49 protein-coding genes, 1 tRNA gene and 2 pseudogenes (2 of these 52 only partly in view) are annotated in these 57,293 nt (G+C 70.1%); 36 read left to right on the top strand and 16 right to left on the bottom strand.

Annotation, left to right across the window (positions count from 1 at the left end; genetic code table 11):
- Positions 1 to 460, bottom strand: the 5' portion of a protein-coding gene (locus JHB91_RS03460) for a LysR substrate-binding domain-containing protein (RefSeq protein WP_199372580.1). It extends 518 nt beyond the left edge of the window; only the first 460 of its 978 coding nucleotides appear in the window; it begins with the start codon at positions 458 to 460; the stop codon falls past the left edge of the window.
- A 90-nt stretch (positions 461 to 550) separates the two neighbouring features.
- Positions 551 to 1,843 (bottom strand): serine--tRNA ligase, encoded by a 1,293-nt coding sequence (gene serS, locus JHB91_RS03465; RefSeq protein ID WP_199471472.1) that lies wholly within the window; start codon positions 1,841 to 1,843, stop codon positions 551 to 553.
- A gap of 163 nt (positions 1,844 to 2,006) precedes the next feature.
- On the opposite strand from serS, the gene JHB91_RS03470 reads away from it, so the two are divergent.
- Positions 2,007 to 2,585: an energy transducer TonB gene (locus JHB91_RS03470; RefSeq protein WP_199471474.1), complete on the top strand. Its 579-nt coding sequence runs from the start codon at positions 2,007 to 2,009 to the stop codon at positions 2,583 to 2,585.
- Between the two features lie 75 nt (positions 2,586 to 2,660).
- Positions 2,661 to 3,269: an energy transducer TonB gene (locus JHB91_RS03475; RefSeq protein WP_199471477.1), complete on the top strand. Its 609-nt coding sequence runs from the start codon at positions 2,661 to 2,663 to the stop codon at positions 3,267 to 3,269.
- Between the two features lie 64 nt (positions 3,270 to 3,333).
- On the opposite strand, the gene aroA is transcribed toward JHB91_RS03475, so the two are convergent.
- The 4 genes and pseudogenes from aroA to serC all read right to left on the bottom strand — a co-directional run bounded on the left by aroA (position 3,334) and on the right by serC (position 8,120).
- Complete coding sequence (gene aroA, locus JHB91_RS03480; protein WP_199471479.1) at positions 3,334 to 4,662, bottom strand: 3-phosphoshikimate 1-carboxyvinyltransferase; 1,329 nt, start codon at positions 4,660 to 4,662, stop codon at positions 3,334 to 3,336.
- On the bottom strand, positions 4,659 to 5,822 hold the full coding sequence (gene hisC / locus JHB91_RS03485; protein WP_199471482.1) for a histidinol-phosphate transaminase: 1,164 nt from the start codon (positions 5,820 to 5,822) through the stop codon (positions 4,659 to 4,661). Before hisC ends, aroA begins: the two co-directional genes overlap by 4 nt.
- A pseudogene (pheA, locus tag JHB91_RS03490) lies at positions 5,822 to 6,934 on the bottom strand (prephenate dehydratase); the annotation flags it as partial. The gene hisC and the pseudogene pheA, both read right to left, overlap by 1 nt.
- A 79-nt stretch (positions 6,935 to 7,013) precedes the next feature.
- Positions 7,014 to 8,120 carry a 3-phosphoserine/phosphohydroxythreonine transaminase gene (gene serC, locus JHB91_RS03495; RefSeq protein ID WP_199471487.1) on the bottom strand — a complete coding sequence of 369 codons (1,107 nt, stop codon included), beginning with the start codon at positions 8,118 to 8,120 and terminating at the stop codon, positions 7,014 to 7,016.
- Positions 8,121 to 8,217: 97 nt separating this feature from the next.
- Here serC and msrP point away from each other — a divergent pair, with 97 nt between their 5' ends.
- Complete coding sequence (gene msrP / locus JHB91_RS03500) at positions 8,218 to 9,189, top strand: protein-methionine-sulfoxide reductase catalytic subunit MsrP (protein WP_199471489.1); 972 nt, start codon at positions 8,218 to 8,220, stop codon at positions 9,187 to 9,189.
- A gap of 5 nt (positions 9,190 to 9,194) precedes the next feature.
- Positions 9,195 to 9,836, top strand: coding sequence for a protein-methionine-sulfoxide reductase heme-binding subunit MsrQ (gene msrQ, locus JHB91_RS03505; RefSeq protein WP_199471492.1), 642 nt, complete (start codon positions 9,195 to 9,197; stop codon positions 9,834 to 9,836).
- Here the strand turns inward: msrQ and JHB91_RS03510 are convergent.
- A complete protein-coding gene (locus JHB91_RS03510) occupies positions 9,813 to 10,607 on the bottom strand; it encodes an FHA domain-containing protein (protein WP_199471493.1) in 795 nt (264 codons plus the stop codon). The genes msrQ and JHB91_RS03510 overlap by 24 nt on opposite strands.
- Before the next feature lie 86 nt (positions 10,608 to 10,693).
- On the opposite strand from JHB91_RS03510, the gene JHB91_RS03515 reads away from it, so the two are divergent.
- The 11 genes and pseudogenes from JHB91_RS03515 to rnt all read left to right on the top strand — a co-directional run.
- On the top strand, positions 10,694 to 10,969 hold the full coding sequence (locus JHB91_RS03515) for a polyhydroxyalkanoic acid system family protein (protein WP_199471496.1): 276 nt from the start codon (positions 10,694 to 10,696) through the stop codon (positions 10,967 to 10,969).
- Positions 10,970 to 11,051: 82 nt separating this feature from the next.
- Positions 11,052 to 11,999 carry a restriction endonuclease gene (locus JHB91_RS03520; protein ID WP_199471499.1) on the top strand — a complete coding sequence of 316 codons (948 nt, stop codon included), beginning with the start codon at positions 11,052 to 11,054 and terminating at the stop codon, positions 11,997 to 11,999.
- A gap of 271 nt (positions 12,000 to 12,270) precedes the next feature.
- Positions 12,271 to 13,359, top strand: coding sequence for a phosphate ABC transporter substrate-binding protein PstS (pstS, locus tag JHB91_RS03525; RefSeq protein WP_199471501.1), 1,089 nt, complete (start codon positions 12,271 to 12,273; stop codon positions 13,357 to 13,359).
- A 51-nt stretch (positions 13,360 to 13,410) separates the two neighbouring features.
- Complete coding sequence (gene pstC, locus JHB91_RS03530) at positions 13,411 to 14,379, top strand: phosphate ABC transporter permease subunit PstC (RefSeq protein WP_199471503.1); 969 nt, start codon at positions 13,411 to 13,413, stop codon at positions 14,377 to 14,379.
- Entirely contained in the window at positions 14,379 to 15,260 is an 882-nt protein-coding gene (pstA, locus tag JHB91_RS03535) for a phosphate ABC transporter permease PstA (protein ID WP_199471504.1), read from the top strand. The genes pstC and pstA overlap by 1 nt, the downstream gene beginning before the upstream one ends.
- Before the next feature lie 25 nt (positions 15,261 to 15,285).
- Positions 15,286 to 16,128 (top strand): phosphate ABC transporter ATP-binding protein PstB, encoded by an 843-nt coding sequence (gene pstB / locus JHB91_RS03540; protein WP_199471506.1) that lies wholly within the window; start codon positions 15,286 to 15,288, stop codon positions 16,126 to 16,128.
- Positions 16,125 to 16,829, top strand: a complete 705-nt coding sequence (phoU, locus tag JHB91_RS03545; protein WP_199471508.1) for a phosphate signaling complex protein PhoU — start codon at positions 16,125 to 16,127, stop codon at positions 16,827 to 16,829. The genes pstB and phoU overlap by 4 nt, the downstream gene beginning before the upstream one ends.
- Positions 16,830 to 16,916: 87 nt before the next feature.
- On the top strand, positions 16,917 to 17,339 hold the full coding sequence (locus JHB91_RS03550) for a hypothetical protein (protein ID WP_199471511.1): 423 nt from the start codon (positions 16,917 to 16,919) through the stop codon (positions 17,337 to 17,339).
- Between the two features lie 51 nt (positions 17,340 to 17,390).
- Positions 17,391 to 18,245 carry a DUF692 domain-containing protein gene (locus JHB91_RS03555; protein WP_199472641.1) on the top strand — a complete coding sequence of 285 codons (855 nt, stop codon included), beginning with the start codon at positions 17,391 to 17,393 and terminating at the stop codon, positions 18,243 to 18,245.
- Entirely contained in the window at positions 18,235 to 19,035 is an 801-nt protein-coding gene (locus tag JHB91_RS03560) for a putative DNA-binding domain-containing protein (protein ID WP_199471523.1), read from the top strand. The genes JHB91_RS03555 and JHB91_RS03560 overlap by 11 nt, the downstream gene beginning before the upstream one ends.
- Positions 19,036 to 19,114: 79 nt before the next feature.
- Positions 19,115 to 19,690: pseudogene (rnt, locus tag JHB91_RS03565) on the top strand (ribonuclease T); the annotation flags it as partial.
- 89 nt (positions 19,691 to 19,779) lie between these two features.
- On the opposite strand, the gene rlmB reads toward rnt, so the two are convergent.
- Positions 19,780 to 20,538: a 23S rRNA (guanosine(2251)-2'-O)-methyltransferase RlmB gene (rlmB, locus tag JHB91_RS03570; RefSeq protein WP_199372559.1), complete on the bottom strand. Its 759-nt coding sequence runs from the start codon at positions 20,536 to 20,538 to the stop codon at positions 19,780 to 19,782.
- 20 nt (positions 20,539 to 20,558) lie between these two features.
- Positions 20,559 to 23,051, bottom strand: a complete 2,493-nt coding sequence (rnr, locus tag JHB91_RS03575; protein WP_233398594.1) for a ribonuclease R — start codon at positions 23,049 to 23,051, stop codon at positions 20,559 to 20,561.
- Between the two features lie 257 nt (positions 23,052 to 23,308).
- Here rnr and JHB91_RS03580 point away from each other — a divergent pair.
- The 3 genes from JHB91_RS03580 (at position 23,309) to JHB91_RS03590 (ending at position 28,155) form a co-directional block, all read left to right on the top strand.
- Positions 23,309 to 23,395 (top strand) — tRNA-Leu (locus JHB91_RS03580).
- Positions 23,396 to 23,511: 116 nt separating this feature from the next.
- Positions 23,512 to 25,755, top strand: a complete 2,244-nt coding sequence (gene parC, locus JHB91_RS03585) for a DNA topoisomerase IV subunit A (protein WP_199471529.1) — start codon at positions 23,512 to 23,514, stop codon at positions 25,753 to 25,755.
- Between the two features lie 39 nt (positions 25,756 to 25,794).
- Positions 25,795 to 28,155, top strand: a complete 2,361-nt coding sequence (locus JHB91_RS03590; RefSeq protein ID WP_199471531.1) for a penicillin acylase family protein — start codon at positions 25,795 to 25,797, stop codon at positions 28,153 to 28,155.
- A gap of 12 nt (positions 28,156 to 28,167) precedes the next feature.
- Here the strand turns inward: JHB91_RS03590 and asnB are convergent, their stop codons facing one another.
- Complete coding sequence (asnB, locus tag JHB91_RS03595; protein ID WP_199471533.1) at positions 28,168 to 29,892, bottom strand: asparagine synthase B; 1,725 nt, start codon at positions 29,890 to 29,892, stop codon at positions 28,168 to 28,170.
- 356 nt (positions 29,893 to 30,248) lie between these two features.
- Between asnB and JHB91_RS03600 the strand changes: the two genes are divergently transcribed.
- Entirely contained in the window at positions 30,249 to 30,938 is a 690-nt protein-coding gene (locus tag JHB91_RS03600) for a hypothetical protein (RefSeq protein WP_199471535.1), read from the top strand.
- Between the two features lie 74 nt (positions 30,939 to 31,012).
- Here the strand turns inward: JHB91_RS03600 and dapE are convergent, their stop codons facing one another.
- Genes dapE through map form a run of 5 tightly spaced genes read right to left on the bottom strand, consistent with a single transcriptional unit; the run spans position 31,013 to position 36,940 of the window.
- A complete protein-coding gene (dapE, locus tag JHB91_RS03605; protein WP_199471537.1) occupies positions 31,013 to 32,146 on the bottom strand; it encodes a succinyl-diaminopimelate desuccinylase in 1,134 nt (377 codons plus the stop codon).
- Positions 32,143 to 32,502, bottom strand: a complete 360-nt coding sequence (locus tag JHB91_RS03610; RefSeq protein ID WP_199372553.1) for a Spx/MgsR family RNA polymerase-binding regulatory protein — start codon at positions 32,500 to 32,502, stop codon at positions 32,143 to 32,145. The genes dapE and JHB91_RS03610 overlap by 4 nt, the downstream gene beginning before the upstream one ends.
- 19 nt (positions 32,503 to 32,521) lie before the next feature.
- Positions 32,522 to 33,529 carry a 2,3,4,5-tetrahydropyridine-2,6-dicarboxylate N-succinyltransferase gene (gene dapD / locus JHB91_RS03615; RefSeq protein ID WP_199372552.1) on the bottom strand — a complete coding sequence of 336 codons (1,008 nt, stop codon included), beginning with the start codon at positions 33,527 to 33,529 and terminating at the stop codon, positions 32,522 to 32,524.
- A complete protein-coding gene (gene glnD / locus JHB91_RS03620) occupies positions 33,526 to 36,138 on the bottom strand; it encodes a [protein-PII] uridylyltransferase (protein ID WP_199471538.1) in 2,613 nt (870 codons plus the stop codon). The genes dapD and glnD overlap by 4 nt, the downstream gene beginning before the upstream one ends.
- Positions 36,139 to 36,157: 19 nt before the next feature.
- Positions 36,158 to 36,940 carry a type I methionyl aminopeptidase gene (map, locus tag JHB91_RS03625; RefSeq protein WP_199372550.1) on the bottom strand — a complete coding sequence of 261 codons (783 nt, stop codon included), beginning with the start codon at positions 36,938 to 36,940 and terminating at the stop codon, positions 36,158 to 36,160.
- A 305-nt stretch (positions 36,941 to 37,245) separates the two neighbouring features.
- Between map and rpsB the strand changes: the two genes are divergently transcribed.
- From rpsB to JHB91_RS03700, 15 genes are all read left to right on the top strand, one after another.
- Complete coding sequence (gene rpsB / locus JHB91_RS03630) at positions 37,246 to 38,094, top strand: 30S ribosomal protein S2 (protein ID WP_199372544.1); 849 nt, start codon at positions 37,246 to 37,248, stop codon at positions 38,092 to 38,094.
- An 87-nt stretch (positions 38,095 to 38,181) separates the two neighbouring features.
- A complete protein-coding gene (tsf, locus tag JHB91_RS03635; RefSeq protein WP_199471541.1) occupies positions 38,182 to 39,051 on the top strand; it encodes a translation elongation factor Ts in 870 nt (289 codons plus the stop codon).
- Between the two features lie 133 nt (positions 39,052 to 39,184).
- Positions 39,185 to 39,907, top strand: coding sequence for a UMP kinase (gene pyrH / locus JHB91_RS03640; RefSeq protein ID WP_199372542.1), 723 nt, complete (start codon positions 39,185 to 39,187; stop codon positions 39,905 to 39,907).
- A gap of 59 nt (positions 39,908 to 39,966) precedes the next feature.
- A complete protein-coding gene (locus JHB91_RS03645) occupies positions 39,967 to 40,926 on the top strand; it encodes a cation diffusion facilitator family transporter (protein ID WP_199471544.1) in 960 nt (319 codons plus the stop codon).
- Positions 40,927 to 40,987: 61 nt separating this feature from the next.
- The gene (gene frr, locus JHB91_RS03650) at positions 40,988 to 41,545 is read left to right on the top strand and encodes a ribosome recycling factor (protein ID WP_199372540.1); all 558 of its coding nucleotides are present in this window, start codon (positions 40,988 to 40,990) and stop codon (positions 41,543 to 41,545) included.
- Positions 41,546 to 41,555: 10 nt separating this feature from the next.
- On the top strand, positions 41,556 to 42,326 hold the full coding sequence (gene uppS, locus JHB91_RS03655) for a polyprenyl diphosphate synthase (RefSeq protein ID WP_199372539.1): 771 nt from the start codon (positions 41,556 to 41,558) through the stop codon (positions 42,324 to 42,326).
- Positions 42,323 to 43,147 carry a phosphatidate cytidylyltransferase gene (locus tag JHB91_RS03660; RefSeq protein WP_199471546.1) on the top strand — a complete coding sequence of 275 codons (825 nt, stop codon included), beginning with the start codon at positions 42,323 to 42,325 and terminating at the stop codon, positions 43,145 to 43,147. The genes uppS and JHB91_RS03660 overlap by 4 nt, the downstream gene beginning before the upstream one ends.
- Entirely contained in the window at positions 43,132 to 44,316 is a 1,185-nt protein-coding gene (locus tag JHB91_RS03665; protein ID WP_199472642.1) for a 1-deoxy-D-xylulose-5-phosphate reductoisomerase, read from the top strand. The genes JHB91_RS03660 and JHB91_RS03665 overlap by 16 nt, the downstream gene beginning before the upstream one ends.
- A 23-nt stretch (positions 44,317 to 44,339) precedes the next feature.
- Positions 44,340 to 45,695 (top strand): RIP metalloprotease RseP, encoded by a 1,356-nt coding sequence (rseP, locus tag JHB91_RS03670; protein WP_199471547.1) that lies wholly within the window; start codon positions 44,340 to 44,342, stop codon positions 45,693 to 45,695.
- A 63-nt stretch (positions 45,696 to 45,758) separates the two neighbouring features.
- Positions 45,759 to 48,221 carry an outer membrane protein assembly factor BamA gene (bamA, locus tag JHB91_RS03675; protein ID WP_199372536.1) on the top strand — a complete coding sequence of 821 codons (2,463 nt, stop codon included), beginning with the start codon at positions 45,759 to 45,761 and terminating at the stop codon, positions 48,219 to 48,221.
- Between the two features lie 13 nt (positions 48,222 to 48,234).
- Positions 48,235 to 49,260 carry a UDP-3-O-(3-hydroxymyristoyl)glucosamine N-acyltransferase gene (gene lpxD, locus JHB91_RS03680; RefSeq protein ID WP_199471549.1) on the top strand — a complete coding sequence of 342 codons (1,026 nt, stop codon included), beginning with the start codon at positions 48,235 to 48,237 and terminating at the stop codon, positions 49,258 to 49,260.
- Positions 49,257 to 49,715, top strand: a complete 459-nt coding sequence (gene fabZ / locus JHB91_RS03685) for a 3-hydroxyacyl-ACP dehydratase FabZ (RefSeq protein WP_199372534.1) — start codon at positions 49,257 to 49,259, stop codon at positions 49,713 to 49,715. Before lpxD ends, fabZ begins: the two co-directional genes overlap by 4 nt.
- 1 nt (position 49,716) lies before the next feature.
- Positions 49,717 to 50,502 (top strand): acyl-ACP--UDP-N-acetylglucosamine O-acyltransferase, encoded by a 786-nt coding sequence (gene lpxA / locus JHB91_RS03690; RefSeq protein WP_199372533.1) that lies wholly within the window; start codon positions 49,717 to 49,719, stop codon positions 50,500 to 50,502.
- Positions 50,499 to 51,692 (top strand): lipid-A-disaccharide synthase, encoded by a 1,194-nt coding sequence (gene lpxB, locus JHB91_RS03695; RefSeq protein WP_199471551.1) that lies wholly within the window; start codon positions 50,499 to 50,501, stop codon positions 51,690 to 51,692. Before lpxA ends, lpxB begins: the two co-directional genes overlap by 4 nt.
- On the top strand, positions 51,689 to 52,363 hold the full coding sequence (locus JHB91_RS03700) for a ribonuclease HII (RefSeq protein WP_199471553.1): 675 nt from the start codon (positions 51,689 to 51,691) through the stop codon (positions 52,361 to 52,363). The genes lpxB and JHB91_RS03700 overlap by 4 nt, the downstream gene beginning before the upstream one ends.
- A gap of 13 nt (positions 52,364 to 52,376) precedes the next feature.
- On the opposite strand, the gene JHB91_RS03705 is transcribed toward JHB91_RS03700, so the two are convergent.
- Complete coding sequence (locus JHB91_RS03705) at positions 52,377 to 54,440, bottom strand: tetratricopeptide repeat protein (RefSeq protein ID WP_199471554.1); 2,064 nt, start codon at positions 54,438 to 54,440, stop codon at positions 52,377 to 52,379.
- 185 nt (positions 54,441 to 54,625) lie between these two features.
- Between JHB91_RS03705 and JHB91_RS03710 the strand changes: the two genes are divergently transcribed.
- Both JHB91_RS03710 and dnaE read left to right on the top strand, forming a co-directional pair.
- On the top strand, positions 54,626 to 55,261 hold the full coding sequence (locus JHB91_RS03710) for a hypothetical protein (protein WP_199471556.1): 636 nt from the start codon (positions 54,626 to 54,628) through the stop codon (positions 55,259 to 55,261).
- 84 nt (positions 55,262 to 55,345) lie between these two features.
- Positions 55,346 to 57,293, top strand: the 5' portion of a protein-coding gene (dnaE, locus tag JHB91_RS03715; protein ID WP_199471558.1) for a DNA polymerase III subunit alpha. It continues 1,613 nt past the right edge of the window; the window shows 1,948 of its 3,561 coding nt (coding positions 1-1,948); the start codon lies at positions 55,346 to 55,348; the stop codon falls past the right edge of the window.

Genomic DNA, 57,293 nt, shown 5'->3' on the forward strand with positions numbered 1-57,293 from the left:
TGCCGTCGTCGTCGAGCTTGTTGCGCACGCGGATGGCGACGTCGAAGCCTTCGTTGATCACGTCGACTCGGCGGTTGCTGACATGCATCTGCAGCCGCACCTGCGGATGGCGCGCCAGGAATTCCGGCAGGATCTGCGGCATCTGCTGCTGCGCCAGGCCCACCGGCACGCTGACGCGCACCAGGCCGCGCGGCTCGGCGCTCAGCCGGTCCACGACCTCGCGCGCGGCCGTGGCCTCGGCGAGCATCGACTGGGCGTGGCGATACACGCTCTGGCCGACATCGGTGACCGCGAAGCGTCGGGTGGAACGCTGCAGGAGGCGCACACCGAGTTCGGTTTCAAGCTGGCTGATGCGCCGCGAGAGCCTGGATTTCGGAATGCCGAGCGCGCGTTCCGCTGCCGCGAAGCCGCCGTGGTCAACCACCATGGCGAAGTAATAGAGATCGTTCAGATCCTGCATGACGCATCCTCCGGAACAATGGACGCTATTTGATCAAGATTCTCTCTATTTTGCAACAATGACGGCCAGGACCGCGCAACTGTCCCGTTTTCAGGACAACGTTTCCAGGCCAGCCATGTACGGCCGCAGCGCTTCCGGCACCGTGATCGAGCCATCCGCCTGCTGGTAGTTCTCCATCACCGCGATCAGCGCGCGGCCGACCGCGACCCCGGAGCCATTGAGGGTGTGCACGGGTTCGGGCTTGCCCGTTTCATCGCTGCGCCAGCGCGCCAGCATGCGCCGCGCCTGGAAATCGCCGCAGTTGGAGCACGATGAAATCTCGCGCCAGGTCTGCTGCGAGGGCAGCCACACCTCGAGGTCGTAGGTCTTCTGCGCCGAGAAGCCCATGTCGCCGCTGCACAGCAGCATGCGCCGGTACGGCAATCCAAGCGATTCGAGCACCACCTCGGCGCAGCGCGTCATGCGCTCGTGTTCGGCATCGCTCTCGGCAGGCCGGGTGACCGACACCAGCTCGACCTTCTCGAACTGGTGCTGGCGGATCATGCCGCGGGTATCGCGGCCGTGGGCGCCTGCCTCGGCGCGGAAGCACAGCGAGTGCGCCGCCATGCGCAGCGGCAGGTCGGCGGCTTCGACGATCGTGTCGCGCACGGTGTTGGTCAACGGCACTTCGGCGGTCGGCACCAGATAGCGCCTGGACGCCGCCTCGCCCTCGCCGACCAGGGTCGCGAACAGGTCGTCCTCGAACTTCGGCAGCTGTCCCGTGCCGCGCATCGACTCGGCGTTGACCAGCAGCGGGACGTTGGTTTCCTCGTAGCCGTGGGTTCCCACGTGGAGGTCCAACATGAACTGCGCCAGCGCGCGGTGCAGGCGCGCGAGCTGGCCGCGCAGCACGGTGAAACGCGCACCGGAGAGCCGCGCGCCGGCATCGCCGTCGAGCCAGCCGTGGCGCGCGCCGAGATCGACGTGGTCGCGCACCGCGAAGTCGAACGTGCGCGGGGTGCCCCAGCGATGCTGCTCGACGTTGCCGGACTCGTCGCGGCCGGCGGGAACGCTCTCGTCGGGCAGGTTGGGGAGGCCGAGCGCGATGGCTTCCAGCTCGGCCTTGATGCGGTCCAGCCCCGCTTCGGACGCCTTCAATTCCTCGCCCAGACCGGCAACTTCGGCGAGCAGCGGCGCGGCATCCTCGCCACGGGCCTTGGCCTGGCCGATGGCCTTGCTGCGCGTGTTGCGCAGGTTCTGCAGCTCCTGGGTCCGCACCTGGAGCGACTTGCGCTCGGATTCCAGCCGCTCCAGAACGTCGGCGTCCAGTTCGAAACCGCGGCTCTCGCGCAGTTGCAGGGCGAGCGCGCGGGGATCCTGGCGGAGAAGGTTGGGATCGAGCATCGGGTCTTCGGATTCGTGACGGACCGGGGATTATCGCGTGTCAGTGCGCCGATTGCTGCACGTGCGCGTGGCAGAATCGGCTGCACCGCGATCATTACGGTTCCAGATGCCCACACCCGCCCCCCCGCGCGCTAGCGCCCGCAAATCCTTTCCCCTGCCCTCGTTGCGCGGCTGGTCGCTGGTCGCCGCCGCGATCGGCGTCGGCATGGCGCTGTTCCTGGTGATCTGGCTCGGCCAGCGCGACGACGACGGGTTCTACAGGACCGACGAACAGGCGCCAGCCGCGGCATCGCCGGCGTTCCGGCCCCTGCCCGCGCCTCCGCTTGGCGGCGCTCCTGCCGACACCACCCTGCCCGAACCCCCTGCGTCCTCGGCGCGGATAGAAGAACCTGCAGCGCCTGCCCCCGCGCAGCGATCGGAAACCCCGGCCGCCGCGGCGGCGCCGCAGCTTGCCGCCACCGAACTCTCCGCGAGTTCACCGGTGCCGATCGAAAGCCCCGGGCCCAGGTATCCGACGCGCGCCCTGCGGCGCGGTCAGTCCGGCGAGGTCCTGCTGCGCATCCATGTCGACGCCCGCGGCATGCCGGCGCAGGTCGAGGTCATTTCGAGCAGCGGCTCCACCGACCTCGATCGCGCTGCACGCGATGCGGTGCGACGCTGGCGCTTCCGCCCGGCGATGCGCAACGGCGCGCCGGCCGCGGGCGTCGTGAATGTGCCGATCACGTTCGACAGCGGTCGCTGAACAGGGGGCAGGCGCACACGCGGGCGCAACCTGAACTGTGGAAGTCTCGCCGTACCCCGCTGCGAGGAACACGCCATGTCCGATCCGAACCCGCCGCCTGCCCCCAGGCCGCCAGCCGATCCGCGCTTCCAGCGGGACACCGTTTCCGATCGCAAGAGCGCCAGTCCGCTGATCTGGATCCTGCTGCTGCTGGCCGTACTCGCCTTCGGCTGGTACGTGTACAACCAGCGCGGGAGCGTCTCCAGCGCACCTGAACCGGCTGCCCCGCCCGCGATCGATATCGGCGACAGCCAGGACGCCGCCGCAGAACGTGAACGTGCGGCCGATGAGGCGCGCCAGAAGAAAGAACGCGATCGCCAGGCCGAGGCAGCGCGCGCGCCCGCCGCGAAGCCGCCATCGACCCGCCAGCCGGACCGCGAGGCCACGCCGATTACCCGCGTGGAGCCGACTTACCCCGCTACCGCGTATCGCGCGCGCGAGGAAGGCACGGTGCTGGTGACGGCAAACGTCGACGCAAGCGGCGTACCGCTCAGCGTGGATGTCGCGCGCCGCAGCGGCTCGCGTGCACTGGACCAGGCGGCGGTGGCGGCGGTGCGCCAGTGGCGCTTTGAACCGGCGATTCGCGGCGGCAAGGCCGTGGCCTCGACCGTGGAGGTCCCGGTCAGTTTCCGCCTCGATCGCTGAAGGTCGCCCCAGGGGGCCGCGCGCTGGCGTACGCCGCGCGCGGCATTTTTCTGCTCGGCCGCAGTCAGGCAGACGCGGGTGGTGCGCGCTCCAACCCGAAGCCGAGCGCTCGCGCCAAGGTCTCGAACTCCGGGAATGACGTGGCCACGTTGGCAACGTCGGCAATCGCGACCTCGCCTTCGGCGCGCTGCGCCGCCACCGCGAACGCCATCGCCACGCGGTGGTCACCAAAGCTGTCAACGCTGCCGGCGCGCAGCCTGCCACCCTCGATGACCATGCCGTCGGACGTTTCCTGCACACGTCCGCCGAGCGCCGCCAGCCCCGAGGCCATGGCGCGGATGCGGTCGGACTCCTTGACGCGCAGTTCTGCCGCCCCGGTCACGCGCGTGGTGCCCTGCGCGCATGCGGCGGCAATGGCGAACACCGGGAACTCGTCGATCATGTCCGGCACCAGCGCCTCCGGCAGCGCGATGCCCCGCAGCGGCGCGTGGCGCACCACGAGGTCGGCCACCGGACCGCAGGCGCCGGCGCGGCGGTCGAGTTCGCGGATGTCGGCGCCCATCGCGCGCAGCGCGTCGAGCAGCCCGGTGCGGCGGGGATCGACTCCCACCGAGCGCAACATGAGTACCGAGCCCGGCACCAGCGTCGCGGCCACGATCAGGAATGCCGCCGAAGAAAAATCACCGGGCACCTCGATGTCGCGCCCGCGCAGCCGATGGCCGCCCACAAGGCGCGCCATGCCCGGCGCGTATTCAACAGGCCAGCCGAACGCCGACAGCATGCGTTCGGTGTAGTCGCGGGTCGGATGCGGCTCATGCACTTCGGTGGCGCCGTCGGCGTACAGCCCGGCCAGCAGCACCGCCGACTTGACCTGCGCGCTGGCCACCGGTGAATCGAAGCGGATGCCACGCAAGGACCGCCCGCCAGCGATGCGCAGCGGCGGCCTCTCGCCGTCGTCGGAGTCGATCGCGGCGCCCATCGCGCGCAGCGGCGCCATGACCCGCAGCATCGGCCGGCGCGACAGCGACGCGTCGCCACCCAGCACCGTGTCGAAGGACTGCCCGGCCAGCAGGCCGGACAGCAGCCGCATCGCGGTGCCGGAATTGCCGCAATCGAGCAGCAACGCCGGCGCGCGCAGACCGTCCATCCCGACGCCGTGGACGATCCGCGTGGACGCCGATGGCGCGTCGATGCGCACGCCCATCGCGCTGAAGATCGCCGCCGTGGCGCGGGTGTCCTCGCCTTCCAGGAAACCATCGATGCGCGACATGCCATCGGCCAGTGCCGCCAGCATCACCGCGCGGTGCGAGATCGACTTGTCGCCGGGAACGCTGGTATCCCCAGACAGCGCCCGCCCCGGCGCGGCCACCCAGTCCTCGCGTACGACGCTCATGGCAGGGCGTCCAGCGCCTGCAGCAGGCGCGTGTTGTCGGCGGCCGTGCCGACGGTGATCCGCACGCTCGCGGGCAGCCCGTAGCCGGCCATCGGCCGCAGGACGATGCCCGAAGCGAGCAACGCCGCCTCGATGCGCGCCGTCGCGGCACCGGTCTCGACCAGCAGGAAATTGGCCTGCGACGGCGCGACCGTGAAGCCGCGCGCGCGCAACGCCGCGGCAAGCCGCGCGCGCTCCTCGCGGTTGCGCTGCGACGTGTCCTCGAGCCAGTCCTGGTCGCCGAGCGCCGCGATCGCGGCCGCCTGCGCCACCAGCCCTACGTTGAAGCTCTCGCGCACGCGTTCGAGCATCGCGGCCAGCGCCGCGTTGGCGATCGCGTAGCCGATCCGCAGCCCGGCCAGCGCATAGGCCTTGCTGAAGGTGCGGGTGATGACGAGGTTGCGGTGGCGCGGCAGCAGCGCCAGCGCGCTGGCGAAGTCCGCCGCATGGGCAAGCTCGGCATACGCCTCGTCGACCACCACCACCACGTCGTCCGGCACCGCGTGCATGAAGCGCGCGAATGCCGTCGTGCCGAACCAGGTGCCGGTCGGGTTGTTGGGGTTGTCGATGTAGACCAGGCGGGTGGCGGGCGTGACCGCCGCGCACAGCGCATCGAGGTCGTGGCCGCGCGGCATTGCCGCGCCAGGCGCGAACGCCGGCGCACGACGCAGCGACGCGCCGACGGCGTGGGCCGCGATCGCGAACACCGCGAAGCCGTATTCGGGCACCAGCACCTCGTCGCCAGGGTGGCCGGCGAACACCTGCGCCAGCTGCATCAGCAGCTCGTGCGAGCCGTTGCCCATCACCAGCTGAGTGGCATCCACGCCGTGGTGCGCGGCCAGTGCGCGCTTGAGCTCGCCGGCCAGCGGATCGGGATAACGGTGGATCTCGCCGAGCGCCGCTGCGGCCGCCTCGCGCGCACGCGGGCCGGGCCCGTAGGGGTTCTCGTTGGAACCGAGTTCGAGCAGCGCACCGGGTGCGAAGCCGCGACGCAGCGCGACGATGTCGTGCCCCGGGTCGTAGGCACGCAGTGCACGCAGCGGCGCCACCGCACGCGCCAGCGCCCATGCGGCATCGTCGCTGCGACCGGCACGGTGGGCGTCGCCATCCAACTGCGCCATCACGGCACCGCCACCGGATACGATCCCAGCACGCGCACGTCGCCGGCGAACGCATCCACTTCAGCCAGCGCATCCTTCAACGGCGACTCGTCCACATGGCCGTTGACATCGATGAAGAACGCGTACTGCCAGAGCGCCCCGTGCTCGGGCCGCGATTCGATGCGGTTCATGCTGATTCCGTGCCGCGCGAGCGGCTCCAGGACCCGATACAGCGCGCCCGGCTGGTCGCGGATGGACACCAGCAGCGATGTGCGGTCGTTGCCGGACGGCGGGAACGATGCGCGCCCGATCACCAGGAAGCGCGTGGTGTTGTCGCTGCGGTCCTCGATCGGCCCGGCGATGGCCTTCAGGCCGTACACGTGGCCGGCGCTGTCGCCGGCGATGGCGGCGGCATCATCGGCGTTGCGCGCGCGACGCGCGCCTTCGGCATTGCTCGACACCGCGTGCGCCTCGACGCCCGGCAGGTGCTGCCGCAGCCAGTTGCGGCACTGCGCCAGCGACAGGCCGTGCGAATAGATGCGTTCGACGTCTTCCAGGCGACCGGTGCGCGACAGCAGGTACTGGTGCACCCGCAGCTCCACCTCACCGCAGATCTTCAGCGGCGACGTCATGAACAGGTCCAGCGTCGACTGGATCGTGCCCTGCCCCGAGTTCTCCACCGGCACCACGCCGAAATCCGCGGCGCCGTCGGCGACCTCGTCGAACACCTCTTCCACGCTCGCCAGAGGCAGGCCGCGCGCGGAATGGCCGAAGTGCTTGTGCACGGCCTGCTGCGAGAACGTGCCTTCAGGGCCGAGGTAGCCGATCTTCAGCGGCTCCTGCTGGGCAAGGCAGGCGGACATGATCTCGCGGAACAGCCGTACCAGCACCTCGTCGGCGAGCGGACCGTCGTTGCGGTCCACCACGCGGCGCAATACCTGGGCTTCGCGCTCGGGACGGTAGTACTCGACGGCCGCGGCCAGCTTGCCCTTCGCGCGCCCGACCTGGCGCGCGAACAGCGCGCGCTCGGCGATCAGCGCCTGGATCTCGCGGTCGATGCCGTCGATCTGTTCGCGCACCGCGGCCAGGTCGGGCCTGGCCTTTGCCGCTGCGGTGCCGGACTCGTGCTTCGACGCCGCGGCGGCCTCGGCAGCGGTGACGGATCTGGCGTCCTTCGTCCCGGCCTTCGAGTGGCGCTTGCCCGGTGCCGAGTCAACCATGGCGCTGCTGGAACGCCTGCATGTAGTCGACCAGCGCCGCCACGCCCGACACCGGCATGGCGTTGTAGATCGAGGCGCGCATGCCGCCAAGCACGCGATGGCCCTTCAGACCGATCAGCCCGGCCGCGCGCGCGCCGTCCAGGAACGCCGCATCGTGCGCGTCGTCGGCGAGGAAGAACGGCACGTTCATGCGCGAGCGCACCGCCGCGTCGACCTCGTTGCGGTAGAAGCCGCCCGAGCCGTCGATCGCCGCGTACAGCAGCCGCGCCTTCTCGGCGTTGCGGCGCGCGAACTCGGCCACCCCGCCTTCGTCCAGCATCCAGCGGAACACCAGGCCGGCCAGGTACCAGTTCCAAGTGGGCGGCGTGTTGAGCATCGACTCGGCCGCCAGCTGCAGGCGGTAGTCGAAGATGTCCGCGCGCGGCTGGCCGGCGCGCTCGAGCAGGTCGCGGCGCACGATCACCACCGCGATGCCGACCGGCCCGAGGTTCTTCTGCGCGCCCGCGTAGATCGCGCCGAAGCGCGAGATGTCGAGCGGCTCCGAGGCGATGCTGGAGCTGAAATCCGCGAACAGCGGCACGTCGCCGGTGTCCGGGAACGCGTGCCCACCGGCGGCAGCCGGGCGGAACTCGACGCCATGGATGGTCTCGTTGGCGGTGACATGCACGTAGGCCGCGTCCGGCGACAGGCGCCATTCGCCAGCCTGCGGGATGTCGCGGAAGCCGCCCGCCTCGCTGCTCGCCGCGACGTTCAGGTCGACGTAGGCGTGGGCCTGGCGCGTGGCGGTCTTGCCCCAGTGCCCGGTCAGCACGTAGTCGGCGCGCTGCCCGGGGGCCGCGAAGTTCAACGGCAGCAACGCCTGCTGGGTGGTGGCGCCGCCGGGCAGGAACAGCACCGCGTAATCGTCCGGGATCGACAGCAGGGTGCGCAGGTCGGCTTCGGCGGCGGCGGCCACGGCCATGAACTCGGGGCCGCGGTGGCTGATCTCGACAATCGATGCGCCGGCATCACCCCACTCCAGCATGTCCTGCTGCGCCTGGCGCAATACGCTCTCCGGGAGTGCGGCTGGACCGGGGCTGAAATTGTAGGCGCGGGACATGGCGGGCTCCTTGATTTGCGCGCGCCATCGGCGCAGCGTGGGGGTGGACCGCAGTATGCCGCAGCGCAACAGCGGCGGCCGGATGGAGACCCGAAGCATGCGCCAGCGCGACATCCCTCGAATCCCGAGCGGAGAGATCACCGACGAGGCGGTCTACCGCGACCGCAGGCGCCTGCTGAAGACGCTGGCGCTGGCACCCGCCCTGGTGGCGGCAGGCTGCCGTGGCGGTGAACCGCCAGCGCCCGTGGCAGGCCCCGCACCGTCCGCGGCATCGCTGGCCGCCGGCCTGCGCACCGCCGAGGAGCAGACGCGCTACGAGGACGCCACCAGCTACAACAACTTCTACGAGTACGGCAGCGGCAAGGCGGATCCGTCGCGCGCGGCGAAGACCCTGGTGACCTCGCCCTGGAACATCGCGGTGTCCGGCGAGTGCGCGAAACCCGGCATGCGCGCCATCGAAGACCTGTTGGCGGGACTGGTGCCCGAGGAGCGCGTGTACCGGATGCGCTGCGTCGAAGGCTGGTCGATGGTGATCCCGTGGCTGGGCGTCTCGCTTGGCGCGGTGCTGAAGCGCCTGCAGCCGACCGCGGCGGCGAAGTACGTCGCGTTCACCACGCTCGCCGACCCGCGGCAGATGCCGGGCGTCCGCAGCCCCATCATCGACTGGCCCTACCGCGAAGGACTGCGACTGGATGAAGCCATGCACCCGCTGACGCTGCTCGTCACCGGGATGTACGGCAAGCCGCTGCCGCAGCAGAACGGCGCACCGCTGCGGCTGGTGGTGCCGTGGAAGTACGGGTTCAAGGGGATCAAGTCGATTGTCGCCATCGAGTTCACCCGCACGCGGCCGCGCACGGCCTGGAACGACATGCAGCCCCGGGAATACGGATTTTTCGCCAACGTCAATCCGGCGGTCGACCACCCGCGCTGGAGCCAGAAGACCGAGCGGCGCATCGCCGGCAGCGGCAACCGCCTGTTCGCCGAGCGCATCGCGACCCGGCCGTTCAACGGCTACGGCGAGCAGGTCGCCTCGATGTACGCCGGCCTGGACCTGGAGCGCTGGTACTGAACCGGTTGATCGCGGCCAAGACCGCCGTCCACGCGCTGGCGCTGGCGCCGCTTGCGCACCTTGCGTGGCAGGCCTGGCAGGTGGCCGGCGGCGCCGACATCGACGCGCTCGGTGCGGAGCCGGTGGCCGAGATCGAGCACCGGCTGGGTTTGTGGGCGCTGCGCCTGCTGCTGGTCACCCTCGCGGTCTCGCCGCTGCGCGCGCTGAGCGGCCAGGCGGTGGTGCTGCGCTTCCGCCGCATGCTGGGCCTGTACGCATTCGCATACGCCACCCTGCATCTCGCCGCCTACCTGGCGCTCGACCTGCGTGGTTACTGGGCGCTGCTGTTCGAAGAAATCGTCAAGCGCCCCTACATCACCGTGGGGTTCGCCGCGTGGCTGTTGCTGGTGCCGCTGGCGGTGACATCGACCCGCGGCTGGATCCGACGCCTCGGGCGTCGCTGGGGGCAGCTGCACCGCGTCATCTATCTGATCGCCGTGCTGGCGGTGCTGCACTTCTGGTGGATCGTGAAGTCCGACATCCGCGAACCGGCGCTGTATGCCGCCATCCTGGCTGTGCTGCTCGGGTGGCGCCTGTGGCGACGGGTCGCGCGCCAACGCGCGCCCGCACCCGCCCGCACCGGATCAGCCGGCGCCAAACAGCAGTAGCAGCGCGAGCAGACCCGCCAGCACCAGCGCAGCCAGCAGCAGCCACGGCAGGCGCATTCCACTGGCGCCCCGCGCCTGCGACGCAGGCACCTCCATCGACCCGGGGTCATCGGCCTCCACGGACCGGCTGGCACGCGCAGGCGCCGGCGCTTCGACCACGAACCGATGGTGGGCATCGAACACCACCTGGTCACCGGCCTGGAGCACGGCATCGCGGACCGCCTCGCCATTCACCACGCTGCCTTCGGCCGAGCCGAGGTCGCGCAGCACAACTTCGCCGCCATGGATCTCCAGGCGCGCATGGCGGTCGGCGAATGCCGGTTCGTCGATGCGGATATCGGCCTCGGGGGCACGCCCCACCAGGCGCGGCCGCTCGAGGGTAAAGCTGCGGCCGTGGTACTGGCCACCGACGCCGCGCAGCACCACGCGGGCGTCGCCGGGCTCGGTGCCGCTGTCGTCGAAGCCGGCGTCCGGCTGCCGTGGTGGCTGCGCCGCGACCAGCCGCATCTCGGTGCCGTCGACAAAGATCGCATCGCCCACGCGCAGCATCGCCATGCGACGCACCGGACGGCCATTGACATGCACGCCGCGGGTTTCCGGGGGAACCGTGAGCCATACGCCGCGACGGTCGACGCAGAACGCGACCGCAGGCGATGAAGGGACCGGGCCCAGCGCGCCGTTGCCGCCGGCGATGCGGCCAATGCCGTGCACGCCCCCCGTGAGCGGGAGATCGGCGTCGTTGCCCGCGAATCGAAGCCTGAGCGTATCCATGCGGCAGGCAATCTAGCATGCGGCAAGGCTTGGAACGATGCCCGCGCGCCCGCAGAATGGCGTCCCACGCACACAGGTTGGATCCCATGTCCGGCATCGACATCCGCCACGCGCATTCCCTGCCGCCTGCCCAGGCGCGCGACGCCGTGCAACAGGTCGCCGACAAGCTCGCCGACCGCTTCGGCGCCGAGTGCGCCTGGGAGGGCGACACCCTGCACTTCAAGCGCGCCGGCATCGATGGCCACATCGCGCTGCTGCCCACCGAACTGCACCTCAGCGCCAAGCTCGGCTTCCTGATGTCGGCGATGAAGGGACCGATCGAAACCGAGATCCGCCGCGTACTGGAAGAGCGCTTCGCCTGAGTTGCACCTGGCGCGGGCCGGCGGCTGCGGCTTTGCGTCTATCCTTCCCGCACCAAGAGGAGAGCCTGGTTTGGGTGCAGCAATGCAGTGGCTGGTATCGATCGCCGTGGTGCTGGCCGTCGGCGCGGCGGCCACCTTCATCATCCGTGGCGTCCTGCAGCGTCGTGACGAGGCCGCGGGCGGCATCGAGGCGCTCTCGGACATGTCCTGGCGGAGCTTCATCACCCTCGTGCTGGACGCGCTCGCCAGGCGCGGCTTCAGCCGCGTGGTGGACCGCGAGGCGCCTTCCGGCGACGGCGACTTCACGCTGGCGCGCGATGGCGCGCATTTCCTGCTGGCCTGCAAGCACGGCAGTGCGTTCGTGCTTGGCCGGCGTGACGTGGATGAGGTGGCCGCGGCCATGCGCGTGCAAGGCGCCGCCGGTGGCCTGCTGGTCACCCAGGGGCGCGTGGCCGACGACGCCCGGGCGCCGGCGCGACGCGAGCAGGTCGAGCTGCTGGACGGCCCCACCCTGTGGCCGGAGCTCCGCGCACTGGTTCCCGCGTCGCTGCTGGACGAACTTGGCGCCACCGCGGCCGCGCGTGCGCGCCAGCGTACGCTGGCGGCCTGGCTGCTTGCGCTGGTGGCGGGCGTGGCGGTGTTCACCGCCCTGTCGCCTTTCCGTCGCGACGCAGCTCTCGACGCGGGCGCGACCCTCACGCCCGCCGCGGAGCTGTCACCCCGCCGGGATGCGCCCGCGGCAGCTGTAGCGCCGGTGCCCGACCGCTACCCGGACGACGCCACGCTCGAACAGCAGCGCGCCGACATTGCCAGTGCGGTCTCCACCTTGGCGATGGTCGACCGCGTGATCTGGTCCACGTCGTCCACCATGGAAGTGTTCCTGGCCTCGGTGGATGCCGACCACGACCCGTTCACCGCCATCTGCCCGCTGATCGAGCGCTATCCGGCACTGGCCGCGTCACGCATCCAGTTGACGCCGCCGCATGGGCACGACGCGCAGGTGCGATTCCGCCAATGCCGGAACTATTGAGGCCGGCGAAGGCCGGCCTGGCGCGGTCATCGGGCTGTCATCGCCACGACATCTTCGGGTCACCGCCGCAGGCTTGAATGACGCTACGGCCGCAATCACCAGAAGCTGAACCCCTCTCTCCTCTCCCTCCTGTTTCGCATTCTCGGGCCCGTAACGGGCCCTTTTTTATGGTCGCGGGACGCCTCGCGCACCGTCTGTCATGAAGCGGTCATAAAAACATCATCCAATGGCCGCACGCCCAACGGCGTTCCGTCCCTATGGAAACCCCGCCATGTCCCTGCCCAAGTTCCGTACTGCCTCGCTGGCGCTCGCTGTCGCGCTGTTCGCCGCCGCCTGCCAGCCCTCGACCGATGCGCCTGCGAATGGATCCACCGCTGCGCCAGGCACCGCCGACGCCGCCGGTGATGCGGTCGCCATGCAGGTCTCCGGCGCCGGCGCCTCGTTCATCTACCCGCTGCTCTCGCGCTGGTCGGCGGATTACAACGCCGCCACCGGCAGCCAGGTGAACTACCAGTCGATCGGTTCCGGCGGCGGCATTGCCCAGGTCAAGGCCGGCACCGTCGATTTCGGCTCCAGCGACAAGCCGCTGAGCAGCGAAGAGCTGGCCGAGGCCGGCCTCGGCCAGTTCCCGTCCGCGATCGGCGGCGTGGTGCCGGTGGTCAACATCGAGGGCCTGGCACCCGGCGCGCTGAAGCTCAGCGGCCCGCTGCTCGCCGACATCTTCCTCGGCACCGTCTCGACCTGGAACGATCCCGCGATCACCGCGTTGAACCCCGGCCTCGGCCTGCCCGCCGGCAAGATCAGCATCGTCCACCGCTCCGACGGCTCGGGCACCAGCTTCAACTTCACCAACTACCTGTCCAAGGTCAGCCCGGCGTGGAAGGCGAAGGTCGGCGAAGGCACCTCGGTGTCCTGGCCGCTCGGCGTCGGTGGCAAGGGCAACGAAGGCGTGGCCTCGTACGTGCAGCAGATCAAGGGCTCGATCGGCTACGTCGAGTTGGCCTACGCGCTGCAGAACACCATGCCGTACGCCTCGCTGCAGAATGCTGCCGGCAACTTCGTCGCGCCGAGCGCCGAGAGCTTCGCCGCGGCCGCGCGCACGGCGGACTGGGCCGGCGCCACCGACTTCAACCTGGTGATCACCGATGCACCCGGCGCGGAGTCCTGGCCGATCACCGCCACCAACTTCATGCTGATGCCCAAGCAGCCGAAGGATCCGGCGCGCAGCAAGGCTGCGCTGGCGTTCTTCAAGTGGGCGCTCGAGAACGGCCAGGCGCAGGCCGCCGAGCTGCACTACGTCCCGCTGCCGCCCGAGCTGGTGCAGCAGATCGAGGCCTACTGGGCCGCCGAGTACAAGTGACGCCCGCGCCCGCCGCATCCACGGCGGGCGTCTTCGCATGCAGGGATCCCGATGAGCGCCACAACCCTCCCCGACACCGCCCCGCGCACGCGCGACCAGCGCGACGCGCGCGCAGACCGCTGGTTCCGCTACGCGCTGGTGGCCACAGTGGTCTTCGTGGTGCTGTCACTCGCCACCGCTGCGCTGGCGATGCTCTGGGGTGGCCGCGACGCCCTGCAATCGCAGGGCCTGTCGTTCTTCCTGTCGGCCGAATGGAATCCGGTCGAGAACCGCTACGGTGCGCTGGCGCCGATCTACGGCACGGTGGTCACCGCGATCATCGCCATGCTGGTGGCGGTGCCGGTGAGCTTCGGCATCGCGGTGTTCCTGACCGAGGTCGCGCCGCGCTGGCTGCGCGGCCCGGTGGGAACCGCAATCGAGCTGCTCGCGGGCATTCCGTCGATCATCTACGGCATGTGGGGCCTGTTCGTGTTCGTCCCGATGATGACCGAATACGTGACGCCCTGGCTCAACGACCACTTCGGCAGCCTGCCGCTGGTCGGCGCGCTGTTCCAGGGTCCGCCGCTGGGCATCGGCCTGCTCACCGCGGGCCTGGTGCTGTCGATCATGGTCATCCCGTTCATCTCCTCGGTGATGCGCGAGGTGTTCCTGACCGTGCCCGCGCGACTCAAGGAATCGGCCTACGCCTTGGGTTCGACCAGGTGGGAGGTCTGCTGGGACGTGGTGCTGCCGTACACGCGCTCTGCGGTCATCGGCGGCATCTTCCTCGGCCTGGGCCGCGCGTTGGGCGAGACCATGGCGGTCGCGTTCGTGGTCGGCAACAGCGTGCGCCTGACGCCGTCGCTGCTCGAGCCCGGGACCACGATCGCGGCGCTGATCGCCAACGACTTCGGCGAAGCCACCGACACCTACCGATCGGCCCTGCTGCTGCTCGGCTTCGTGCTGTTCATCGTCACCTTCGTCGTGCTCGCACTGGCGCGCATGATGCTTTCGCGGCTCGCGCGCAAGGAGGGCAACTGATGTCGGCCCTGGTTGACCCGCGGCGCGCCGCGGACGGCCTGTACCTGCGCCGGCGCATCACCAGCGCGGCGGCGATGGTGCTGTCCTGCGTCGCCGCCGTGGTCGGACTGGTATTCCTCGCCTGGATCCTGTGGACGCTGGTCAGCAAGGGCATCGCCGGCATCAACTGGCAGCTGTTCACGCAGGACACGCCACCGCCGATGGCCGAAGGCGGCCTGCGCAACGCGCTGTTCGGCTCCGCCGTGATGTGCGGGCTGGCGATCCTGATCGGTGCGCCGCTGGGCGTGGCCGCCGGCACGTGGCTTGCCGAGTACGGCAGCCGCAGCCGCATCGCCGGCACCGTGCGCTTCATCAACGACATCCTGATGTCGGCGCCGTCGATCGTCCTCGGCCTGTTCGTGTACACGCTGCTGGTGATGCGCAGCGGCGGCAACTTCTCGGCCTTCGCCGGTGCGGTCGCACTCGCCTTCATCGTGCTGCCGGTGGTGCTGCGCACCACCGACGAGATGCTGCGGCTGGTGCCCACGCAGATGCGCGAAGCGGCGCTGTCGCTCGGCGTGCCGCAGTGGAAGGTGACCGTGCAGGTCCTGTACCGCAGCGCGTCGGCGGGCATCGTCACCGGCATCCTGCTGGCGCTCGCGCGGATCAGCGGCGAGACCGCGCCGCTCCTGTTCACCGCCTTCGGCAATCTGTACTGGAACAGCAACATCATGCAGCCGATGGCCAGCGTGCCCACGGTGATGTACCAGTACGCCGCCAGCCCCTATGAAAGCTGGCAGCAGCTGGCCTGGGCAGGCGCACTGGTGCTGACCGTGTTCGTGCTGCTGACCGGCCTGCTGGCGCGCGCACTGCTGCTGCGCAAGCGCATCCCGAATGATTGACACCCTTTCTCCCCGGATCCCGTCGATGAATGACAGTTCCCCCCGCCACCCTGCCGCCGGGCGCATCGCGTTCTCCACCGCGACCCCGGAACGCGCCACGGCCGCCGGCAAGCCACCGATCAAGATCCAGGTGCGCGGCCTCGACTTCCATTACGGGAAGTTCCACGCCATCAAGGGCGTGAACATGGACATCCCCGAGAAGCGCGTGAGCGCGCTGATCGGCCCGTCCGGCTGCGGCAAGTCGACCCTGCTGCGCGTGTTCAACCGCATCTACGCCCTCTACCCCGGACAGGTCGCGAGCGGCAGCATCCTGCTCGACGGCGAGGACATCCTGGCGCCGAAATACCCGATGAACCGACTGCGCAGCAAGGTCGGCATGGTGTTCCAGAAGCCGGTACCGTTCCCGATGACCATCTACGAGAACATCGCCTACGCCATCCGCCACCACGAGAAGCTCTCGAAGGCCGAGATGGACGCCCGAGTCGAAGGCGCGCTGCGCCAGGGCGCGCTGTGGGACGAGGTCAAGGACAAGCTGCAGCAGAGCGCGCTTGGCCTGTCCGGCGGCCAGCAGCAGCGGCTGTGCATCGCGCGCGCCGTCGCGCTCAAACCCGAGGTGCTGCTGCTCGACGAGCCGACGTCGGCGCTGGATCCCATCTCCACCAGCCGCATCGAGCAGCTGATCGAGGAGCTGAAGCTCGACTACACCATCGTCATCGTCACCCACAACATGCAGCAGGCCGCGCGCGTCTCCGACTACACCGCCTTCATGTACCTCGGCGACATGGTCGAGCACGACGCGACCGCGACCATCTTCTCCAACCCCTCGAAGCAGCAGACCGAGGACTACATCACCGGAAGGTTCGGATGACCATGCAGCCCCATGACCACATCCTGCGCGCCCAGGACGAAGAGCGCGAGCGCATCATCGGCGAGATCCTGCGCATGGGCGAGATGTCGGTCGCCCAGCTCGAGGCCGCGCTCGACGTCGTCGAACGCCGCGACGACCGCGCCGCCGAGCGCATCATCGCCAACGACGACGCCATCGACGCCATCGAACGCGAAGTCAGCCAGGACGTGATGATGACTGCGACCCGCGGCCCGCTGGCACGCGACCTGCGCGAGATCCTCGCCGCGCTGCGCATCGTGTCCGACCTCGAGCGCATCGGTGACTACGCCAGCAACATCGCCAAGCGCTCCAAGGCGCTCAACCAGGCGCCGCCGCTGCCGCTGGCCGGTGGCCTTGCGCCCCTCGGGGTGCTGGCCGCGCGCCAGGTGCGCGACGTGCTCGAGGCCTACCGCAACGCCGACGCGGAGGCCGCGCAGCGGGTCCGCGAGCGCGATGCCGAACTCGATGCCGCGTACACCCGCCTGTTCCGCGAGCTGCTCACCTACATGATGGAAGACGCGCGCGCGATCACCGGCTGCACGCACCTGCTGTTCATGGCCAAGAACCTGGAGCGGATCGGCGACCACGCCACCAACATCGCCGAGAACATCTGGTTCGTGGTGCGCGGCGAGGACAACCTGCCGCCCCGCGAGAAGCGCGACGACACCAATACCACCTCCTGAATGGTGGCCGCGGCTGCTGCGATGCAGCACCGCGGGCTGCGGCATAATCCGCCCTCCCGGCATCCGCCGGACCTGATGGAGACCGACATGTCGAAGCCCACGATCAAACCCGTCGCCCTGGCCATGGCCGCGCTCGGCGGCATCGCCCTCTCCGGCTCCGCGTTCGCGATGCACCAGCTCGGCAGCGGCTACATGGCCGCCGGCACGGCGATCACCGCCGACGCGCCGGCCGATGATCCCGAGGCCAAGGCAGGCGAAGGCAAGTGCGGCATGACCAATGCCGACACCGACGGCGACGGCCGCATCTCCTCCGCCGAGTTCGCCGCGCGCCATCCCGACAAGGACGCCGCCTACTTCGCCGCCATGGACACCAACAGCGATGGCTTCGTCGACCAGGCCGAGCACGACGCCCACCACGCCGAGAAGAAGGCCGGCGACGGCAAGGCCGCGCATGAAGGCAAGTGCGGCGAAGGCAAGTGTGGCGAGGGCAAGTGCGGCGGCGCCGCCTGACCTGAGGCCCACCACCGGCGCGCGCCCGCTCGCGCGCCGGTGACCGTCATGATGCCCTTGCTCGACCCTCGCAGCGTTGGTCTGGGGCTGCGCCGCGGCCTGCTGGCGGAGCTGCGCGCAGCCCCTGCCGGCAGCTTCGACTTCCTCGAGGCCGCGCCCGAGAACTGGATCGGCGTCGGCGGCGCGCTTGGCGATGCGTTCGCCGAGCTGGCGGCCCGCCAGCCCATGGTCTTCCATGGACTGTCGCTTTCACTCGGCGGCCCGGCGGCGCTCGACGAAACCTTCCTGCACAAACTGCGGCGCTTCCTCGACGCCCATCGCACGCCTGTCTACAGCGAACACCTGAGCGCCTGCGGCGACAGCCTCGGCCAGCTCTACGACCTGCTGCCGCTGCCGTTCACGGAAGCGGCGGTGCACCACGTCGCCGCGCGCATCCGCCGCACGCAGGACATCCTCGGTCGCCGCATCGCGGTGGAGAACATCTCCTATTACGCGGTCGTGCCGACCGGACCGGCGACGCCGCTCGCGGAGCTCGAGTTCATCAACGCCGTGCTGTCCGAAGCCGACTGCGACCTGCTGCTCGATGTCAACAACATCGTGGTCAACGCAACCAACCACGGCTATGACGCGCACGCATTCCTGCGCGGGCTGCCGTCCGCGCGGATCGCCTACATCCACGTCGCCGGCCACTACGATGAGGCCCCGGACCTCAAGATCGACACCCATGGCGCGGCGGTCGGCGACCCGGTGTGGGCGCTGCTCGCCGAGGCCTACCGCGTCCATGGCGCGCGCCCCACGCTGCTGGAGCGCGACTTCAACTTTCCGCCGTTCGACGCGCTGCTGGGCGAGCTCGCCACCGTGCGTGGCCACCTGACTGCAGCGACGGTGCGCGAACATGCCGCCTGACCGCGTCTCCGGCGACCAGCTCGGCGACGAAACGCTGCGCGCGCAGCAGGATGCGCTGGCCGCGTACATCCGCGACCCAGGCCGCGCACCGCCACCCGCGGGCATCGAGGCGCGCCGCCTGAAGATCTACCGTGACCTGTTCTTCAACAACATCGAAGGCCTGCTCGGCGGAAACTTCCCGGTGATCAAGCGGCTCTACGGCGACCGCTGGCCAGCGCTGGCGCGCGACTTCTACCGCGACCACGGCGCCCGCACGCCGCTGTTCACCGAGGTCGCGCGCGAGTTCCTCCGCTATCTGGAGGACAGCGGCGGCCGCGAGCCCTGGCTCGTCGAACTTGCGCACTACGAATGGATCGAGCTGGCGCTGCAGATCAGCGAGGCGCGGGTGGACGACATCGCCCACGACCCGCTCGATGCACCGGACACCGACGTGGATGCCGCACTGCTGGCGGGTGCGCCGCTGCTGTCGCCGCTGGCCTGGCCGCTGGCATACGCCTGGCCCGTGCACCGCATCGGCCCGGATTTCCAGCCCGCGTCGCCACCGTCGCAGCCGACGCTGCTGCTCCTGCACCGCGAGGCCGACGGCCGTATCCGCTTCCACGCGCCCAGCTCGTTGGCTTGGCGACTGCTGCAGCGCCTGGATGAAGCGCCTGGCGCGAGCGGTCGCGACCAGCTGGTGGCGCTGGCAGGCGAAGCCGGCTGTGCCTGCGACGACGCCTTCCTCGCGCAGGGCGTGGCGATGCTGCGGCAGTGGCATCGCCAGGGCATCGTGGCCGGCGTGCGCCGGTGAGGGCCGGCCACGGCGCTCGGCTAGACTAGTGCCGGTGAACACCCTTCCCGAATCTTCCGCGCCCCCTTCCTTCGCCCCGATGTCGGCGCGCTTCCGCGGCTACCTGCCGGTGGTGGTGGATGTTGAGACCGGTGGCTTCGACTGGAACCGCCACGCACTCCTCGAGATCGCGGTGCGCCCGGTCGACCTGGACCACGCCGGCCGCTACGTGCTTGGCGAAGGCGCCAGCGCGCACGTCGTGCCGGCGCCGGGCACCACCATCGATCCGAAGTCGCTGCAGATCACCGGCATCGACCTGGACCATCCGTTCCGCTTCGCCAAGCCCGAGCGCGAGGCGCTCGACCACGTGTTTGCGCCGGTACGCGCGGCGATGCACAAGCATCGTTGCCAGCGCGCGATCCTGGTTGGCCACAACGCGCACTTCGACCTGAATTTCCTCAACGCCGCGGTTGCGCGCAGCGGGCACAAGCGCAACCCGTTCCATCCCTTCAGCGTGTTCGACACGGTCACCCTCGCCGGCTTGGTCTACGGGCAAACCGTGCTGGCGCGCGCGGTGCAGGCGGCAGGCATGGAGTGGAACAGCGACGAAGCGCATTCGGCCGTGTACGACACCGAACGCACCGGCGAGCTGTTCTGCATCATCGCCAACACCTGGGGACTGCACGCCCAGCCGGCCGCTGCGACCAGCCCCGACACCGGTGCCGGGCCGGACGCGGCCGACGCCAGCGGCGACATCCTGCCCGCCTAGACGCGCTGGCGGACCGCCTCGAACAGGCACACGCCGGCGGCCACCGACACGTTGAGGCTTTCAACGCCCGCGGCCGCGGCACCCGGCATCGGCAGCGACACCAGCTGGTCGCACATGTCGCGGGTCAGCCGCCGCAGGCCCTCGCCTTCGCCACCCAATACCAGCGCCACGTTGCCGCGCAGGTCGATGCCGTACAGCGACGCGCCTGCATCTCCCGCCAGCCCGTAGATCCACACACCCTGCTTCTGCAGCTCGCGCAGGCTGCGCGCGAGATTGGTCACGCGCACCACCGGGATGCTGTCCGCGGCACCGGCCGAGGTCTTGCGCACCGTGGCGTTGACCTGCACCGCCTTGTCCTTGGGGATCAGCACCGCGGTCACGCCCGCCGCGGCGGCGCTGCGCAGGCAGGCACCCAGGTTGTGCGGGTCTTGCACGCCATCGAGGACCAGCAGCAGCGCGCGACCCCCGGCCGCTTCCACCAGCTCCGGCAGCGCGTCCTCGTCAAACGTCTTCGCCGCGGCATAGCGCGCCACCGCGCCCTGGTGGCGCAATCCGCCGGCCACGCCGTCCAGCGCCTGCTGCGCCACGCGGCGCACGTCGATGCCGCGCCGGCGCGCGTTGTCCTCGATGTCGCCGATGCGCGCGTTCTTGCCGCCCGCTTCCAGCAACACTTCGCGCACGTTGTCGGCATCGTGCTCGATCGCCGACGCGACCGCGTTGATGCCGACGATCCACTGGTTCTGCTTGCTTGTCATAAGTGCCCTGGTGGTCGCGCTCAGTACTTCTTCTTGGCGCGCTTGGCCGGCTGGCCGCGCGGCGTGGGCGCACGCGGTTCGCCCGGCTCAGCCGGCTTGCCCTGGCCTTCGCCGACCAGCCGGAAGTCGATCTTCAGTTCCTCGACGCTCGCCTTGAGCACCACGATGCGCACGCTGTCGCCGAGGCGGTATTCGCGCTCGGAACGCTGGCCCGTGAGGGTCTTGCGGATCGGGTCGAAGTGGTAGAAATCGTTGGGCAGCTGGGTCACGTGCACCAGGCCGTTGACCTTGGACTCGGCCAGCTCGATGAACAGGCCGAAGCTGGTCACGCCGCTCACCACGCCGTCGAACTCGCGGCCGACGTGTTCTTCCATCCACGCCGCACGATAGCGTTCGTCGACTTCGCGTTGCGCTTCGTCGGCGCGGCGCGAACGCTCCGAGCACTGCAGCGACAGCGCGGTCATCTGGTGTGCGGAGTATTCGTAGTTGGCGGCCTTGCCACCGGTCAGCGCGTGCTTGATGGCGCGGTGCACCAGCAGGTCGGCGTAGCGGCGGATCGGCGAGGTGAAGTGCGCGTACGCCTCCAGCGCCAGGCCGAAGTGGCCGATGTTCTCGGGTGCGTACACCGCCAGCGACTGGCTGCGCAGCAGCACCGACTCCAGCAGTGCCGCGTCCGGGCGCTCGCGCACGGTTTCGAGCAGCTTGCGGTAGTCCTTGGGCTGCACCTTCTGCCATGTCGGCAGGCGCAGGTGGAACTCCTTGAGGAATTCCAGCAGGTCGGCGTACTTGGCTTCCGGCGGCCGGTCATGGTCGCGGAACGGAGCCGGGACCGCCGCTTCGAGCAGGAACAGCGCGGCCTGCACGTTGGCCGCGATCATGCATTCCTCGATCAGCTTGTGCGCGTCGTTGCGCTGGAGCATGCCGGCCTGGGTCACCTCGCCCTGCGGACCGAGCACGAAGCGCACCTCGGAGGTCTCGAAGTCGATCGCGCCGCGCTGGCGGCGCGCCTTCTCCAGCACCTGGAACAGCTGGTGCAGCTGGCGCACCTGCTGCAACTGCTGGCCGATGAAGGCCTGCGCGGCATCACGGTCGGCATCCGGGACGCCCTCGCCGACCGCGTTCCAGACCTGGGTGTAGGTCAGGCGCGCGTGCGAGTTCATCACCGCCTCGTGGAACGACGACGACACCACGTTGCCCTTACGGTCGACCTGCATGTCGCAGGCGAAGCACAGGCGGTCGACCTTGGGCTTCAGCGAGCAGATGCCGTTGGACAGCGTCTCGGGCAGCATCGGCACCACGTAACCCGGGAAATACACCGAGGTCGCGCGCTTCTGCGCCTCGACGTCGAGCGGCGCCGACGGGCGGATGTAGTGCGAGACGTCGGCGATCGCCACGATCAGCCGGAAGCCGTCGCGGTTGGGCTCGCAGTACACCGCGTCGTCGAAGTCCTTGGCGTCCTCGCCGTCGATGGTCACCAGCGGCAAGGCGCGCAGGTCGAGTCGGCGGCTGGCGGATGCGGCGTCGACCTCGAGGGGCACGGCGGTGGCTTCGTCGAGCACCTCGGGCGGGAACTCGTGCGGGATGTCATGGCCGTGGATCGCGGCTTCCACCGCGATCGATGCGGTGAGCTTGTCGCCGAGCACCGCCAGGATGCGGCCGATCGGCGGCCGGTGGCTGTCGGGCGGGGTGACGATCGCGCAGACCACCAGTTGGCCGTCGCGTGCCTCCTGGCGCGCATCGGCCGGAATCTGCACGTTGCGCTGGATGCGCTTGTCGTCCGGCACCACGTAGCTGATGCCGGACTCCAGCGCGAAGCGGCCGATCAGGCGCTGTACGCGACGCTCCAGCACTTCGACAATCGCGCCCTCGCGGCCGCGGCGGTTGACGCCGGTGACCGAAGCGAGCACGCGGTCGCCGTGCATCACCTTGCGCATTTCCGCCGGCGGCAGGAACAGGTCGTCGCCATGGCCGGTTTCCGGTCGCAGGAAACCGAAGCCTTCCGGGTTGGCGATCACCGTACCCGGGATCAGGTCGAGCTGGCGCGCCGGCACGAAGCCGCCGCGCCGGTTCTTGAGGATCTGGCCGTCACGAACCATCGCGCCCAGGCGCTTGTCGAGCGCGTCGGCGCGATGCGGTTCGAGCAGGCCGAGGCGCTCGGCCAGCGCTGCTGCGTCCATCGGACCATCGGCGGCCGCGAGCACTTGAAGGATCGCTTCGCGACTGGCGATCGGATGCTCGTAGCGGCCCGCTTCGCGCGCGGCCTGCGGATCCTGGAACGGCGTGCCGGCAGCGGGCGCCGGCGCCCTGGCCTGCCTCGGCTCCGGTGCGTCGCTGCGCGATGCTGCGTGCGGAGGCTGGGCCCTTGCGGTCGGAGCCTTCGGAGCCCTCGGGGCCCTCGGAGCCGGAGCCTCCGGAGCGGTCTCTGGAGCTGTCCCGCGCGTCGTGTCTCGCGGCGTGGCCGATGCACCACGCGATGAGGGTGACATCGCGCGCACCAGCGCGGGATCAGGCATCCAGCCCGGCAAGGCAGCCGGCTTCGCGCGCGGCGAGGGCGGGTGTGCGCCGTGTTTCTGCGTGGTGCCGGTCTTGCCCTTCGCGGGCTTCGTGCCCGACGCCTGGCCTGGCCCGGCCTTCGCGGATGGGGTGTCGCGGCCGTGGCCGCCCTTGCCTGTGGTCTTTGTCATCGGGCAATTGTACGCGCCGGCCGTGGTGAACTTCTCACGCAGCCGTTGACAGCGCAGCACTGCATTGCAACAATGCGCGCCCACCTGCCCGGGTGGCGGAATTGGTAGACGCACTAGCTTCAGGTGCTAGCGGGGGCAACTCCGTGGAGGTTCGAGTCCTCTTCCGGGCACCATCTACAAGTCGCGGGGCCATGCCCTTCGACGAGATGACACGAAACCCCGCGAAAGCGGGGTTTTTTGTTGCGCGTAGAATCGCAGGGCTTCCACAACAGCCGCGACCGCAGTCCCGATGAACGACACCGTCCGCCCCGTTTTCCACGGCTTCGAACAGATCCCGCTGCGCGAGTACGCCGAGCGCGCCTACCTCGACTATTCGATGTACGTGGTGCTCGACCGCGCCCTGCCCTTCATCGGCGACGGCCTGAAGCCGGTGCAGCGGCGGATCATCTTCGCGATGAGCGAGCTCGGCCTCGGCGCCGGCGCGAAGCCGAAGAAATCCGCGCGCACCGTGGGCGACGTGATCGGCAAGTACCACCCGCACGGCGACAGCGCCTGCTATGAAGCCCTGGTGCTGATGGCGCAGCCGTTCTCGTACCGCTATCCGCTGATCGAAGGCCAGGGCAACTTCGGCTCGGCCGACGATCCCAAGTCGTTCGCGGCCATGCGCTACACCGAGTCCAAGCTCACGCCGATCGCCGAAGCGCTGCTCGGCGAACTGGGCCACGGCACGGTCGACTGGGTACCGAACTTCGACGGCACGCTCGAGGAGCCCACCTGGCTGCCGGCACGCCTGCCGCACCTGCTGCTCAACGGCACTACCGGCATCGCGGTGGGCATGGCCACCGACGTGCCGCCGCACAACCTCAATGAAGTGGTCAGCGCCTGCGTGCGCCTGATCGACGACCCCGAGGCCACGGTCGCCGACCTCTGCGAGCACGTGCGCGGCCCGGACTACCCCACGGGCGCGGAGATCATCACCCCGGCGGCCGACCTGCGCGCGATCTACGAAACCGGCCACGGCAGCGTGCGTTCGCGCGCCACCTTCGAACGCGAAGGCGCCAACATCGTCATCACCACGCTGCCCTACCAGGCCAGCCCCGGCAAGGTGATCGAACAGATCGCCGCGCAGATGCGCGCCAAGAAGCTGCCGTGGCTGGAGGACATCCGCGACGAGTCCGACCACGCCAACGCGGTGCGCCTGGTGCTGATCCCGCGCTCCAACCGGGTCGACGCCGACCAGCTGATGGGCCACCTGTTCGCCACCACCGACCTGGAGAAGAGCCACCGGGTCAACCTCAACATCATCGGCCGCGACGGACGACCGCAGGTCAAGGACCTGCGCACGCTGCTGATGGAGTGGCTGGCGTTCCGCGCCGACACCGTCACCCGCCGCCTGCAGCACCGCCTGGAGAAGGTGGAGCGCCGCCTGCACATGCTGGAAGGCCTGCTGGTGGCGTTCCTCAACCTGGACGAGGTGATCCGCATCATCCGCACCGAGGACGATCCCAAGGCCGTCCTGCAGGCGCGCTTCGCGCTCGACGACGACCAGGTGGACTACATCCTGGAAACGAAGCTGCGCCAGCTGGCGCGGCTGGAGGAAATGAAGATCCGCGGCGAGCAGGACGCGCTGGCCGCGGAGCGCGAGACGCTGGTGGCCACCCTCGGCAGCAAGGCCAGGCTGCGCAAGATGGTCAAGGACGAGCTGCTCGCCGATGCGAAGAAGTTCGGCGACGCGCGCCGCTCGCCGCTGGTCGAGCGCGGCGCCGCGCAGGCGCTGGCCGAGACCGATCTCGTGGCGAGCGAGCCGGTGACCATCGTGCTCAGCCAGAAGGGCTGGGTGCGTGCCGCCAAGGGCCACGACGTCGACGCGTCGGGACTGTCCTATCGCGAAGGCGATGCACCGCTGCAGGCCGTGCGCGGGCGCACCACACAGCAGGTCGCCTTCCTCGACTCCACCGGACGCAGCTACTCCACGCTGGCGCACGGCCTGCCGTCGGCGCGCGGCAACGGCGAACCGCTGACCGGCCGCTTCTCGCCGGCGGCGGGCGCGGCATTCGTGGCGATGGCCAGCGGCGAGAACGACAGCCGCTTCGCACTGGCGTCATCGGCCGGCTACGGCTTCGTGACCCGCTTCGAGAACCTGACCGGACGGCAGAAGGCCGGCAAGGCGATGCTGTCGCTGTCGCCCGAGGCGCGCGTGCTGCAACCGGCGCCGGTGGCCAACGTGGAGCGCGACCGCATCGTGGCCGTGACCAGCGCCGGACACCTGCTGGTGTTCCCGGTGTCGGAACTTCCCGAGCTCGATCGCGGCAAGGGCAACAAGATCATCGAGATCCCCAAGGCCAAGCGCGCCACCGAGCGCGTGGTGGCGATCGTCTCGGTGCCCGAGGGCGGCAGCCTGGCGGTGAAGTCCGGCGCGCGCACCATGAGCCTGTCCTGGCGAGAGCTCGAACCCTACATCGCGGCGCGCGGCAGCCGCGGTGGCCTGCTGCCACGCGGCTGGCAGAAGGTCGACGCGCTCTCGGTCGAATAAGACCGCATAATCGATCCTTCCTGAGGGGGAGGATCGTGCATGGTGCGCTGGTGCCTGCGGCTGGCGTCGTTGTTGCTGTTGTCGGTGGCGCTCGCGGCGCTGGCGGGATGGTGGGCGCTGCGCGCCAACCTGCCGCAGCTTGACGGCACTGCCGGGCTTCCCGGCCTCGCGACCCAAGTCACCGTGACCCGCGACGCGCTCGGCGTGACCACCATCGACGCGGGCAACGAAGCCGATGCGATGCGCGCGCTGGGTTACGTGCACGCGCAGGAACGCTACTTCGAAATGGACCTGATGCGCCGCACCGCGGCCGGCGAACTTGCGGCGCTGTTCGGGCCGGTCGCGCTGGACGCCGACCGAACACACCGCGTGCACCGCATGCGCGCGCGCATCGCCACCCACCTCGACACCATCCTCGGCGACCGGCGCGCACAACTCGATGCCTATGTCGAAGGCGTCAACGCCGGGCTGGCCGCGCTCGATGCGCGTCCCTGGCCCTACCTGCTGCTGCGCACCGCGCCGGAGCCGTGGCGCGCGGAGGATTCGGCGTTGGTCGCGTTCGCGATGTATTTCGACCTGCAGGACGCCGGCAACGCCCGCGAGCACGCGCTATTGAAGATGCGCCCGCACCTGCCGGAGCCGCTGTACGCGCTGGTGACCCACGCCGGCTCCAGCTGGGACGCGCCGCTGTTCGGCGATCCGATCGGCGATGCCGTGCTGCCCGATGCCGGAGCGGTCGACCTGCGCCAGCTGCCGGCGCCGGTCAACGGCGACACCGGCGCGCTCCCCGATGCGCCGCAGCCGGGGAGCAACAATTTCGCTGTGGCAGGCACGTTGACCACCGACGGCCGCGCGATCGTCGCCGACGACATGCACCTGGGTCTGCGCGCGCCCGGCACCTGGTTCCGCGCGCGGCTGCACTACGGCGATGCAGGCACGCCGTCCGGCGGCGTCGACGTCTCCGGTTTCACCCTGCCCGGCCTGCCCGCGGTGATCGTGGGCTCGAACCGCCACGTGGCCTGGGGCTTCACAAACAGCTATGGCGACTACCTCGACTGGGCCGTTGAAACGCCTTGCGGCGATACGCCGACGCAGCAATGCGCCGCGGTGGAGACGCACCGCGAGACGATCGCCGTCGCCGGCGCCGATGCGGTCGTGCTGGACGTGCGCGAGACCGCCTGGGGCCCGGTCCTGCACGAATTCGACGGTGGCCGCGTGCTCAGCCTGCGGTGGACGGCGCACCTGCCCGGCGCGGTCAACTTCGGCCTTGCGGGCATGGCGCGCGCCCGGGACATCGACCACGCGCTGGTGCTCGCCCGCGACGCCGCCATGCCCACCCAGAACCTTGTCATCGGCGACCGCGGCGGACGCATCGCCTGGCGGCTGATCGGACCGCTTCCGCAGCGCGCATCCGGCTGTACACCGATGCTCCCCCCGCTGGACGCAGGCCCCGACGCGTGTCCTCCCTGGCCGGCCAGCACGCGCAACGCCCCGACCCTGGCCTCGCCCACCGCGGACCGCCTGTGGGCGGCCAACAACCGCGTGGTGAGCGGGCCAGCGCTGGACCGCCTCGGCGACGGTGGCTACGCACTGGGTGCGCGCGGCGCGCAGATCCGCGACGCGCTGCGCGCCACCGGGACCTTCGACGAACGCACCCTGCTGGCCATCCAGCTCGACGACCGCGCGCTGTTCCTCGAGCGCTGGTGGCAGCTGCTGCGCGAACGCGCGGCGGCATCCTCCACGCCGGCGATGGACGCGCTGGCCGACGCGGCCGCGACCTGGGAAGGTCGCGCCGATCCCGCATCCACCAGCTACCGCGTGGTGCGTGCCTGGCGCATCGCGGTCAACGAGCGCATCGCCGACGGCCTGCTGGCCCCCGCGCGCGCGGCACTCGGCGACGATTTCGCGATGCCCGCGCTGCCGCAGCTGGAAGGCGTCGCCTGGCCACTGGTGTCGCAGCGTCCCGCGCACCTGCTGCCGCGACGCTTCGCCAGCTGGGAGGCGCTGTTCGAGGATGCCGCCGTGGCGGTTCGCGACGAATTGTCCGGACAGGGCCCGCTGGCCGAACGCAGCTGGGGCGAATACAACACCGCGCGCATCTGCCACCCGCTGGCTTCGGTGTTGCCGAAGCCGGTGCGCGGGTGGCTGTGCATGCCGGCCGACGCGCTGCCCGGCGACACCCACATGCCGCGCGTGCAGGGTCCGGCGTTCGGCGCGTCGCAGCGCATGGTGGTGTCGCCGGGCCGCGAGGCCGACGGCATCATCCACATGCCCGGCGGACAGAGCGGGCATCCGCTGTCGCCGTTCTGGGGCGCCGGCCACGATGACTGGGTGCACGGCCGCCCGACCCCGTTCCTGCCGGGCAAGGCAGAGCACGCACTGGTGCTGGCACCACGCTGAGGCGCGCCGGGATCATCCGCTGGACGGCTGGTGCACGCCGAGCACCGCGCGTCCCGACGGATCGGCCTGGCCGGCGAAGGACGCATCCCAGGCGATCGCCGCGGGCGACGAGCAGGCGATCGACGGCCCGCCCGGCACGGTGCGCGCGCAGGCCGCGCCAGGGAACGCATCCTCGAACAGGCTGCGATACCAGTAGGCTTCGCGCGTCGCCGGCGGGGCGTGTGGAAACCGCTGCGCCGCGTCCGCGAATGCCCGCTCGCCGACGACCTGCGCGGCATGCGCCTTCAGCGCGTCGATCCAGCCGTAGCCGACGCCGTCGCTGAACTGCTCCTTCTGCCGCCACAGGATGCTGTCGGGCAGCAGCCCGTCGAACGCCTCGCGCAGCACCGCCTTTTCGATCGGCCGGCGTGCCGTGCCGCGCTCGCGCACCATCTTCTCGCCGGCGTCCATGCCCATTGCCAGGTCGAGGAACTCCAGGTCCAGGAACGGCACGCGCGCCTCGACGCCCCAGGCCATCATCGCCTTGTTGGCGCGCAGGCAGTCGTACTGGTACAGCGCATCGAGCTTGCGCACCGTCTCCTCGTGGAACGCGCGCGCGTCGGGCGCCTTGTGGAAGTACAGGTAGCCACCGAAGATCTCGTCGCTGCCCTCGCCCGACAGGACCATCTTCACGCCCATCGCCTTGATGCGCCGCGCCAGCAGGTACATCGGCGTGGATGCGCGCACCGTGGTCACGTCGTGGCTTTCGATGTGCCGGATCACCTCCGGCACCGCGTCGATGCCTTCCTGCAAGGTGTAGACGAAGCCGTGGTGCACCGTGCCGAGTGCGGCGGCCGCGACTTCCGCCGCTGCGAGGTCTGGCGAGCCCTCCAGGCCGATGGCGAACGAGTGCAGCCGTGGCCACCACGCTTCGGACGCGTCGTCATCCTCGATCCGCCGCCGCGCGAAGCGCGCGGCGCAGGCGGCGACCAGCGACGAATCCAGCCCGCCCGACAGCAGCACGCCGTAGGGCACGTCGCTCATCATCTGCCGGTGGACGGCGGCCTCGAAGGCGTGCCGCAGCGCGTCCGGTTCGACCACCACGCCGCGCGTCGCGTCATGGTCGCGCCACGCGGGAGAGAAGTAGCGGTGCAACGTGCCGGTCGCGGTGTCGTACCAGTGGCCCGGAGGGAACTGCGCCACGTCGTCGCAGTGCCGGGCCAGCGCCTTCATTTCGGATGCGACCCACAGCCGGCCGTCACCGTCATGGCCCCAGTAGAGCGGGCAGACGCCGATCGGGTCGCGCGCAATCACCGCGCGACCGCGCACGCTGTCCCATAGGGCGAACGCGAAGATGCCGTTGAGCCGCGCCAACCACGGGCCGATGTCATCCGCCTCTGCGCCGGTATCCGCGCGACCGGCGTGGTGGCTGTACAGCGCGTTGATCACCTCGCAGTCGGAACCGGTCTGGAACGCGTAGCCATCCTGCAGCCCGTCCTGCAGCTCGCGATGGTTGTAGATCTCGCCATTGACCGCCAGCACCAGGCTGCCGTCGGCCGAACGCAGCGGCTGCGCGCCGCCGGCCGGGTCGACGATCGCCAGCCGCTCGTGCACGAGGAGTGCGGCCGGTTCGGCATGCACGCCGGACCAGTCCGGACCGCGATGGCGCTGCAGCGCCGAGAGCGACAGCGCCAGGGGACGCAGCAGGGACACGTCGGCCCCGGGGCGAAGGTCGAAGATGCCGAGGATGGAACACATGGCGTAGCTCCTTGTGCCGGCAATCACCGGCGGTGGAACGCCTGCGCGGAAACGAAAAACCCGCGCCGGGCGCGGGTTTCGGGTTGCCTGGCTGGTGTCGCCTGCCTAGTCGCCCGCCCGCGGATCGCGCACGCGATTGTCCGAACCGCGATTGTTGCGGTTGCAGGCAGTGCGCGTGGCGGCGGGGTGGCGGGACATGGCCTCGAAACTAGCCTCCACTCCACGTGGCCGTCAAGCGCGCGTGACGCCCTCTTTCCTCCCACCCGCTGAACGCGTTCCGCACGGGTGCCGATGCATCACCCCCGATTCATCGCCTGGGGATCCAGAATGTCGCCACCCTCAAGGAGCGAACGAACATGACCCGGAACCACCGCATCCGCACGCTCGTACTCGCGCTGGGCCTTGGCCTGGCAGCCACCGCCGCCACCGCATCCGCCCAGACCATCGGCTACAACACCCGCACCGGCGATGTCTGGGTCGATTCACGCCTGGGCGAGATCAACGACTATGGCCGCCAGTACCGCGACCCGTTCATGGACGAGATGACCGGCTATTACGGTGCGCCGCGCCCGCTGCTGGTCGAACTGCTCGACCAGCGCCGCTGGGCCCCGGGCGACGTGTACTACGCGTGCGCGCTTGCGCATTCGCTGCGCATCCCGTGCCGCGACGTCGTGCGCGAGTACGACCGCCACCCCGGCCAGGGTTGGGGCGCGACCGCGCAGCGCCTGGGCATCAAGCCCGGTTCACCGGCGTTCCACGCGCTCAAGCGCGGCCAGGTGGATACCTACGGCCGCTGGGGCCATCCGATCGTGATCGACCGTGACGTGCGCGTCGACTGGTCGCGCCCGGATCGCCGAGGCGGCAAGGCTTCGCACGACAGGCCGGGCCGCGGGCACGCGGAGCATGCCGCGCCGGGCAAAGGCCAGGGTGCAAGCCAGGGCCGAGGCAATGGCAATGGCAAGGGCAGCCAGGGCAACGGCAAGGGCCGCGGCAATGGCAACAACGGAAACGGCAACGGAAACGGCAAGGGTCCCGGCAAGCCCTGAACGTCGCGGCCGCGTACCGGCCACCTGTTCACTTCGACGGCCACCGCATTCCGGTGGCCGTCGCCGTTTGCGGCTCAGGCGGGAGTGAGCAGGTGCTCGATCAGCGCCTGGTAGATCCCGGGCAGCGCTTCGAGATCGGCGACCGCCACGTGCTCGTCGACCTGGTGGATGCTGGCGTTCACCGGGCCGATCTCGATGCACTGCGCACCCAGCGGCGCGATGAAGCGCGCATCCGAGGTGCCGCCACCCGTGCTCTCCTCGGGCTCGCTGCCGGTCATGCGCGCCAGCACCTCGCGCGCGGCGGCGCGCAGCGGCCCTTCCGGCGTGTGGAACGGCTCGCCGCTGCGATGCCAGCCAATGTCGAAGTCGAGGCCATGGCGGGCCAGCATCGATTCGATCGTCGACTCCAGCCGCGACGCATCCCAGTGCGGGTTGTAGCGCAGGTTGAAGTGCACCGTGAACTCACCCGGGATCACGTTGCCCGCGCCGGTACCGGCCTGCACGTTGCTGACCTGCAGGCTGGTGGGCGGGAAGCTCTCGAAGCCCTCGTCCCAGCTTCGCGCGGTCAGTTCCGCGAGCGCCGGCAATGCGGCGTGCACCGGGTTGCGGGCCTTCTCCGGATACGCGACATGCCCCTGGATGCCGCGCACCAGCAACGTCGCCGACAGCGAACCGCGACGGCCGACGCGCACCAGGTCACCGAGGCGCGAGCTCGATGAAGGTTCACCGGTAATGCACCAGTCGATGCGCTGGCCGCGTTCGCGGAACACCTGCGCCACCCGGCGCACGCCGTCGATCGCATCGCCCTCCTCGTCGGAGGTCAGCAGCAGCGCGACGGTGCCGCGATGGTCCGGGTGCGCGGCCACGAACCGCTCCATGGCAACCACGAACGCCGCCACGCTGCCTTTCATGTCGGCGGTGCCGCGACCGTACAGCCTGCCGTCGCGCACCTCGGGCACGAACGGGTCGCTGGCCCAGGTTTCGCGCGGGCCCGGCGGCACGACGTCGGTATGGCCCAGAAGCACCAGCACCGGCCCACCCTCGCCGTGCGTGGCCCACAGGTTGTCGACCGCACCGAAGCGCAGCGACTCGCAGGCGAAGCCGGCGCGCGCGAGGCGCCCGGCCAGCAGCTCCTGGCAGCCGGCATCGTCCGGCGTCACCGAGGGGCGCATGACCAGCTCCTTCGTCAGCGCCAGCACCTCGCTCATGCGTCCACTCCAAAGCGCTTCTTGAAGCCGTTGTCGCTGAAGCCCTGGCTGAGCACGCCGTCGTCGGTGACCACAACCGGGCGCCGGACCAGCTGCGGGTATTCACGCAGCAGCAGCTTCCATTCGGCATCCGAACCCGCCGCCTTGCGGTGCTCCGGCAGCTGCCGCCACGTGGTCGAGGCCTTGTTGACCAGCAGCGCGAAACCGCCGGCCTGCGCCGCCCAGTCCTGCAGCATCTCGGGTTCGGGTTTGCTGGCGCGATAGTCGACGAACGTATGCGCGATGCCGAACCGGTCCAGCCACTTGCGCGCCTTGCGGCAGGTGTCGCAGTTGTCGAGTCCGTACAGGGTGGTCATCGAATGCCTCCGCGCCCGCTCAGAGCGCGTGCCCGCGCAGCAGCTCGTTGACCGAGGTCTTGGCGCGCGTGCGCGCGTCGACCTGCTTGACGATCACCGCGCAGTACAGCGAATGCGTGCCGTCCGCGGCCGGCAGCGAACCCGCCACCACCACGCTGCCCGGCGGCACCACGCCGTAGCTGGTCTCGCCGGTCATGCGGTTGTAGATGCGCGTCGACTGGCCGAGGAACACGCCCATGCCGATCACGCTGTGGTGGCCGACGATCACGCCTTCCACCACTTCCGAGCGCGCGCCGATGAAGCAGTGGTCCTCGATGATCGTGGGTGCCGCCTGCAGCGGCTCCAGCACGCCGCCGATGCCCGCGCCGCCGGAGATGTGGCAATGCTTGCCGACCTGCGCGCAGGAGCCGACCGTGGCCCAGGTGTCGACCATGGTGCCGGTGCCGATGTGCGCGCCGATGTTCACGAACGAGGGCATCAGCACCACGTCCTTGTCGATGAAGCTGCCGCGCCGTGCGATGGCGCCCGGCAGCACGCGCACGCCGGCCTTGCGGAACGCGGCCTCGTCGAAGTCCTCGAAGCGCAGCGGGATCTTGTCCCAGTACGGCGACGGCCAGCCTTCCATGACCTCCATCTCCTGGACGCGGAAGTACAGCAGCACCGCCTTCTTGAGCCATTCGTTGACGGTCCAGCCGCCGGCGCCGTCCGGCTCGGCGACGCGCAGGCGACCACTGTCGAGGCCGTCGATCACGCGCTCCACCAGCGGCCGGGTCGAACCCTCGAGTTCCTCCGGCGTCAGCGTGGCGCGCCGTTCCCAGGCGCTGTCGATCATGAAGGCGAGGTCCTGCTCCGGCTTCCTCGCGGCGGGTTGGGCGGCGGCAGCCGGGGTAGCGGGCTTGCTGGCCTTCTTCGCGGACTTGGTCGCCGTCGTGGCCTTCCCCGCCGTCGATGACTCGGTAGTCTTCGCCAGGTCGGTCGTCTTCGCGGTCGCCGCCTTCTTCGCGGGCGGCTTCTTCTTCGTGGTCATGCGGGTGGTTCTCCATCGATCCTGGCCAGGAGCGCTTCGTGCAATCGGGCACATGCGTCCTGGTCCAGCGGTTTGTTGTCCTGTCCGGTGATCCGGAACACGTCTTCGGCGCGCGCGCCGAAGGTCGCGATGCGTGCGTCGTGCACGCGCAACCCCTGGCGGCGCAGCACATGCGCGACATCGGCAAGCAGGCCGGGCCGGTCGGTGCAGACCAGGCTGAGCACCGTGGCACCGCCGTCGCCGACGGTTGCGAAATCGACCTGCGGAAGTATGCGGAAATGGCGCAGGTGGCGCGGCTGCGCGCGGCGTGCGGGGCGCACGCGGTCCAGTGGCGCGGCCAGCACGGCCGCCAGCTCGCGCGCAATGCCCTGCACGTCACCTTCCACGCGCGCATCGGCGGGCAGCACCTGGAAGCTGTCGAAGATCGCGCCGCCGGGCCCGTCGAGGGCGCGCGCGTGCTGGATCTCCAGGCCCAACCGGTCGAGCGTGATCACGATTGCCGCGAACAGGCCGTCGCGGTCGTCGCCATGCACGAACACCTCCATCGCCTGGCTGCCGGCGGCCAGCAGGCGCGCGCGTACCACGACCCCGGCACCACCGGACTCGCGCAGCGCGCGCGCCTGCCAGGCGATCTGTTCGGGGCGTGCGCGCAGGAAGCTCGCCTCCGGGAACTGCCGGAGCAGCGCATCGGCCTCCGCATCGGCCACGCCATCGGCGGCCAGCAGCGCCTTCGCCGCGGCGTGCGCCTCCACGATGCGCTCCCCGGCCGCCACGGGATGTTCCAGTCCGCGGCGCAACGCCAGGCGGGTGGCATTGCGCAGGTCCGCCAGCAGGCGGTCCTTCCAGGCGTTCCACAGCTTGGGCGAGGTGCCCGCGATGTCGGCGCAGGTGAGCAGGTACAGATGGTCGAGGCGCTCGCGATCGGCGACTTCGGTGGCGAAGCGGTGTATCACCGCGGGATCGCTGATGTCCTGCTTCTGCGCGGTGATCGACATCAACAGGTGCTTGCGCACCAGCCATTCGACCAGCGCGGTATCGCCCTCGCCCAGGCCGTGCGCCTCGCCGAAAGCGCGCGCATCGACCGCACCGAGCTCGGAATGGTCGCCGCCGCGGCCCTTGGCGATGTCATGGAACAGCCCCGCCAGCAGCAGGAGCTCCGGCTTGCGCAGCGTCGGCCAGACCTCGTGCGCCATCGAGAAGCGTGCGTCGGCATCGTCGCCGGCGAACGCCGCCAGGTTGCGCAGCACGGCCAGCGTGTGCTGGTCCACCGTGTACATGTGGAACAGGTCGAACTGCATGCGCCCGGACACCTGCGCGAAGGCCGGGATCCAGCGCCCCAGCACGCCCAGGCGCGCCATGCGTTCCAGCGTGCGCACCGGGACCGGCCCGCGCAGCAGCGCCATGAAGGCGGCACGCGCTTCGGGCGTGGCGTCGCCATAGGCCGGCAGCGCGGGCAGCGCCTCGGCCAGCGCGCGCGCGGTGTGCGTGTGCAGTCCGCGCAGCTCGCCGAGCCGCGCCCAGGTCGCGAACAGCGCGAACACCGCGCCGATGTCGCCATGCGGCCAGTGATGATCGCGCGCGGCGAGATAGCCGCGGCGCAGTTCGAAGTCGTCGTCCACCGGTTCGGGCGCGGCGGTGCCGTCGAAGTGCTCCTCGAAACGCTGCAGCAGGCGGTCGCCGATGCGGCGGACCACCGCGGCGCTCTGGTAGAAGCCCTGCATCATCTGCTCGACGCCGAGGTTGTCGCCGTCGTCGGAAAACCCGAGGCGCGCGGCCAGCGGCTTCTGGTGGTCGAAACGCAGGCGTTCCTCGGCGCGCCCCGCCACCAGGTGCAGGCCGAAGCGCAGGCGCCCGAGCGCGCGGCGCTCGCGGTCCAGGGCCGCGGCCTCGTCGGCGCCGACCTGGCCCAGCGCAACCAAGGGCTGCAGCTCGTGCGTGCCGAACGCGCGCCGCGCCATCCAGCCCACCGTCTGCAGGTCGCGCAGCCCGCCCGGGCCTTCCTTGAGGTTGGGCTCGAGGTTGTCGGATGTGTCGCCGAAGCGCGCATGGCGCCGCGCGAGTTCGTCGGCCTTGGCCAGGTAGAAGTCGCGCGCAGGCCACGCGCGGTCCGGCGCGATGGCACGGGCCAGCGCGGCCACGGCATCCGCGTGCGCCACCAGCGCCCGCGCATCGAGCAGCGCGGTCATCACCGTCAGGTCGACGGCGGCGGCGGTGCACTGCTCGGGCGAGCGCGTGGCGTGGCTGGCGGCCAGTCCGGCGTCCCACAGCAGGGCGATGAAGCGCGCCAGCGCCTCGCGATGGCGCTCCTGGGCCTCCGGCTCCGCCAGCACCAGCAGGTCGATGTCGGAGTGCGGGAACAGCTCGCCGCGGCCGTAGCCGCCGACGGCGAACAGCGCCGCATCGGCGTCGGCGGGCAGGCAGCGCCGCCAGGCCGCGACCACGATCGCGTCGACCGCGCGCGCGCGCAGCGCGGTCAGGCGATCGGCGTCAATGCCGAGGTCGAAGCGTCCCGCGAGCTCCGCATCGCCCAGCAGCAGCGATTCGCGCTGTTCGAGCGCCCAGCCGGCATCGCCTTCACGCGGCGTGCAACCGGTCGCGTCCGGGGGCATGGGCGCGGCCGTGGACATCTCAGAGCCCGTTGTCGTCGCCGGGCAGGCGGGTCAGGATCTCGACCCCGTCGGCGGTCACCGCGACCATGTGCTCCCACTGCGCGGACAACTTGCGGTCCTTGGTGACCACGGTCCAGCCGTCGGGCAGCAGGCGCGTATGGCGCGCGCCCTCGTTGATCATCGGCTCGATGGTGAAGGTCATGCCCTCCTCCAGCACCAGGCCTTCGCCCGGGCGCCCGTAGTGCAGCACCTGCGGCTCCTCGTGGTAGACCAGCCCGATGCCGTGGCCGCAGTACTCGCGCACCACGCTGAAGCGCTCGGACTCGGCGTACGACTGGATGGCGTGGCCGATGTCGCCGAGGGTGGCGCCCGGCTTCACCGCGCGGATGCCGCGGAACATCGCCTCGCGCGTCACCTCCACCAGGCGCTTGGCCATCACCGACGGCGTGCCGACGAAATACATGCGGCTGGTGTCGCCGTGCCAGCCGTCCTTGATGACGGTGACGTCGATATTGATGATGTCGCCGTCCTTCAGGACCTTGGCTTCGTTGGGGATGCCATGGCAGATGACGTTGTTGACCGAGATGCAGGTGGTCTTGGGGTAGCCCTTGTAGCCGACGTTGGCCGGCGTGGCGTGCTGCACGTTGACGATATGGTCGTGGCAGATGCGGTCCAGCTCCTCGGTGGTCACGCCCGGCACCACGTGCGGGGCGACCACCTGCAGCACCTCGGCGGCCAGGGCGCCGGAGACGCGCATCTTCTCGATCTGTTCGGGGGTCTTGGGCTTGATCATGGCGGGCATTATCGCCGATCGGGGTGGCCGCTGGACCCCACCTTGCTCCGCAGCGCCACGATCCGCTAGAATCCGCGGGTTCGCTTGCCGGCTTGTCCGGCTGCGACCGCCCACGCCGGGCGCCACCGGCGAATACACACCCGCTGCAACCACCCGTTCCGGGGTGTCCCCAGTCCGCGAGGACCAGGGATCTGGACACGGAGGCAGCGGGGAGGCCCAACCCCGGAACCTTTCGCCACGTCGCCGATGCGGGCTACGGCGGTGAGCCGCCCCACCCTTCCGGCGGCCGGGTTCCCCATCAGGAGTCACAAGCAATGTCCCAGGTCACCATGCGCCAGATGCTGGAAGCCGGCGTCCATTTCGGCCACCAGACCCGCTACTGGAACCCCAAGATGGCGCCGTACATCTTCGGTGCCCGCGGCAAGATCCACATCATCAACCTCGAGAAGACCGTTCCGCTGTTCAACGACGCGATGAACTTCATCTCGGGCATCGCCCAGAAGCGCGGCATGATCCTGTTCGTCGGCACCAAGCGCAGCGCGCGCGATCCGATCAAGGAAGAAGCCGAGCGTTGCGGCATGCCGTACATGACCCAGCGCTGGCTGGGCGGCACGCTGACCAACTTCCGCACGGTGAAGGGCTCGGTCTCGCGCCTGAAGACGCTGGAAGCCGGCGAGACCGACGGCAGCTTCGACAAGCTGGTCAAGCACGAAGTCCTCGGCCTGCGCCGTGAGCGCGAGAAGCTGCTGGCTTCGCTGGGCGGCATCAAGGAAATGAACCGCCTGCCCGACGCGCTGTTCGTGATCGACGTCGGCCATGAAGACATCGCCATCAAGGAAGCCAAGAAGCTCGGCATCCCGGTGATCGCGGTCGTCGACACCAACTACGACCCGGCCCTGGTCGACTACGCCATCCCCGGCAACGACGACGCCATCCGCGCCGTGCAGCTGTACGCCCGCGCCGCGGCCGACGCCGTGCTCGAGGGCAAGGCCGCCGCGCCGAGCGCCGCCAACGTGCGCGAGGAAGAGTTCACCGAAGGCGCCGATGGCGACAAGCCGCGTCGCGCCCCGGCCCGCAAGGCCAAGCCTGCCGACGCCGCCAAGGGCGCCGACGAAGCCGCGACCGACGCGCCTGCCGCCGACGCGGCACCTGCGGCCGAGTAAGGCACACCCACGCCCCAGCGGCGTGCCAGGCGGCCGCGCCATCGTGCGCGGCCGCCGACTATCGAACCCACAGCTACCGAGGTCCCCATGGAAATCACCGCAACCCTGGTCAAGGAACTGCGCGAGCGCACCGGCGCCGGCATGATGGAATGCAAGAAGGCCCTGACCGAGGCCGGCGGCAACGTCGACGCCGCCGCCGAGGCGCTGCGCAAGTCCGGCCTGGCCAAGGCCGACAAGAAGGCCGACCGCGTCGCCGCCGAGGGCCGCATCGTGGCCGCGCAGGCCGACGGCCGCGCCGTGCTGGTCGAAGTCAATTCCGAGACCGACTTCGTCGCCAAGGACGAGAACTTCCTCGCCTTCACCCAGTCCGTGGCCGACGCCGCGCTTGGCGTGCAGGACATCGACGCGCTCAAGTCCGCCACCGTTGATGGCAAGACCGTCGACGAAGCACGCGCCGCGCTGATCGCCAAGGTCGGCGAGAACGTGCAGGTGCGCCGCATGGCCACCATCGCCAGCAGCGACAACGTCGCCGCGTACGTGCACGGCGGCCGCATCGGCGTGCTGGTCGAGCTGAAGGGCGGCGACGTCGAGCTCGCGCGTGGCCTGGCCATGCACGTGGCCGCGATGAACCCGCCCTACAACAAGGCGGCCGACGTTCCGGCCGAGTTCCTTGCCAAGGAAAAGGAAATCGAGCTGGCCAAGATGTCCGAAAAGGACCGCGCCAAGCCGGCCGAGATCCTCGAGAAGATCATCGGCGGCAAGGTCGCCAAGATCGTCAACGAGGTCTCGCTGTACGGCCAGGCCTACGTGCTCGATACCAACCAGACCGTCGAGCAGGTGCTGAAGGCCGCCGGCGCCGACGTCGTGCGCTTCGAGCGCCTGGCGGTTGGCGAAGGCATCGAGAAGGTGGTCGAGGACTACGCCGCCGAAGTGATGAAGCAGGCCGGCCTGGCCTGACCCGCCGCGCGGCGGAAACGCCGTGATGCAGAGGGGCCGCGGAGCGATCCGCGGCCTTTTTTTGTTGCGCGATCGGCCGCCTGCGGTCGCGCGATCGGATAGAATCCACGCCGCTGTCCGCCGGAGTATCCCCATGTCGCAACTCGCTTACCGCCGTGTCCTGCTCAAGCTGTCCGGCGAGGCTCTGATGGGTGAAGAGGACTACGGCATCGACCCCAAGGTCATCGGTCGGCTGGCGCGCGAGATCATCGAAGCCCAGCAGGCCGGCGCCGAGATTGGCGTCGTGGTCGGCGGCGGCAACATCTTCCGTGGCGCGGGCCTTGCGGCCGGCGGCATGGACCGCGTGACCGGTGACCAGATGGGCATGCTGGCCACCGTGATCAACGCGCTGGCGATGCAGGACGCGCTGGAGAAACTCGGCGCGCGCGCACGCGTCATGAGCGCGATCAAGATCAACGACGTCTGCGAGGACTACATCCGCCGCCGCGCGATCCGCCATCTCGAAAAGGGCCGCATCGCGATCTTCGCCGCCGGCACCGGCAATCCCTTCTTCACCACCGACTCGGGCGCCGCGCTGCGCGCGATCGAGATCGGCGCCGACCTGCTGCTCAAGGCCACCAAGGTCGACGGCGTGTACGACGCCGACCCGAAGAAGCACCCCGGCGCCACGCGCTTCGATCGCCTGACCTATGACGAAGTCCTCGGCCGCGACCTGCAGGTGATGGACACCGCGGCGTTCGCGCTGTGCCGCGACGCCGACATGCCGCTGCGCATCTTCGACATGGAGCAGCCGGGCCAGCTGCTGCGCATCCTGCGCGGCGAGCCGATCGGCACCCTGGTCCAGGGCCGCGGCTGAGCGTCACCTGTTCGCCGCTGGAATAGTGTCCGCGGCCCCGCGGTGGCAGGCTGCTGCCCATGCAAGCTCCAGACGACCACGACCACGGCCATGACATCGGCCACGGCCACGGCCACCACCACGGCCCCGCCCCGGGATCGTCGACGCGTGCCTTCGCCGCCGTCACCCTCGTCAACCTGGGCTACACCGCACTCGAGGCCGGCTACGGTTTCCTGACCAATTCGCTGGCGCTGCTTTCCGACGCCCTGCACAACCTCGGCGACGTGCTCGGCCTGGCGCTGGCCTGGGGCGCCGCGGCGATGGCCCAGTGGCCGGCCACCGAACGCCATACCTACGGCTGGCGGCGCGCCACCCTGCTCTCGCCGCTGGCCAACGCCACCCTGCTGGTCGGCCTGTCCGGCGCACTGGCGTGGGAAGCGGTGCGGCGCCTGTCCGCGCCGCCCGAGGTCCCGGGCATGACCATCGTGGTGGTCGCAGCAATCGGCATCGCGGTGAACCTGGGCAGCGCGCTGCTGGTCCACGGCGGCCACGGCCATGACCTCAACCGCCGCGGCGCCTACCTCCACCTGCTGGCCGACGCGGCGATCTCCCTGGCCACGGTGGTTGCCGGCATCGGCATGCTGGCATGGGGCTGGGCGTGGCTGGACCCGGTCACCGCGCTTCTGGTGGGCGTGGTGGTGGCCGTGGGTGCCGCGCGCCTGCTGCGCGACAGTTTCGACGCCGCGATGGACGCGGTGCCGACCGGGATCGACCACGCCGCGGTACGCGCGTTCCTCGCCGGCCAGCCCGGCGTCAGTTCGGTGCACCACGTGCACATCTGGTCGCTCGGCGCGGGCGAAGTGGCGATGACGGCGCACCTGGTGCGACCGTCGGGCGACGACGACGACCACTTCCTGCATGCGTTGGGCGGATCGCTGGAGGCGCGTTTCGGAATCGGCCATGCCACGCTGCAGCTCGAACGTCGTGGCGAAGCCTGCGACAGGCAGGAGCATGGAGGGAGCGGCCCAGCGCGGGGCTGAGGCCGCGCGCGTCGCGGCATCGCCTATAATCCGCCGCTTGCTTACCCGCAGCGAGGCCACGATGCCCAACCAGATCAAGAAAGACGCGCAAGCGCGCATGGCGAAGAGCGTCGAGGCCCTGCGCCACGACCTGGGCAAGGTGCGCACCGGGCGCGCCTCCACCGCGCTGGTCGACCACCTGAGGGTCAACTATTACGGCTCCGACATGCCGCTGACGCAGGTCGCCTCGGTCACGGTCAGCGACGCGCGCACCCTGACCATCACGCCCTGGGAAAAGCAGATGGTCAGTGCCGTGGAGAAGGCGATCCTGGCCTCCGACCTCGGCCTGACGCCCAACACCTCGGGCATGGTCATCCGCATCAACCTGCCGGCGCTGACCGAAGAGCGCCGCCGTGACCTGACCAAGGTCGTGCACAGCGAAGGCGAGAGCGCGAAGGTCGCGATCCGCAACATCCGCCGCGACGCCAACCAGCAGGTCAAGGACATGCTGAAGGAGAAGGCGATCTCCGAGGATGACGAGCGCCGCAGCGAAACCGAGATCCAGAAGATCACCGACGAGGCGATCAAGGATGTCGATGAGGTGGTCAAGGCCAAGGAGCAGGAGCTGATGGCGGTCTGATGGCGGCACGATGAGCGCCTCCGCCACACCGCAACCGGTACCGCGCCACGTGGCCGTCATCATGGACGGCAACGGCCGCTGGGCCGCACGTCGCAAGCGCCCGCGCGCCATCGGCCATCGCGCCGGCGCGCGCGCGGTCAACCTGTGCATCGATTTCTGCATTGAACGCGGCATCGAAGCGCTGACGCTGTTCGCGTTCTCCAGCGAAAACTGGGGCCGCCCCGCCGACGAAGTCGGGGCCCTGATGAAGCTGTTCCTCAACGCCCTGGATCGCGAAGTCGGCGAATTGCACCGGCGCGGCGTGCGCGTGCGTTTCATCGGCGAGCGCAGCCGCTTCGACCCCGCCATCGCCAGCCGCATGCAGGCGGCCGAGGCGTTGACCGCGGGCAACACCCGGTTGGCGCTGTCGATCGCCGCCAGCTATGGCGGGCGGCAGGACATCGCCCGCGCCGCGCGTGAGCTGGCCGCGGAAGTGGCCGCTGGCCGCATGTCGCCCGAAGACATCGACGAGTCCGCACTCGCCGCACGCCTTGCGCTGGCCGACGTGCCGGCCCCGGACCTCTTCATCCGCACCGGCGGCGACCTGCGCATCAGCAATTTCCTGCTGTGGCAGCTGGCCTATACCGAACTCTGGTTCACCGACCTGCTGTGGCCCGACCTGGATGTCGCCACGCTTGAACAGGCGCTCGACGCCTTCGCCAGCCGCGAGCGCCGTTTCGGGCTGACCGGCGAACAGGTGGCCGTGGCCGCCGCCCCGACCACGGACACCCGGACCCAATGACCCGAACCCGCCTCATCGCCGCCTTCATCATGGGACCGGCCGCCATCGCGGCCGTGCTCCTGCTGCCGACCCAGTGGATGGTGCTGCTTGCCGCGGTCATCTTCCTGGCCGGCATGTGGGAGTGGTTCGCCCTGGCCGAGATCGAGGACACGCTGGCACGCGGCGCGCTGCTGGTGCTCAACCTGCTGCTGATGGTCGCCCTGGCCTGGGCCACCGGTGGCTCGGGCGGGACCATGGTGCTGTTCAAGCTCGCGCTGGTGGTGGGCGTGGTGTGGTGGCTGCTGGCCATGCTGTGGCTCGTGCATTACGACTTCGCCTCCGACCACGACACCAATGCGCGCGTGTTCAAGCTGGCGGCGGCGACGCTCGCGGTGATCCCCGCGTGGTGCGCGCTCGCGCTGCTGCATCACGACGGCCCGGGCTGGCTGCTGCTGGCCCTGGGCATCATCTGGGCCACCGATACCGGCGCCTATTTCGCCGGCCGTGCATGGGGCAAGCGCAAGCTGGCGCCGCGCATCAGCCCCAACAAGACCGTCGCCGGCCTGGTCGGCGGCCTGGCCGCGGGCATCCTGGTCGCGGTGCTCGGCGCCTGGCTGCTGGGCACGCAGCCGTCCCACTTGGCCCTCGTGGCGCTGGTGGCGCTGTTGACCGTGCTGTTCTCGGTCGTCGGCGACCTGTTCGAGAGCCTGCTCAAGCGCCACGTCGGCGCCAAGGACTCGGGCAACCTGATCCCCGGCCATGGCGGAGTCATGGACCGCCTCGACAGTGTGCTCGCCGCACTCCCGGTGTTCGCGCTGGGCAAGTTCTGGCTGGGCTTCTGATGCAACGCGTGGCGATCCTCGGCGCGACCGGCTCGATCGGCGCGTCCGCGCTCGACGTCGTGGCGCGCCATCCCGATACGATGCGCGCCAGCGTGCTGGCCGCCGGCAGCAATGTCGCCGCACTGGTCGCGCTGTGCCGCAGGCATCGGCCGGACGATGCGGTGATCGCCGACGAGTCGGGCTTCGCGGCGCTTCGCGACGGCCTCGCCGATGCAGGCCTGGCCACCCGCGCACATGCCGGCGCTGCGGCCATCGACGCGCTTGCCTCCGGGCCTGGCTGCGACACCGTGGTCGCCGCGATCGTCGGCGCCGCCGGCCTCGACTCCACCCTCGCCGCTGCACGCGCCGGCAAGCGCCTGCTGCTGGCCAACAAGGAGTCGCTGGTGCTGGCGGGCGAACTGATGATGGCTGCGGCCCGCGAAGGCGGCGCGCAGATCATTCCGATCGACAGCGAGCACAACGCCATCTTCCAGTGCCTGCCGCGCGATGGCGCCGGCGCAGGAGTGCGGCGCATCGTGCTGACCGCATCCGGCGGGCCGTTCCGCGGACGCGATCGGGCCACGCTGGCCAACGTCACGCCGGCGCAGGCCGTGGCCCATCCCAAGTGGTCGATGGGCCCGAAGATCTCGGTGGATTCGGCCACGCTGATGAACAAGGGCCTCGAAGTGATCGAGGCCTGCCACCTGTTCGGCCTGCCGCCGGAGCGGGTCGACGTGCTGGTCCACCCGCAGAGCCTGGTGCATTCGCTGGTCGAGTTCATCGACGGCTCCACCCTCGCCCAGCTTGGACTGCCCGACATGCGCACGGCGCTCGCGGTCGGCCTGGGTTGGCCGGAACGGGTGCAGTCGGGTGTCGCCGGCCTCGACCTGCTGGCGCACGGGCGGCTCGATTTCGAGGCGCCCGACACCGCCGCCTTCCCCTGCCTGCGCCTGGCCTATGCCGCCCTGGCCGCTGGTGGAACAGCACCTGCGGTGCTCAATGCCGCCAACGAAGTCGCGGTTTCAGCCTTCCTTCAGGGCCGGGTAGGCTTCCTGTCCATTCCCGTGCTCGTCGAAGAGACACTGGAGGCGCTGCCTGCACGCGCCGCAGACACGCTCGACGCACTGCGCGAAGCCGACAATGAAGCACGCCGCGTCGCCAGCGCCGCACTGTCCCGCCACCCCGCCTGACGCACACGGATCCGCGCCCCCCAATGAGTACGTTCCTCGGTTCGGTGTGGTGGATGATCGTCAGCCTTGGCGTGCTGGTGACGTTCCACGAGTTCGGCCACTACTGGGTGGCGCGCCGCAACGGCGTCAAGGTGCTGCGCTTTTCGATCGGCTTCGGCAGGCCGCTGTGGTCGCGTCGCGGTCGCGACGGTACCGAGTACGTGATCGCCGCGCTGCCGCTGGGCGGTTACGTGAAGATGCTCGACGAGCGCGAAGGCGACGTCGATCCCGCCGAGGCCTCGCAGGCCTTCAACCGCCAGTCGGTGTGGCGCCGGATCGCCATCGTCGCCGCCGGCCCGCTCGCCAACCTGTTGTTGTGCATCGCGCTGCTGTGGGCGATGTTCGTGATCGGCCGCCCCGATTTCCTGCCGGTGCTGGGCCAGGTCCAGGGCATCGCCGCCGAAGCCGGCCTGGCGCGCGGCGACACGGTGCTCGCCGTCGGCGAACGCGCCACGCCGACCTGGAGCGAGGCGGCGATCGCGCTGACGACGGCGGCCATGGACCGCGGCGACCTCGACGTGCGCGTGCGCACCCCCGAGGGCGACGAAGCCACCCGCACCCTGCGGCTGGCCTCGCTGCCCGCGGACATGGACGAGCGCCGCGCGGTCCGCGCCATCGGCCTGGTGCCCCGCAGCCACCTGCTGCCGGCGATCGTGGGCAGCGTGCGCGAGGACAGCGCCGCCTGGGGCGTGCTGGCCGACGGCGACCGCATCACCGCCATCGATGGCAGCCCCGTCGATTCCTTCGACGCGATCGGCCCGCTGGTGCAGGCCCTCGGCGAGCAGGGCGGCGCTGGCATGGTGGAGGTGCAGCGCGACGGCGAGCGCCTGGCACTGGAACTCACCCCCACCCTGGCTGAAGTGGAAGGCCGCGCGCCTTTCTGGGCGCTGGGCATCACTCCCGACACCGCGCAGGCGCCGACGCCGGATGCCCTGTTGCGCCACGGCCCGCTGGCCGCCCTGCCTGCCGCGGTGGCCGAGACCGGCCGCCTGGCCAGCGACTCGCTCGGCATGATCAGGCGCCTGCTGACCGGCCGCGCTTCGGCGGAGAACGTCTCCGGGCCGATCACCATCGCCCGCTATGCCAACGCATCAGCCAATCTGGGCGCCGCGTGGTTCCTCAGTTTCCTCGCCCTGCTCTCGCTGAGCCTGGCCATCATCAACCTGCTGCCGATCCCGATCTTGGACGGCGGTCACCTGTTGTATTACCTTATCGAGTTGGTCAAGGGCAGCCCGCTCGGCGAGCGCGCGATGGTTGCCGGCCAGTACGTCGGACTTGCGATGCTCGCCGGCCTGATGGGCCTCGCGTTCTACAACGACATTCTGCAACTGGTGCGCTGACGCCACCCGCAAGACCGCTGCACGACACGCACACCCCCGAACCGCCATACCCGGACGCATTTGATGACGCGATACCCGAAACGCCGCCTGCTCGCCCTCGCCCTGGCTTCGTCGCTTGCGACCCCGGCCCTGGCCCAGCAGCCGGTCGATCCGCAGGCCGCATTCGGCTTCGCGCCGCAGCCCGCCGCGCCGGCCACATCCGCCATGACCCGCGGTGCCTTCACGGTCAGCGACATCCGTGTCGACGGCCTGCAGCGCATCGGCGCCGGCACCGTATTCACGTACCTGCCGATCGAACGCGGCGATACCGTCGATGGCAGCCGTGTCGGCGACGCCATCCGCGCGCTCTACAAGACCGGGTTCTTCGAGGACGTCCGCATCGGTCGCCAGGGCGACATCCTGGTGGTGACGGTGACCGAGCGTCCCGCCATCAACAAGCTGACGCTTGCCGGCAACAAGGACATCAAGACCGAGGACCTCACCAAGGGGCTGCGCGACATCGGCCTGTCCGAGGGCGAGACCTTCGACCGCCTCGCGCTCGACCGCGTGACCCAGGAACTGACCCGCCAGTACAACAACCGCGGCAAGTACAACGTCGAGATCACGCCGACCGTGTCGCCGCTCGACCGCAACCGCGTCGACGTGACCATCAACGTCAAGGAAGGCAAGGCGGCCAAGATCAGCCACATCAACCTGGTCGGCAACGAGACCTTCGACGACGAACAGCTGACCGACAGCTGGGAGTCCGGCGAGAGCAACTGGCTGAGCTGGTACCGCCGCGACGACCAGTACTCGCGCGAGAAGCTCGAGGGCGATCGCGAGAAGCTGCGCAACTTCTACCTCGACCGCGGCTACGTCGACTTCAGCGAGGACAACATCCAGGTTGCGATCAGCCCCGATCGCCGCGAGATGTACATCACCGCCGGGCTCACCGAAGGCGAGGTGTTCACCGTCGACAAGGTCGAGGTGACCGGCGACACGGTGCTGCCCAAGGAGGAGATCCAGAAGCTGGTGCTGATGCAGTCCGGGATGTCGTTCTCGCGCGCCCTGCTCGAATTCAGTTCCGACCAGATCACCGCCACGCTCAGCAACATCGGCTACGCCTTTGCCCAGGTCAACGTGATCCCGGACATCGACCGCGAGAACCGCAAGGTGTCGATCAACCTGCAGGTCGTCCCGGGCCCGCGCGTCAGCGTGCGACGCATCGTGTTCAAGGGCAACTCGCGCACTTCCGACGAAGTCATGCGCCGCGAGATGCGCCAGTTCGAGGGCACGTGGTACTCGCAGGCCGCGATCGACCGTTCCAAGGTCCGCCTGCAGCGCCTCGGCTTCTTCGAATCCGGCAGCGTCAACGTCGAGAGCAAGCCCGTCACCGGCAGCAACGACCTGGTCGACGTGGAGTTCAGCGTCACCGAGACCACGTCGGGCAGCTTCATGTTCGGCCTCGGCTATTCGCAGCTGAGCGGCATGACCACCTCTGTGCAGCTGTCGCAGAACAACTTCCTCGGCAGCGGCAACCGGATCTCGATCGAGGCGCAGCGCAACGTCTACCTGCAGCGCTACTCGTTCTCGTACGTGAACCCGTACTTCACCGACAACGGCCTGTCGCTCGGCTACAACGTCTGGTGGCGCGAGTTCGACAACTCCGAGTTCAACACCGCGCAGTACTCGTCGACCAGCCGCGCCGCGCAGGTCATGCTCGGGATCCCGATCTCCGAACATGACAGCTTCTCCGCCATGTTCGGCATCGACAGCAACCAGATCTTCGCCTTCCGCGGCAGTTCGCCGCAGTCGATCGTCGATTACATCGATGTCATCGGCCAGCGCACCTTCCACGCCTGGCGCGGCGAAGTGGGCTGGGCCCGCGACACCCGCAACGACTTCCTGCAGCCGAGCCGCGGCACCCTGCAGCGCGTCTCGGCCGAGGTCACCCTGCCCGGCTCCACCGCCGAGTACTACAAGCTCAACTACGAGTTCTCCAAGTACTGGCCCATTTCGCGCGCACTGGTGCTCAACACCCGCGCCGAGATCGGCTACGGCGACAGCTATGGCAATGCGCTCCAGGGCATCGTCTTCGATCCCGACTCGCCCGAGGACACGGACGACCTGCCGCAGCGCCGCAACGCGATCGCCGACGGCCTGCCGTTCTTCGAGAACTTCTACGCCGGCGGCGCGCGCTCGGTGCGCGGCTTCCGCGACAACACGCTGGGCCCGCGCGAAACCGCGTTCAACAGCAGCTACCGGCAGGTGATCGGCGGCGCGGTGAAGACCATCGGCGCATTGGAGATGTTCTTCCCGACGCTGCTCGACTCGCCGGCAGCGCGCATCTCGGCGTTCGTCGACTTCGGCAACGTGTTCAAGGACGTCGACGCGTTCGACACCGGCGAGCTGCGTTCGTCGGCGGGCGTGGCGCTGATGTGGCGCGCACCGGTCGGCCCGATCTCGATCAGCTACGCGTTCCCGCTCCGCAAGAAGGAAGGCGACGAGATCGAGCGCCTGCAGTTCACCTTTGGCGGCGCGTTCTAACGGCGGGCATTCCATGCACTCGACGACGACCCTGACGGCGGCGGCGCTGGCCGAGCGCTTCGGGCTGGTGCTGCGCGGTGACGGCGAGACCGAGGTCGACGCGGTCGCCACGCTGTCCGGCGCCGGTCCGAGGCAGCTGTCGTTCCTCTCCAACCCGCGCTACCGCAGCCAGCTGGCGGGCTCGGCGGCGGGCGTGGTGGTCGTGGGCGAAGCCGACGCCGATGGCCTGGGTCGCACCCTGCTGGTCGCCCGCGATCCCTACGTGGCGTTCGCGCACATCGCGGCACTGTTCGATCCGCCGCAGGCGCCGCGCCCCGGCGTGCACGCCAGCGCGGTGGTCGAAGCCGGCGCGCGCATCGATCCTTCCGCCGAGATCGGCCCCTTGGCTTTCATCGGCGAACGGTCGGTGGTCGGCGCCGGCGCGATCGTCGGGCCTGGCTGCGTGGTCGGCGAGGATTGCGTGGTCGGCGCGGGCAGCCGCCTCGTGGCGCGGGTCACGCTGGTACGCCGCGTCCGCCTTGGCGAACGCGTGCTGATCCACCCGGGTGCCGTGCTCGGCGCCGACGGCTTCGGGCTGGCGATGGACGGCGGCCGCTGGATCAAGGTCCCGCAGCAGGGCGGCGTTGTGGTCGGGGACGACTGCGAGATCGGCGCCAACACAACCATCGACCGCGGTGCCATCGAAGACACCGTGCTCGAGGATGACGTGCGCCTCGACAACCAGATCCAGGTCGGCCACAACGTCCGCATCGGCGCGCACACCGCGATGGCCGGCTGCGTGGCGGTTGCCGGCAGCGCGGTGATCGGCCGCTACTGCCTGGTCGGCGGCGGCGCCGGCATCGTCGGCCACATCACCGTCTGCGACCGCGTGGTGATCACCGCGATGGCGCTGGTCACCAGTTCGATCGACGCGCCGGGCGAGTATTCTTCCGGCACGCCATTGATGGACAACCGCAGCTGGCGCAAGAGCGCCGCTCGCTTCAGGCAACTCGACGCGCTGGCCCGGCAGGTGCAGCGACTCGACAAGGAGACACCATGACACCACCCGCCGTGCAGCTGCCGATCGGCGTCAACGCGATCCGCACCATGCTGCCGCACCGTTATCCGTTCCTGCTGGTCGACCGCGTGGTCGAGTTCGAGGCGCACAAGCGCGTCCTCGCCTACAAGAACGTCACGGTGAACGAAGCCTATTTCCAGGGGCACTTCCCCGACCGCCCGGTGATGCCGGGGGTGCTGGTGGTCGAAGCACTCGCGCAGGCTGGCGGCGTGCTCACGCAGCTGTCGCAGGGCGGCACCGCCGAGGGCCGCCTGTCGTACCTGGTCAAGATCGACAACGCGCGCTTCTCGCGCATGGTGGAACCGGGCGATCGCCTCGACCTCGAAGTCACCATCAAGCGCGAGATCCGCAACATGACGCTCTACTGTGGCCTCGCCAGCGTCGACGGCGAACAGGTCGCGAGCGCCGACATCCTGTGTGCCGAGGTCAAGGACTGAGATGGCCGCCACGACGATCCACGCCAGCGCGGTCGTCGATCCTGCTGCGCGGATCGGCGAAGGGGTCGACATCGGCCCGTTCACCTTCATCGGCGCCGGCGTCGAGATCGGCGACGGCAGCCGCATCGGCGCCCACTGCAGCATCCAGGGGCCCACCCGCATCGGGCGCGACAACCATGTCCACGGCCACGCCGCGATCGGTGGCGAGCCGCAGGACAAGAAATACCGCGGCGAGCGCGTCGAGCTTGAGATCGGCGACCGCAACGTCATCCGCGAGTTCGTGACCATCAGCCGCGGCACCGCGGGCGGCGGCGGTATCACGCGCATCGGCGACGACAACTGGTTCCTCGCCTACGCGCACGTGGCGCACGACTGCATGGTCGGCAGCCATTGCGTGTTTTCCAACAACGCATCGCTCGCCGGCCACGTCTCGGTGGGCGACCACGTGATCCTCAGCGGTTTTGCCGGGGTGCACCAGTTCTGCCGGGTCGGCGACCACGCGTTCGTCGGCATGGGGGCGTTCGTCAACGGCGACGTCGCGCCCTACCTGATGGTGGCGCAGGACGGCTACGGGCGGCCGCGCGGGATCAACGCCGAAGGCCTGAAGCGCCGCGGTTTCGACGGCGAACGCATCGCCGCGATCCGCCGCGCCTACCGCGCGGTGTACATGTCCGGCGACAGCCTCGATGACGCGCGCGCCAAGCTCGCGGCGATGGCCGCCGACAGCGAGGACGTGCGGCGCATGCTCGCCTTCATCGAGGCCGGCGAACGGCCGCTGCTGCGGTGAGCGCGCGCGCGCCGCGCTTCGCGCTGGTGGCCGGCGAGGCCTCGGGCGACCTGCTCGGCGCGGGACTGGTCGAGAGCCTTCAGGCGCGCTTTCCGGATGCCGTGTTCGCCGGTGTCGGTGGCGATGCGATGCGCGCGGCCGGCGTGGACACCTGGCACGACGCCGGCGAGCTGGCGGTGATGGGCCTCAGCGAAGTGCTGGCGCACCTGCCGCGACTGCTGGCGCTGCGGCGCGGACTGCGCAAGCGCCTTGTCGACTGGCGTCCGGACGTGTTCATCGGCATCGATGCGCCGGATTTCAACCTCGGGCTCGAACGCCAGCTCAAGGCGCGCGGCATCCGCACCGTGCATTACGTCAGCCCCTCGGTCTGGGCCTGGCGCCAGGGCCGCGCGGCGAAGATCGGGCGCAGCGCCGATCGCGTGCTGTGCCTGTTCCCGATGGAGCCGGCGATCTACGCCCGCCACGGCGTGGACGCGCGCTTCGTCGGCCACCCGATGGCCGACGCCATGCCGCTCGAGCCGGATCGCGCCGCCGCCCGCGCACGGCTGAGCCTGTCCGCAGATGCACCGGTGCTGGCCGTGCTGCCCGGCTCGCGGCTCGGCGAGATCGGACGCCTCGGCCCCGCCTTCCTCGCGGCGGCCGCTCTGGTCGGGCAGCGCATACCCGGCCTGCAGGTCCTGGTGCCGGCGGCCAATGCCGCCTGCCGCGCCGCGCTGTCCGGCCTGCTCGCGGATCCCGCACACGCCCTGCCCGGCGCACACCTGCTGGACGGACAGGCGCGCGACGCGATGTTCGCCGCGGACGTCGTGCTGCTGGCCTCCGGCACCGCGACGCTTGAAACCATGCTGGCCAAGCGGCCGATGGTGGTCGGCTACCGGATCTCGCCGACCACCCACGCCATCGTCAAGGGCCTGGGCCTGCTGAAGGTCGACCGCTATGCGCTGCCCAACGTGCTGGCCGGCGACACCATCGCCCCGGAACTGATGCAGGACGACTGCACGCCGGAGAAGCTTGCGGATGCGGTGCTGGCCTGGTTCGCCGACCCGGGTGCGGTCGCGGCACTCGCGCCGCGCTACCGCGAACTGCACCTGATGCTCCGCCGCGACGCTTCGCGCGAGGCCGCCAACGCCGTGGCCGAACTCGTGGATGCGCGCCACCACGTCGCCGCGGGCGGCACGGCGCCCGCATGAGGCAGCGCCCGCCACGCGCCGGCGGCATCACCCGCAGCGGCGATCATTCCTGCGCCGCCGAGGCGACGCTGCTGGTCGCGGGCGTGGACGAAGCCGGGCGCGGCCCGCTGGCCGGCCCGGTCGTGGTCGCTGCGGTGGTGTTCGATCCCGCACGCCCGCGCGTCAACGGACTCGACGACTCCAAGCAGCTTTGCGCATCGCGACGTGAAACCCTGTACGCGCGCATCGTGGAACGCGCGCTGGCCTGGCACGTGGTGACCATCACCGCCGCCGAGATCGACCGCCTCAACATCTACCAGGCGACGATGCTGGGCATGCGCCAGGCCGTGGAAGGCGTCGCCCATGCCGCCGGCTGCGCGCGCATCGACGGCAACGCGCTGCCGCAGGGGCTGCCCTGCCCGGCCGAGGCCTGGGTCGGCGGCGATGCGCGTGACCGCAGCATCATGGCGGCGTCGATCCTGGCAAAGGTCACGCGCGACCGCGCTCTGCAGGCCCTCCATGCGCGCTATCCGCAATACGGGTTCGACGCGCACAAGGGCTATGGCACGCCCGCGCACCTGCATGCGCTGCGCGCGCACGGCCCCTGCCCCGAGCACCGCCGCAGCTTTGCGCCGGTGCGTGCGGCCGAGGCCCGCGACCTGTTCGCGGACCTCGGCGTGCCAGCCGCCTGATCGTCGCGCGCACTCACTCCAGGACCGGGCTCGCCCGGATCCGGGCCTCGGAAATTCCCGCCGCGCGCGCGCGTTCCAGCGCTTGGCGGGAGGCCTCGCGCATGCCCAGCATGGCCAGGCTCTCGGCGTTGTAGAGCGCGATCTCCGCGCGATCGCCAATGGTCGTGGCGCGCGAGTTCCGCACCAGCTCCAACGCCTCCTCGCGCTTGCCCAGGTTGGCGCAGTACCAGCCCAGCGCGGCCTGCGCATAGCCGTCTCCCTTGTTGATGCCCAGGTAGCGGCGCACGCGCTGCTCCGCCTGCATGTACGCCGCGCGCACCTCCGCGCGCGCGGCGCCGCTGGCGCGCAGGCCGTCGGCCAGGTTGCCCCAGTTGATGTAGTCGTCGGGGTCGAGTTCGAGCGCACGCCGGTACAGCGCGACCGCGCCCTCGTGGTCGCCCGCCTGGCCGCGCAGGAGCGCGAAGTTCGCCAGCACGTCGGCGCTGGGCGTGATCGCGATCGAGCGCTCGAAGGCGCGGGAAGCATCGTCATCCTCGCCCGCCAGCAGGTGCAGGAACCCGAGCGTGTTCCAGTTGCCGGCGTTGTCGGGGTCGAGCTCCAGCGCGCGGCGGTACGCGCGCTTTGCATCCTCCAGGCGCCCGTCGCGATAGGCCTGGTAGCCGATTTCGGCATGCACCTGCGCGTTTTCCGGCGCCAGCGCCAGCGCCTGGTCGAAGTGCTGCCGCGACCGCGCCGCATCGCCGCGCGCTGCCGCGATCTTGCCGAGGCCGACATGTGCAAGCGCCGCGCTCGCGGGCGCACGGCTGGCGGCCTCGAAATGCGCCTGAGCCTTGTCGAACTCGCCATCCACGCGCAGCAGGTTGCCCAGCGCCAGCGATGCCTCCGGCGGCACCGGGACCATCTCCAGCGCGCGCCTGCAGGCCACCAGCGCACGCTCGTGCGCCTTGGCGTCATTCCAGTACTCGAAGCGCCGCGTTTCGGTGGCGCACAGCGCCGCCTGCGCGCGGGCAAACCCCGCGTCCGCGGCAAGCGCGGCGCGGAAGGCATCCGCGGCCTGGCCACTGCGCTCGCGATCGAGCGGAGTGCGCGCGAGCTCGATTCCGCGCAGGTAGGCTTCGAATGCCGCCACGCTGCGGGTCGGCGCGAGGCGCTGCCGCAGCGACTCCCGCTGGGACGGCACCGCGCCCAGCATGGACTCGACCACTTCGCCGGCGATCGCGCCCTGGGTGTCGAACAGTTCCGACATCGCGTGTTCATAGCTGCGGCTCCACAGCACGTAGCCGGTGCCGGTATCGCTCAGCCGCGCATTGATGCGCACCCGGTCGCCATCGCGGCGGACGCTGGCGTCGAGCACGGCGCGGACGTCGAGCATGCGCCCGAGCTCGCGCACGTCGACGTCGCGACGCGGATCAGCCGGGTCCATCAACGCCGCCACCTTGAGGCCCGGCACCGCGGCCAGCGCATCGTGCATTTCCACCGCGAGGCCCTCGGCAAACCACGCATCCTCGGCACTGCCGCCGAGCATGGAGAACGGGCGCAGCGCGATCGTTGCCGTGTTCGGCCCCGTCGCCTCCGGAGGGGCCAGGCGCCACCACGCCGTGGCGATGATCACCAGGAGCATGGCAACCCCTGCCACGCGGAGCCACGGCGATCGGCCCGCGCCTCGCTCCTCCGCCAGGTCGTGTACCGATGAAATTTCCACCAGCGACGTCTCGTCGGAAATTTCCTCCGCGGCAGGCAGCGCTGCGGCGGGATGGACGTCGGGAACGCACATGAACCGGTAGCCGACCGCATGCAGGGTCTGGATGTAGCGCGGATGCTCCGCATCGTCGCCCAAGGCCTTGCGCAACTGCGCGACCACGCGGTTCAGCACGCCTGGCGTGACGTGGCGATGCCCCCATACGTGGTCCAACAGCTCATCGCGGGGAATCGCATGGCCGGGATGCGCAAGCAGTACCAGGAGCACCGCATAGGCCTTGGGCTCCAGCGCCACGGGCCGCCCACCGCGCATGACGCGGTGTGCGCCGGTGTCGACCTCGACGTCGCCGAACCTGTAGATGCGTGCGTCGTCCGCCATGGCAATGCCGGCCCTGTCCCGCCCAGCAGTGAGCCCCGGTAAGAACGTGGGAAGCGGACTGAACCGGCACACCGCATTCCCTCGCGCTTCCATCATGGTCTCCGTCCATTTCCGTCAAGCTTCCCGGTCGACAGAGGTGGACACTTGGATTCCCGCCCGACGGCGGCTCCAATCCGGAGAACGCCATGTACGTCCATCTCGACTCACTCCCGTTGCCCGCAGCCGATCCGTCCGGTCGCGCGCGCCGCAACCACATCGCCGGCCGCGTCCCCGACCAGCGCAGCATCGAACGCTTCCAGCGGGTCGCCAGTGCGCTGGCAGGCCCCGAGCAGGTGCCGCAACTCGACGGAATCGCCAGTGCGGCGCGCCAGCTGCTGGACCAGCACGCGGACCGCACCAGGCTGTCGGGTATCCGACAGCGCGCGCGCTGCCTGCGGGCCTTGCGCATGCTGGCAAGCGAACCCGCGTGGCAGCTCGATCCCGAACTCAGGGAGCGGATCCAGCTGATCGCGGACTACGCCACCGGAAGCGAACGCCTGTTGCCCGACGCCGTACCGGTGGTCGGTGGCCTGGACTACGCCCTGCTGGTCGACCTGGCCATGCCGCGGCTGATCGATGAACTCGATGCCTATCTGGATTTCCGCCGCCTGAGGATCGAAGAGGCGATCCTGCGCGGTGAACGCCCGCACGAGTTGGCGTTTGGCCGCGACGAATGGCTGGAGGCGCGCCAGGCCGAGTTGCGCTTGCTGGCGCACATCCTGGAACGCGGTCGGCAGACCTACCTGGAGGAAACCGGCGCCCCGCGGTTCCAGGTCCACTGAGGGCGATCTGCGCGGATCGGGCTGTCAAGCCTTGTCCGCGCGGGAGCGGGCACCTAACCTGCGTGTTGCCACGCCGGTCCTGCGATGTCCCCTCGTTTCGTCCACCTCAACCTGCACAGCGAGTATTCACTCGCCGACTCGACGATCCGCATCCCGGACCTCGTCAAGCGCTGCGTGGCCATGGGCCAGCCGTCGGTCGCGGTCACCGACCGCAACAACCTGTTCTCGCTGGTCAAGTTCTTCAAGTCGGCCGAAGGCGCCGGCATCAAGCCGATCGCCGGCGCCGATATCAGCATCGCCGACGGCAGCGACAACCCGGCCACACTTACCCTGCTCTGCCGCGACCATGACGGCTACCTCGCCCTGTCGCGGCTGCTGACGCGGGCGTGGATGGAAGGCCAACGCCACGATGGCGTGGTGGTGCGCCCCGAATGGCTGCGCGAGGACCACCGCGGTCTGTTCGCGCTGGCTGGCCGGCATTCCCCGGCCGGGCAGCTGGTCGCCGCCGGCAAGCACGACCAGGCCGAAGCCTGGCTGCGCGACTGGCGCGGCGTGCTCGATGACGGCCTGCACCTGCAACTCGCGCGCTGCGGCTTTGCCGATGAAGCCGCATTCAACGACTTCGCGCTGCACGTATCCGCGCCCTGTGGCGTGCCGCTGGTGGCCGGCAACGAGGTGCGCTTCCTCGATGGCGACGGCTTCGACGCCCACGAGGCGCGCGTGTGCATCGCCTCCGGGCGCGCGCTCGACGATCCGCGCCGTCCGCACGACCACACCGCCGAGCAGTACCTGAAGTCCGTCGACGAGATGGTGGCGCTGTTCACCGACGCGCCGGACGCGATCGACAACGCCGTGGCGCTGGCCCAGCGCTGCAATCTCGAGCTGCGCCTGGGCACGTACTACCTGCCGGCATTCCCGGTGCCGAGCGACCACACCCTGGATTCGTGGATCCGCAGCGAGGCGCGCGACGGGCTCGACAGGCGCCTGGCCGTCGCCCCGCTGGCGCCCGGCCACGACCGCGCCAGCTACGACGCGCGCCTGGACACCGAGCTCGGCGTGATCGTCTCGATGGGCTTCCCCGGCTACTTCCTGATCGTCGCGGACTTCATCAACTGGGCCAAGGACCACGGCATCCCGGTCGGGCCGGGCCGCGGCTCCGGCGCGGGCTCGCTGGTCGCCTGGGCGCTGGGCATCACCGACCTCGACCCGCTGCCCTACGACCTGCTGTTCGAGCGCTTCCTCAACCCCGAACGCGTGTCGATGCCGGACTTCGACATCGACTTCTGCATGGACCGGCGCGACGAGGTGATCGACTACGTCGCCGCCAAGTACGGCCGCGACCGTGTCAGCCAGATCATCACCTACGGCACCATGGCCGCGAAGGCGGTGGTGCGCGATACCGGCCGCGTGCTCGGCTTCCCGTACGGCTTCGTGGACAGCGTCGCCAAGCTGGTGCCGATGACGCTCGGCGTGTCGCTGGCCGACGCGCTCGGGCGCACCGAGAAGGGGCGCAAGGACGATGCCTGGCGCTCCGACGAACTCATCGCCCGCTACGGCGATGAAGACGACGTCCGCGACCTGATCGACCTCGCGCTGCAGCTCGAGGACCTGACGCGCAACGCCGGCAAGCACGCCGGCGGCGTGGTGATCGCGCCGTCGCCGCTGTCCGACTTCTGCCCGCTGTACGCCGAACACGATGGCGAAGGCCGCGGCCGCAACCCGGTCACGCAGTTCGACAAGGACGACGTGGAAAGCGTCGGCCTGGTGAAGTTCGACTTCCTCGGCCTGCGCACGCTGACGATCATCGACTGGGCGGTGAAGGCGATCAACGAGCGCGCACGCACCGGGGCGGATGCGTCGGCCGCGCCGCTCGACATCACCAAGCTGCCGCTCGACGACAAGGCCACCTACGAGCTGTTCGCGCGCGGCGACACGGTGGCGGTGTTCCAGTTCGAATCGCGCGGCATGCGCGAGCTGCTCAAGCGCGCCAAGCCCGACGTGTTCGAGGACATCATCGCGCTCGCGGCGCTGT

It is taken from the genome of Luteimonas sp. MC1828, assembly GCF_016461615.1.
Classification (GTDB): Bacteria; Pseudomonadota; Gammaproteobacteria; order Xanthomonadales; family Xanthomonadaceae; genus Luteimonas.

Coding starts and splice junctions, on each gene's coding strand:
- JHB91_RS03645 (WP_199471544.1), top strand. CDS start 39,967: ATGCAAGCTCCAGACGACCACGACCACGGCCATGACATCGGCCACGGC.
- JHB91_RS03515 (WP_199471496.1), top strand. CDS start 10,694: ATGTCCGGCATCGACATCCGCCACGCGCATTCCCTGCCGCCTGCCCAG.
- JHB91_RS03700 (WP_199471553.1), top strand. CDS start 51,689: ATGAGGCAGCGCCCGCCACGCGCCGGCGGCATCACCCGCAGCGGCGAT.
- pyrH (WP_199372542.1), top strand. CDS start 39,185: ATGTCGCAACTCGCTTACCGCCGTGTCCTGCTCAAGCTGTCCGGCGAG.
- JHB91_RS03660 (WP_199471546.1), top strand. CDS start 42,323: ATGACCCGAACCCGCCTCATCGCCGCCTTCATCATGGGACCGGCCGCC.
- JHB91_RS03710 (WP_199471556.1), top strand. CDS start 54,626: ATGTACGTCCATCTCGACTCACTCCCGTTGCCCGCAGCCGATCCGTCC.
- JHB91_RS03555 (WP_199472641.1), top strand. CDS start 17,391: ATGCCCTTGCTCGACCCTCGCAGCGTTGGTCTGGGGCTGCGCCGCGGC.
- JHB91_RS03520 (WP_199471499.1), top strand. CDS start 11,052: ATGCAGTGGCTGGTATCGATCGCCGTGGTGCTGGCCGTCGGCGCGGCG.
- glnD (WP_199471538.1), bottom strand. CDS start 36,138: ATGCCCCCGGACGCGACCGGTTGCACGCCGCGTGAAGGCGATGCCGGC.
- aroA (WP_199471479.1), bottom strand. CDS start 4,662: ATGAGCGTCGTACGCGAGGACTGGGTGGCCGCGCCGGGGCGGGCGCTG.
- hisC (WP_199471482.1), bottom strand. CDS start 5,822: ATGGCGCAGTTGGATGGCGACGCCCACCGTGCCGGTCGCAGCGACGAT.
- dapD (WP_199372552.1), bottom strand. CDS start 33,529: ATGACCACGAAGAAGAAGCCGCCCGCGAAGAAGGCGGCGACCGCGAAG.
- JHB91_RS03560 (WP_199471523.1), top strand. CDS start 18,235: ATGCCGCCTGACCGCGTCTCCGGCGACCAGCTCGGCGACGAAACGCTG.
- bamA (WP_199372536.1), top strand. CDS start 45,759: ATGACGCGATACCCGAAACGCCGCCTGCTCGCCCTCGCCCTGGCTTCG.
- JHB91_RS03705 (WP_199471554.1), bottom strand. CDS start 54,440: ATGGCGGACGACGCACGCATCTACAGGTTCGGCGACGTCGAGGTCGAC.
- JHB91_RS03550 (WP_199471511.1), top strand. CDS start 16,917: ATGTCGAAGCCCACGATCAAACCCGTCGCCCTGGCCATGGCCGCGCTC.
- serS (WP_199471472.1), bottom strand. CDS start 1,843: ATGCTCGATCCCAACCTTCTCCGCCAGGATCCCCGCGCGCTCGCCCTG.
- uppS (WP_199372539.1), top strand. CDS start 41,556: ATGAGCGCCTCCGCCACACCGCAACCGGTACCGCGCCACGTGGCCGTC.
- tsf (WP_199471541.1), top strand. CDS start 38,182: ATGGAAATCACCGCAACCCTGGTCAAGGAACTGCGCGAGCGCACCGGC.
- dapE (WP_199471537.1), bottom strand. CDS start 32,146: ATGAGCGAGGTGCTGGCGCTGACGAAGGAGCTGGTCATGCGCCCCTCG.
- serC (WP_199471487.1), bottom strand. CDS start 8,120: ATGTCCCGCGCCTACAATTTCAGCCCCGGTCCAGCCGCACTCCCGGAG.
- phoU (WP_199471508.1), top strand. CDS start 16,125: ATGACCATGCAGCCCCATGACCACATCCTGCGCGCCCAGGACGAAGAG.
- fabZ (WP_199372534.1), top strand. CDS start 49,257: ATGACACCACCCGCCGTGCAGCTGCCGATCGGCGTCAACGCGATCCGC.
- rlmB (WP_199372559.1), bottom strand. CDS start 20,538: ATGACAAGCAAGCAGAACCAGTGGATCGTCGGCATCAACGCGGTCGCG.
- rpsB (WP_199372544.1), top strand. CDS start 37,246: ATGTCCCAGGTCACCATGCGCCAGATGCTGGAAGCCGGCGTCCATTTC.
- rnr (WP_233398594.1), bottom strand. CDS start 23,051: ATGCCTGATCCCGCGCTGGTGCGCGCGATGTCACCCTCATCGCGTGGT.
- JHB91_RS03590 (WP_199471531.1), top strand. CDS start 25,795: ATGGTGCGCTGGTGCCTGCGGCTGGCGTCGTTGTTGCTGTTGTCGGTG.
- rseP (WP_199471547.1), top strand. CDS start 44,340: ATGAGTACGTTCCTCGGTTCGGTGTGGTGGATGATCGTCAGCCTTGGC.
- JHB91_RS03610 (WP_199372553.1), bottom strand. CDS start 32,502: ATGACCACCCTGTACGGACTCGACAACTGCGACACCTGCCGCAAGGCG.
- pstA (WP_199471504.1), top strand. CDS start 14,379: ATGTCGGCCCTGGTTGACCCGCGGCGCGCCGCGGACGGCCTGTACCTG.
- asnB (WP_199471533.1), bottom strand. CDS start 29,892: ATGTGTTCCATCCTCGGCATCTTCGACCTTCGCCCCGGGGCCGACGTG.
- pstB (WP_199471506.1), top strand. CDS start 15,286: ATGAATGACAGTTCCCCCCGCCACCCTGCCGCCGGGCGCATCGCGTTC.
- JHB91_RS03475 (WP_199471477.1), top strand. CDS start 2,661: ATGTCCGATCCGAACCCGCCGCCTGCCCCCAGGCCGCCAGCCGATCCG.
- msrP (WP_199471489.1), top strand. CDS start 8,218: ATGCGCCAGCGCGACATCCCTCGAATCCCGAGCGGAGAGATCACCGAC.
- parC (WP_199471529.1), top strand. CDS start 23,512: ATGAACGACACCGTCCGCCCCGTTTTCCACGGCTTCGAACAGATCCCG.
- map (WP_199372550.1), bottom strand. CDS start 36,940: ATGCCCGCCATGATCAAGCCCAAGACCCCCGAACAGATCGAGAAGATG.
- JHB91_RS03600 (WP_199471535.1), top strand. CDS start 30,249: ATGACCCGGAACCACCGCATCCGCACGCTCGTACTCGCGCTGGGCCTT.
- pstS (WP_199471501.1), top strand. CDS start 12,271: ATGTCCCTGCCCAAGTTCCGTACTGCCTCGCTGGCGCTCGCTGTCGCG.
- lpxA (WP_199372533.1), top strand. CDS start 49,717: ATGGCCGCCACGACGATCCACGCCAGCGCGGTCGTCGATCCTGCTGCG.
- lpxD (WP_199471549.1), top strand. CDS start 48,235: ATGCACTCGACGACGACCCTGACGGCGGCGGCGCTGGCCGAGCGCTTC.
- pstC (WP_199471503.1), top strand. CDS start 13,411: ATGAGCGCCACAACCCTCCCCGACACCGCCCCGCGCACGCGCGACCAG.
- JHB91_RS03510 (WP_199471493.1), bottom strand. CDS start 10,607: ATGGATACGCTCAGGCTTCGATTCGCGGGCAACGACGCCGATCTCCCG.
- frr (WP_199372540.1), top strand. CDS start 40,988: ATGCCCAACCAGATCAAGAAAGACGCGCAAGCGCGCATGGCGAAGAGC.